We start from the raw sequence: 57,671 nt of genomic DNA on the forward strand, positions 1-57,671 counted from the left end.
TCACGGTGAGCAGCAGGCAGAGACCCACGACCACCGAGACCGCCCAGGAGAGTGAGCGGCGGACGGCCTGTGCGCTGCGGGCGCTCGACATGCGCATGGTGATGTGCGGCAGACAGGCGGCGCCGAGGACCACGGTCAGCTGGGAGCTGACCATGTCGAGCCCGCTGCCGCCGAACTGCAGGCCGGAGTGGAGATACGCCGCCCCGGCGCCGCTGCCCCGCTGGGCGGCTGCGAGCAGGGCACCGGTGGACCAGTCGAAGCGGTTCATGACCAGTGCGGAGATGGTGAGGCAGGCGGCCACGAGGACGACCGTCTTGACGATCTGGATCAGGGCGGTGCCCTTCATCCCGCCGATCGCCGCATAGCTGATCATCACGATGCCGAGGACGATGATCGAGCCGGTACGGAATCCTGAGCTGTCGAAGCCGAGGATGAACGCGAGCAGATCGCCACTGCCTGCCAGCTGCACGACCATCAGCGGAACGAGTGCGGTCAGGGTGACCCCACAGGCGGCGATGCGGACCGCGCGGCCGGGGGCGCGGCGGGTGAGCATGTCGCCCATGGTGAACCGCCCTGCGTTGCGCAGCGGTTCGGCCAGCAGGAACATCAGCAGGACCAGGGAGAGGGCGGTGCTCAGGGCGAGGACGAGCCCGTCGTAGCCGGTGAGGGCGATGACTCCGGTGGTGCCGAAAAGGGTTGCGGCGGAGAGGTAGTCGCCGGCGATGGCGAGGCCGTTGCGTACCGGGGAGAGCGAGCGGTAGCCGGTGTAGAACTCGTCGAGGTCGTCGCGGTCCGGGCCGGTCATCACGCAGAGCAGCAGGGTGACGGTGGCCACGGCGATGAACGCCACCAGGGACATCGTCTGGGCGGACTCGTCGAATCCGTTCATCGGGTCCCTCCTGTTCTGCGGAGTTCGGCGGCGAGCGGGTCGACCGTGCGCCGGGCGGTTCGCTCGTAGAGGGCGATCGCGAGCAGGGTCACCGGGAGTTGGCACAGACCGAGTGCGAGGCCGGTGGTGAGGCCGCCGCCGACGGGGTGGGTCATCAGCCCCGGGGCGAAGCCGGACAGCAGGAGGAAGAGGGTGAAGAAGCCGAGTGCGGTCAGCGTCGCGCCGCGCCGCAGGATGCGGTAGGCGCCGCGCAGACGGCGCAGATCGCTGTGGTGGCCGGGTGCGGGGACGGGCGTGGTGGGCGGGCTCGGCCAGCGGGGCGGGGGAGCGGGTGTGGAGCTCTGCCAGGGGAGGAGGAACGCGGGGTCGTGCGGAGGCTCGTACCGGGGCCGGTGCGTCGGCTGCGGCCGTTGGTGACGGGGTTGGTACGGGGGGCGGTGCGGCGATTGGGGAGGCTGGTGCTCAGGGGAGGGTTGTGCAGGTTCGTACGACATCTGGATGCTGCTCCTTGCACGGCTTCGGGCCCGGGGACGGGCTGCAAGGGAGAAGCGCGGGTGCGCTGCTGGATGCGCGTACGTTACTCGTGAGTAAAGCGACTGGGGAGGGGTTGGTCCGAACTACCTGCGGTAACTCTTCAGTTGTCCAGTCCTGTGTCAATTCCTGAGGCCTTCAGGACCCGGTTTCCGGCATCGCCGCCGGCCTCCTCGGCGCCCTCGGCGAGGATCGGGAAACGGCGCGGCGCCACGAAGACCAGTACCAGAAGAGCCACCGCCGCGGCCGCTGCGGCCCCGAGGTAGACCTGGTCGACGGCCGCGTCGACGGCCCGCCGCAGATAGTCCGCCCCGGCGGCGGAGAGCGCGCCCGGGTCGTCCAGTGCGTGCGAGATCGCATCCAGGTCGCCGGGCAGCCCGGGGACGGGCGCGTCGGCGAGCCGGGACGCGAGGACGCCGTTGGCCACGGCCCCGAAGAGTGCGGCGCCCAGACTCTGGCCGACCTGGCGGCAGAAGAGTACGGAGGCGGTCGTCGTACCGCGTTCGGACCAGCCGACCGTGGACTGGACCCCCACGATCAACGGGAGTTGGAACAGCCCCAGCGCCGCACCCAGCAGCAGCATGATCAGGGCCGGCTGCCACGGCTCGCCGGGATACGGCAGCAGCGGGAAGGACAGCAGGATCAACAGGGTGCCGCTCATGCCGATGATCGCGGTGCGGCGGAACCCGATGCGGTTGTAGACCCGGTTGGACAGGGCCGCCGACACCGGCCAGCTCAGCGTCATCACGGAGAGCACGAAACCGGCGGCGATCGGCCCGAGGCCGAGGACCGACTGGGCGTACGTCGGCAGGAAGACGGTAGGGGCGACCATCAGCAGCCCCATCGCGCCCAGGGCCAGATTGACCGAGGCGATGGTCCGCCGCCGCCACACCCAGCCAGGGATGATCGGGTCGGCGGCGCGTCGCTCGATGACGACGGTCAGTGCGGCGAGCGCGGCGCTCGCGCCCAGCAGGCCGAGCGACGGCGCCGACAGCCAGGGCCAGGCGACACCGCCCTGCACGAGCGCGGTCAGCAGCAGGGCGCCGGTCGCGAAGACGGCGAGGGCGCCCGCCCAGTCGATACGGAGCCGGGGTGCGCCTGCGGCGCGGCGGGCTCGGGACGGTTCATGGAGGTGGCGTACGACCAGCCAGAGCGCGACCGCCCCGATCGGCAGATTGATCAGGAAGATCCAGCGCCAGTCGGCGTACGTCGCGAGCAGCCCGCCGACCACCGGCCCTGCCACGGCGGATGTGGCCCAGACGGTGGACAGTCTGGCCTGGATCCTCGGGCGTTCCTTGAGTGGGTAGAGGTCGGCGGCGATGGTCTGCACCGTGCCCTGCAGCGCGCCGCCGCCGAGCCCCTGGACGACACGGAAGGCGATCAGGGCGGCCATGTTCCAGGCGGCGGCGCACAGGACCGATCCGGCGAGGAAGAGGATGATGCCGGCGATCAGGACCGGCTTGCGGCCGAAGGTGTCGGAGAGCTTGCCGTAGACCGGCAGGGTGACCGTCACGGCCAGCAGGTAGCCGGAGAAGAGCCAGGAGAAGACGGCGAACCCGCCGAGATCGCCGACGATCTGAGGGACCGCGGTGGAGACGATGGTGCCGTCGATCGCGGTCAGGGCCATGCCGAGCATCAGCGCGGCCACGACGCGGCCGCGGCCGTGGCCGCGTCGTGCGGTGGGGGAGGGTGCGGGGGCCGGTCCGGACCCCGACATTGCTTCGGTATCGCCGCCCGCGCCGCCCACAAAGATTCCTTCCCTATGCACGTACTTTCCCGGGGACACTGTCTCACCCGTTGCCGTGCCAGGACACCGGAACAGCCACGGCTGCCCGCGACCGCCCATGGGCGGAGACCCCTGAGATCCGGCTCCACCCATGGGCGGAGACCCCTAGGGGTAGCTCCTTACTTCCGGCCAGGGACGGTTCCTCCCGGCGGAGGACGTGGCGGAGGGGTCCCGTTCCTTAGCGTGTTCCTACACCGCGATTGCGGCTGACCGCAGGGGGCGGGGTGGGGAAAACCCCACCTGAAGACTGCGCTGGGCACCAGCGCGCCGATCGCCGTCAGGCCCCAGACTCAGTACGTACACAACGACGCACTCAGTACGTACACCACGACGTCCAGGCATCGACCGACATAGGAGAATTACCGTGACAACGGCTGTAACCATTCCCAGGCACGGGGGCACTGGAGGGCGTACGGCCGTCGCTGCGCGAGCGCGCCAGGTCGTCAAGGCGTACGGAGCGGGGGAGACCCGGGTCGTCGCGCTCGACCATGTCGATGTGGACATCGCCCGCGGGCAGTTCACGGCGATCATGGGCCCGTCCGGCTCCGGCAAGTCGACGCTGATGCACTGCCTGGCCGGTCTGGACACGGTGACCTCGGGCGAGATCCACCTGGACGAAACCGAGATCACGAAGCTCAAGGACAAGAAGCTCACCCAGCTCCGCCGGGACCGGATCGGCTTCATCTTCCAGGCGTTCAACCTGCTCCCGACGCTCAACGCGCTGGAGAACATCACGCTGCCGATGGACATCGCGGGCCGCAAGCCCGACGCCGACTGGCTGCAGCAGGTCGTGGATACGGTCGGTCTCGCCGAGCGGCTCAAGCACCGCCCCACCGAGCTCTCCGGCGGCCAGCAGCAGCGTGTCGCGGTGGCCCGGGCGCTCGCCGCCCGCCCGGAGATCATCTTTGGTGACGAGCCCACCGGGAACCTGGACTCGCGGGCCGGCGCCGAGGTGCTGACCTTCCTGCGCAAGTCGGTCGACGAGCTGAACCAGACCATCGTCATGGTCACCCACGACCCGGTGGCCGCCTCCTACGCGGACCGGGTGCTGTACCTCGCGGACGGTCGCATCGTCGACGAGATGCACAACCCGACGGCCGACCAGGTCCTCGACCGCATGAAGGACTTCGACGCGCGCGGGCGGACGTCATGACCGTCTGGAAGACCTCGGTGCGCAACTTCTTTGCGCACAAGGGACGGATGGCGCTCTCCGCCGTGGCGGTCCTGCTGTCGGTGGCGTTCGTGTGCGGCACGCTCGTCTTCACCGACACGATGAACACCACGTTCGACAAGCTGTTCGCGGCGACCTCGGCCGATGTCACCGTCAGCCCCAGGACCGCGCAGGGCGCCGACGAGATGCCGCAGAACGGCAGGCCCGTCTCGCTGCCCGCCGCAGCAGTCGAACAGGCCAGGAAGGCGGACGGGGTGAAGACCGCCGAGGGTGCGGTCACCAGCATGTCCGTCACCGTCGTCGACAGCCACGACAAGAACATGGGCTCCTCGACCGGCGCCCCGACGATCGCAGGCAACTGGACGCAGAACGACCTGCGTTCGATGGAGATCACCTCCGGTCACGCACCGCGCGGACCGACCGAGGTCATGGTCGACGCCGACACCGCGGACAAGCACCACCTGAAGATCGGTGACGAGTTGCGCACCATCGCCGTCACCGGCGACATCAGGGCGAAGATCAGCGGTATCGCCTCCTTCAAGGTCACCAACCCGGGTGCGGCCGTCGTCTACCTGGACACCGCCACCGCGCAGGCCAAGCTGCTCGGCAAGCCCGGTGTCTTCACCCACATCTCCGTCACCGCCGAACCCGGTGTCAGTGACACGCAGTTGAAGAAGAACGTCGCCACCGTCCTCGGTGACAGCGCCGCGTACAAGCTCCAGACCCAGCAGGAGGCCGCGGACGCCAACAAGGACTCGATGGGCTCCTTCCTCGACGTGATGAAGTACGCGATGCTCGGCTTCGCCGGGATCGCCTTCCTCGTCGGCATCTTCCTCATCGTCAACACCTTCTCGATGCTGGTGGCCCAGCGCACCCGTGAGATCGGCCTGATGCGGGCCATCGGCTCCAGCCGCCGGCAGGTCAACCGGTCCGTGCTGGTCGAGGCGCTGTTCCTCGGCTCGGTCGGCTCCGTCCTCGGCGTCGGTGCCGGAATCGGTGTCGCCGTCGGCCTGATGAAGCTCATGAACTCCATGGGGATGAACCTGTCCACCGAGGACCTCACGATCGCCTGGACGACTCCGGTGCTCGGGCTGGCGCTCGGCGTCATCGTCACCGTCGTCGCCGCGTACGTCCCGGCCCGCCGGGCCGGGAAGATCTCCCCGATGGCCGCCCTGCGCGACGCCGGCACCCCGGCGGACGGCCGCGCCGGCCGGGTACGGGCCGTGATCGGTCTGGCCCTCACGGCCGCCGGTGCCGCCGCCCTGTACACCGCGGCGCAGGCCGACAGGGCGAGCGACGGATCGCTCTTCCTCGGTGTCGGTGTGGTCTTCACCCTGATCGGCTTCATCGTGATCGGCCCGCTGCTGGCCGGTTTCGTGGTCCGGGTGCTCAGCACAGTGGTGCTGCGGATGTTCGGCCCGGTCGGACGGATGGCGGAGCGCAACGCGCTGCGCAACCCGCGGCGTACCGGAGCGACCGGAGCGGCCCTGATGATCGGCCTGGCGCTGGTCGCCTGCCTCTCCGTCGTCGGCTCGTCGATGGTCGCCTCGGCGACCGAGGAGCTCGACAGGTCGGTCGGCGCGGACTTCATCGTCCAGCCGAGCGGTAACCCGCCCCAGCCGATCGTGCCGCAGGCCGCGAAGGCCCTGGAGGCCGTCCCGGGTATCGAGCACATCACCAACTACAAGTCGGTCAGCGCCAAGCTCACCGCCCCCGACGGAGCGGTCGAGGACGAAGGTGTCGTCGCCGCGGACCCGACGTACAAGGACGACCTGCGCCGCGAGACGGTCTCCGGGAACCTGGCCGACGCCTACGGCAAGGACGCCATGTCGGTCGGCGACGCGTACGCCACCCGACACAAGGTCGAGGTCGGCGACCGGATCACCGTCGCGTTCAGGGACGGCGGGACGGCGAAGCTGAAGGTCGCCGCGATCACCTCGGACGACACGAACGTCGACAAGGGCGCGATGTACACCAACATCACGACCGCCGAGAAGTACGTCCCCGCCGACAAGATGCCGAAGAACATGATCATGTTCGCCAAGGCGCAGGACGGCAAGGAGAAGGAGGCGTACGCCGCCCTCAAGGACGCCCTCGCCCCGTACCCGCAGTACACCGTGCAGAACCAGGCCGACTTCAAGCAGGACCTGAAGGACCAGATCGGCCAGCTGCTGAACATCGTCTACGGTCTGCTGGCGCTCGCGATCATCGTCGCGGTGCTCGGTGTGGTGAACACTCTGGCCCTGTCGGTGGTCGAGCGGACCAGGGAGATCGGCCTGATGCGTGCCATCGGCCTCTCCCGGCGCCAGCTGCGCCGCATGATCCGCCTGGAGTCGGTGGTCATCGCCCTCTTCGGTGCCCTGCTCGGCCTGGGCCTGGGCATGGGCTGGGGCACGGCCGCGCAGAAGCTGCTGGCCCTGGAAGGCCTCGGCGTGCTCGAGATTCCGTGGCCGACGATCCTCACGGTCTTCGTCGGCTCGGCCTTCGTCGGCCTGTTCGCGGCCCTGGTCCCGGCGTTCCGGGCGGGCCGGATGAACGTGCTGAACGCGATCGCCACCGAATAGCGGTCGCGGAGATCCACGTAGGATGACTGGTCCGGCCCCGGGTGTTCCTCCAAACACCCGGGGCCGGATGCGTTGCCGCTGCTCCCCGTGCGGCGCCCCTGCGCGCGGGGGGACGACGTGCCGTCCGACGTCGCCGGCCGGAGCCGGAGGGCGACCGGATCCGGCCCGCCGAGCCGGATTGCGGGCGCGGGTGTCACAGGGGAGTCGTACGCTGGGAACCCCCGGCCCGTGAAACGTGTCGGGCCCTTCGCGTTGCCCCCTGGCAGCAGCCGGCTGCCGGAACCTCGCCCTCGTAACCCGGACGGAAGCCCTTCATGAGCCTGCACGGTCTGCTGGATGTCGTCGTACGTGACCCGGCACTCGCCGAAGCGGTGAAGGCCGCCACCGACGGCCACCGGATGCATGTCGACCTCGTCGGCCCTGCCGCTGCCCGCCCCTTCGCCGTGGCCGCACTGGCCCGCGAGGCCGGGCGGACGGTGCTTGCCGTCACCGCGACCGGACGGGAGGCGGAGGATCTGGCCGCCGCCCTGCGGACGCTGCTGCCCCCGGACAGCATCGCCGAGTTCCCGTCCTGGGAGACCCTGCCGCACGAGCGGCTCTCACCGCGCTCCGACACGGTGGGCCGCCGCCTCGCCGTGCTGCGCCGGCTCGCGCACCCGAGGGCCGACGACCCGGAGACCGGCCCGGTCAGCGTCGTCGTCGCACCGGTGCGTTCCGTACTGCAGCCGCAGGTCAAGGGGCTCGGCGACCTGGAGCCTGTGGCGCTGCGCATCGGCCAGAGCGCCGATCTCGGCAAGACCGTCGAGGCGCTCGCGGCGGCCGCGTACTCCCGGGTCGAACTGGTCGAGAAGCGCGGGGAGTTCGCCGTCCGTGGCGGCATTCTGGACGTTTTCCCGCCGACCGAGGAGCACCCCCTCCGGGTGGAGTTCTGGGGCGACGACGTCGAGGAGATCCGCTACTTCAAGATCGCCGACCAGCGGTCGTTGGAGATCGCCGAGCACGGGCTGTGGGCGCCGCCCTGCCGTGAGCTGCTGCTCACCGACGAGGTACGCGAACGGGCCGCCGCCCTCGCCGAACGCCACCCGGAGCTGGGCGAGCTGCTCGGCAAGATCGCCGAGGGGATCGCGGTGGAGGGCATGGAGTCCCTCGCCCCGGTCCTTGTCGACGACATGGAGCTGCTGCTCGACGTGCTGCCCAAGGGGTCGATGGCGCTGGTCTGCGACCCCGAGCGGGTCCGCACCAGGGCCGCGGACCTGGTCGCCACCAGCCAGGAGTTCCTCCAGGCGTCCTGGGCGGCGACGGCCGGTGGCGGCGAGGCCCCGATCGATGTCGACGCCGCCTCCCTGTGGGGCATCGCGGACGTCCGCGACCGGGCCCGCGAGCTGAACATGATGTGGTGGTCGGTCTCCCCGTTCGCCGCCGACGCCGAGCTCGACGAAGACACGCTGAAGCTCACGATGCACGCCCCGGAGTCGTACCGCGGCGACACCGCCCGGGCGCTCGCCGACACCAAGGGCTGGCTCGCCGAAGGCTGGCGCACGGTGTACGTCACCGAGGGCCATGGGCTCGCCGCCCGTACCGTCGAGGTGCTCGGCGGCGAAGGCATCCCGGCCCGCCTCGACGCGGACCTGGCGGAGATCTCGCCGTCCGTCGTCCATGTCTCGTGCGGTGCGATCGACCACGGCTTCGTCGACCCGGCGCTGAAGCTCGCCGTCCTCACCGAGACGGACCTGACCGGTCAGCGCACCGCCACCAAGGACCTGGGCCGGATGCCGGCCCGCCGCCGCAAGACCATCGACCCGCTGACGCTGGAGACGGGCGACTACATCGTCCACGAGCAGCACGGTGTGGGCCGCTACATCGAGATGGTGCAGCGCACGGTGCAGGGCGCCACCCGCGAGTACCTCCTCGTCGAGTACGCGCCCGCCAAGCGCGGCCAGCCCGGCGACCGCCTCTACATCCCGACCGACCAGCTGGAGCAGGTCACCAAGTACGTCGGCGGCGAGGCCCCCACCCTGCACCGGCTCGGCGGCGCCGACTGGACGAAGACCAAGGCGCGCGCCAAGAAGGCCGTCAAGGAGATCGCAGCCGACCTCATCAAGCTGTACTCGGCGCGGATGGCGGCGCCCGGCCATGTCTTCGGCCCCGACACCCCGTGGCAGCGCGAACTGGAGGACGCCTTCCCGTACGTGGAGACGCCGGACCAGCTCACCACGATCGCCGAGGTCAAGGAGGACATGGAGAAGTCGGTCCCGATGGACCGGCTGATCTGCGGCGACGTCGGCTACGGCAAGACGGAGATCGCGGTGCGCGCCGCGTTCAAGGCGGTGCAGGACGGCAAGCAGGTGGCCGTCCTCGTCCCCACGACGCTCCTGGTCCAGCAGCACTACGGCACGTTCACCGAGCGCTACTCCCAATTCCCGGTCAGCGTGCGGGCGCTGAGCCGCTTCCAGTCCGATTCCGAGTCGAAGACGACCCTTCAGGGTTTGCGCGAGGGCTCCGTGGACCTGGTCATCGGCACGCACCGCCTGTTCTCCTCGGAGACGAAGTTCAAGGACCTGGGGCTGGTCATCGTCGACGAGGAGCAGCGCTTCGGCGTCGAGCACAAGGAGCAGCTGAAGAAGCTACGGGCCAACGTCGACGTCCTCACCATGTCCGCGACGCCGATCCCCCGCACGCTCGAGATGGCTGTCACCGGCATCCGCGAGATGTCGACGATCACCACACCTCCCGAGGAGCGCCACCCGGTTCTGACCTTCGTCGGCCCGTACGAGGAGAAGCAGATCGGCGCGGCCATCCGTCGCGAACTGCTGCGTGAGGGGCAGACGTTCTACATCCACAACCGTGTCGAGTCCATCGACCGTGCGGCCGCCCGCCTCCGCGAGATCGTCCCCGAGGCGCGGATCGCGACCGCACACGGGCAGATGTCGGAACAGGCCCTGGAGCAGGTCGTCGTCGACTTCTGGGAGAAGAAGTTCGACGTCCTGGTCTCCACGACGATCGTCGAGTCCGGCATCGACATCTCCAACGCCAACACGCTGATCGTGGAGCGCGGCGACAACTTCGGCCTCTCCCAGCTCCACCAGCTGCGCGGCCGTGTCGGCCGTGGCCGGGAGCGCGGTTACGCGTACTTCCTGTACCCGCCGGAGAAGCCGCTCACCGAGACGGCCCACGAGCGGCTGGCCACGATCGCCCAGCACACGGAGATGGGTGCGGGCATGTACGTGGCCATGAAGGACCTGGAGATCCGCGGCGCCGGAAACCTTCTGGGCGGCGAACAGTCCGGCCATATCGCGGGCGTCGGCTTCGACCTGTACGTACGCATGGTCGGCGAGGCCGTCGCCGACTACCGGGCCTCGCTCGAAGGCGGCGTCGAGGAGGAGCCGCCGCTGGAGGTCAAGATCGAGCTCCCGGTCGACGCGCACGTCCCGCACGAGTACGCGCCCGGCGAGCGGCTGCGCCTCCAGGCGTACCGGGCGATCGCGTCCGCCACCACGGAGGCCGACATCAAGGCGGTCCGCGAGGAGCTCACCGACCGGTACGGCAAGCTCCCGGAGCCGGTCGAGAACCTCCTGCTGGTCGCGGGCCTGCGGATGCTGGCCCGCGCCTGTGGCGTCGGCGACATCGTGCTCCAGGGGCCGAACATCCGGTTCGCCCCGGTGGAACTGCGTGAGTCGCAGGAACTGCGCCTGAAGCGCCTCTACCCGAAGACGGTGATCAAGCCGGCTCTCCACCAGATCCTGGTCCCGCGTCCGACCACCGGAAGGGTCGGCGGCAAGCCGGTCGTCGGCCGCGAACTGCTGGCCTGGACCGGCGAGTTCCTCACGACGATTCTGGGGTCGTGAACAACAGCCCGGTGAGCGACCGGAACACCTCCTCGGGGTTCCGGTCGCCCAGCGGGTCGTTCAGATTGCCGCTCAGGAGCAGGGTGGCGTAGCCGTGGGCCAGGGACCAGGCGGCGACTCCGGCGAGCCGCGGGTCGTCGCCGCGTCCCTCGGCGGGGAGGCCGGTGACCCCCGCGCGCAGCGCCTGTGCCGCGCGGCTCTTCGCCGCGAGGAGCTCCGGGTCGTCCGGGTGGTGGAGCTCCGGCTGGAACATCACCTGGAAGTGCGCGGGATGGCCGGTCGCGAACCGTACGTACCGCACGCCCCTCTCCCGTAGGTCCGGCGCGTCGGCGAGGGCGTCGGCGAAGAGCCCGTACCCCTCGGCGGCGATGGCGGTGAGCAGGCCCGTGCGGTCCTTGAAGTGGTGGGCGGGGGCGGCGTGGGAGACGCCGGCCCGGCGGGCCAGGTCGCGCAGGCTCAGGGCGCCGGGGCCCTCGGTGCGGATGACGTCGAGTGCGGCGGTGAGGACGGCCCGTCGCAGGTCGCCGTGGTGGTAGGTGCGATCGCTGCTCATGGTCAGCACATTACGCGGAATCTAGTCATTGACAAGTTCGGGTGGAGCGAGGATTCTCTAGAACTAGTCAGCGACAAGATGATGGATCGGCCGGAGGGCGGAGACATGTCCGAGGAGTTGGGTCGCGTACGTCAGATGTGGCACCTGCTGGAGCCTCTGCACGCGGTGCTCTATTACGCGCCGGAGGCGTTCGAGGAGGCCGCAGTGCTCGGCTACCGCACCGATGAGCGCTGGCCCAGCTACTTCGCCTGGCGCGCGGCGCCGCTGGGGGCGGTCGACGCGGAGCGGGTCGCCGAAACCTTCTACAGCTTCAGTCCGCGGATGGTGCGGGAGCACATTCCGGCCGCCTGGTCCGTCGCCTCTCCCGATGCGGTGGTCGCGGCCCGCACGAAGGCGGTCGACCGCACGTACCGGACGCTGTTCGGCGAACAGATCACCGGCCCGGAGATCACCGAGGTCGCCGCGCTGGCCCGGCGCGTCGCGGAGGCCGCGGACGTGACCGGTCGTCCGCTGGCCGAGGCCAACGCCGCTCTACCGTGGCCGGACGAACCGCATCAGGCGCTCTGGCACGCGGCGACGGTTCTGCGCGAACACCGCGGGGACGGGCACATCGCCGCGCTCGCCGAGGCGGGGCTCGACCCGGTCGAGTCGCTGGTCTCGTTCGCCGGTATCGGTGCCGCACGCCCGGAGGTGTTCGAGAGCCGGGCCTGGAGCGACGAGGAGTGGAGCGCGGCCCGTGGACGACTGGTGAAGCGCGGGCTGTTGGAGGAGGACGGTTCGGCGACGGAGGCGGGCCGGGCGCTGCGTACCGAAGTCGAGCGGCGCACCGACGAACAGGCGGCCGCACCCTGGCGGGCGCTCGGCGAGGGGGAGCGGGAGCGTCTCGTGGAGCTGCTGGGGCCGTTGTGGGTCGCGGCGATCGGGTCCGGGCTGCTGCCGTCCGAAACGACGCTCGGCATCGGGAAGGTGTGAGGCGGGAGGTATGAGGCAGGGAGTGTGATTCGGGCCGCATCCCTCGGGTATCGCGGCCATGAACGTCCGTCAGCGGGGAAGACATCCGTAGGATTCCCGGGTTCGACTTTCCCCGTCAGGACGGCTTCGAGTGATATCTCCCCACGCGTACCGAGTGATGCTGCCTGCCCTTGGCGCGGCGGCGGTCCTGGCCCTGGCGGGCTGCGACCCCAATGACGTGGCCGCCGGTGGCAGCGGATCGGCGGGCGGCGGGCAGTCGACGGGCGGCTTCGGCGCCGGCCCGCTGAGCAACCCCGACGGCACGAAGCCCGGCCTCGCCCCTCTCACCTCCGACGCGGACCGGGCCGCCGCCCGGAAGCTCATCGAGAAGGTGAGCACGAAGGGCCGCGGTCCGAAGACCGGTTACGAGCGGGACAAGTTCGGCTACGCCTGGAAGGATTCGGTCGACGGCATTCCGCTGTCCCGCAACGGCTGCGACACCCGCAACGACCTGTTGGCCCGGGACGGCAAGAATGTCGAACTCCGGTCGGGGTCGGACTGTGTCGTCGTCTCCATGACCCTCAAGGATCCGTACACCGGCTCGACCATCGAGTGGAGCAAGCGGCAGGCGACGAAGGTCCAGATCGACCACGTCATGCCGCTCTCGTACGACTGGCAGATGGGCGCCTCCCGCTGGCCCGAGGCCAAGCGCCAGCAGATCGCCAACGACCCGCTCAACCTCCTCCCGGTCGACGGCCCGGCCAACAATGCCAAGCGTGACTCCGGCCCGGCTTCCTGGCTGCCGCCGTACAAGCGGATCCGCTGCTCGTACGCGGTGCGGTTCGCGCAGGTCTCGCTGAAGTACGCGCTGCCGGTGACCGCCGCCGACAAGCGGGCGATGCTGGCGCAGTGCGGCGGTTGACGGCGTCGGGCCGCTGAGAAGGGGGTACGCACGAGGCCCTGGAGGCAATACGCCCTTCCTGGCGGCTCCGGCGCCGACGGTGCCGGGCGTACGCACGGTCACGCGGCCGCCGCCGTGCAGCGGGGGCATCGGTAAACGCGTTGGCTTCGGGAGTTCCGCTGCCTAGCGTGTGGTGGATGGAGCTGAAGATCACCACCCTCGCCGCGCGCCCCGAGCTCGCCGGGCCCATGCAGGAGATGCCCGAGACCTGGCCGGAGTTCGTCCTGGAGGACCTCGTCGGGTGGGCCAACTATCCCAGGCTCGCCCTCGATTTCCCGGAATTCGCGCTCGTCGCGACGGACCCGGACGGTGGCGTGGCCGCGCGGGCGTACAGCGTGCCGTTTGCCCTGCATGCTCCGGGGCGCGGGGAGTTGCCCGAGGGTGGCTGGGACCAGTCGCTGCTGTGGGCCTTCTCCGACCTGCGGCGTGGGCGTACGCCGGACACGGTCGGCGCGGTCGAGATCGCCGTCGCCAAGGGGTGGCAGGGGGAGGGGATTTCGGGGCGGATGGTCGCCGCGATGCGGGAGAACGCCGGGCGGCTCGGGTTCCGGGAGCTCGTCGCCCCGGTGCGGCCGAGCGCCAAGCACCTGGACGCCTCGGCGCCGATGGAGGAGTACGCCCGCCGGACCCGGGCGGAGGACGGGCTTCCGTACGACCCGTGGCTGCGCGTCCATGTGCGGGCGGGCGGTGTGATCGAGGCGGTGGCGCCGGTGTCCATGACGGTGTCGGGCTCCCTCGAGCGGTGGCGGTCCTGGACCGGGCTGCCGTTCGACGAGGACGGTCCGGTGGAGGTCCCGGGGGCGTTGGTGCCGGTGCACTGTTCGGTGGCGCACGGATATGCGGTGTATGTGGAGCCCAATGTGTGGGTGCGGCACCGGGTGTGAAAACGAACGACCCGCCTGTACGCGTGTGTACAGGCGGGTCCGTGTGTCAGGTGGCCGGTCTCTTTACCGTGAACGGTTTGTCGAACTCGGTGAACTCGACGGCGAGCGGGGTCCCGGTGCTGAAGCGCAGCTTCAGGAGGTGAGGCCTGCCCTCCGCGGCGACCGCCGCCTGCCATGTCCCCCCGCCCGCCCGGCCGGTGAGGGACAGGGCGGGCGTGGAGCCGACAGCGGTTGCCCTCCCCTTGTGCGCGGTACTGCTGTTCTCCGCCAGGCGGTCGAGGAAACCCTTCCGGTCGCAGTAGCCGAGGGTCTGCGCCGTGGACCTGTCGGCGTGGCCCGCCTTCACCCAGCGGCCCGTGAGTTTCTTGACCTCGGCGTGCGGCCGGCCCGGGGACGCCGCCCGCAGCATCGCCTCGTCGGACTGGGTGTAGACCGTGCCGCCGGTCCTGACCAGGTCCATCGTGCCTGCCGCACCCATGGACAGGGTCACCGTGCACTCGCCCCTGATGTCGGTTGCCACGTACGCCTCGACCGGGGTGCCGTCGGGCGACTTCGTTTCCACGGTGATACGTACCGACTTGGCGGCCCGGGTCGCCGTCAGGGCCTTGTTCACGACTTCGGGTCCGGTCAGCCGGGCGAACGGCGCGGTGTCCTGCTGGTGGGCGAACACCGGGTCGCAGGCCGTGAGAGCCAGGGCAGTGACGGCGCAGAGCGTCGCTGTCGCGGTGCGCAGGGCGGTGGCGGCGATGCGGGAGAGGAGGCGCATGATCGGGCTCCGGTCGGGGTGGCGAAGGGCGGGGCGCTCTAGAGCTTCAGGTCCCACTGGGTGGCGTCGTACGTAAAGCCGGGGTTGACCTCGACGGTCAGGTTCTTGGCGTCCGCCGGGGCGTCGAAGGCGAACTGGACGGTGACCTTCTTGCCCGGCAGGACCGTGCCGCTGAAGCCCTCGCCGACCTTGCCGTCGAAGATCTGCTCGGCGTCCACCCCGTCCTTGCCGGCCCGCGCCTCGACGTTGACGAGCGCCGAGTCGAACTTCTCCTTGCCCGCGTTCTCGATGACGACGGCGATCCGGTACGCCTTGTTGCCCTTCGTGTGACCGGCGGCGAACGAGTCGGGGGTGTACGAGGTCGCGCCGCCGACCGTGACCGTCAGATCGTCGTCGTAGACGGCCGAGTCACCGGCCTCCAGCGCCTTCCCGGCGTCCGGCTTCTCGTTGCTGCCGGAGCCCTTGCCCTTGTTCTTTCCGGAGCCCGTGTCGCCGGCCTTCGGCGCGGCGCTGGCGGTGGTGTCCGACACCGCCCTGTCGAGCTCGTCCACCGCGTCGCCCACCGCCTTGAACGTGATCACCGCACCGACCACCGAGAGGATCAGCGCGATCAGGCCGAGGACGGCACCGAACGTGGTCGCGCCCTTGTTGGTGGCCTCGCCGCGCTTGACTCGGCCCCGGCCGACCAGGCCGAGGATCAGGGCGATGACGCCGAGGATGCCCGCCAGCCAGAAGAGGAACGGGATCAGGCCCGAGACGGCGCCGATGATGCCGAGGATCAGCGCCGAGATGCCGAGCCCGTTGCGGGCCGGGCGCAGGCCCGGCGTCTGCGCCGGGGCGTACGGCTGCTGGGGCTGCGGGGACTGCGTGAACTGGGACATGGCTGTGCCCTCCGGCAAGTACAGGGATGAGTGGTGAGCGGAATGCTGCGCCGCCTGGTGTAGCGACAGGTCAATAACAGCAGAGCTTGTGAACCGAGTCAACACCGTTCACGCGAAACAGATTCATGCACGGTGTGAATCGGTGTCGTGCGAACGGCTCGGTATGCTCGCCTACACAGAGCAGGCAGCGCGGACGGATCAGGACCAGGACGCCCAGGACCAGGGAGACAGTCAGTGCCGGAGAACTCGACAGAGGTGACCGCGGCCGGGATCGCCCGGCTCGCGGGGGTGGGCCGCGCCGCCGTCAGCAACTGGCGACGCCGCCACGCCGACTTCCCCAAGCCGGTCGGCGGCACCGAGACCAGCCCGTCCTTCGCCCTGCCCGAAGTCGAACAGTGGCTGCGTGACCAGGGGAAGCTCGCCGAGGTCCCGCTCCGTGAACGGGTCTGGCAGCAGCTGGCCGGGCACCCGGCTGGCGCCGTCCCAGCCCTCGTCCACACGGGCTGCGCCCTGCTGCTCGTCCGGGACAGGCCCACCGCCTGGCTGGAGATCAGCGCCGTGTCGGACGGGCGGATGGCCAAGGTGCTGCACCTGGCCCTGAACGACCTGCTCACCGCACGCTTCGGTCCGGCCACCGAAGCAGGCGACGGAAGCGGAGGTGGAACGAATGGATGCGTACCCGCTGTTCACACCCCCACCGCCGACGAACTCCTTCCGTCCGTTCCCCTCCTGCGCGCCGCTGCCGAACTCGCCGCCGAGACCGGCGCCCGCCAGGCCTTCGAGTTCCTCCTCGGCCGCCAGCTCGACGCCAACCCGCGCCAGTTCACGCTCACCCCTCCGGGCCTCGCCGAGCTGATGGCCGCCCTCGTGGAGACGGGGAGCCGGCCCGCCCGTACGGTTCTCGACCCGGCGACGGGAACCGGCGCCCTGCTGCGCGCCCTCAGCCGTCCGACCGCCCTGTACGCGCAGGACGCCGACCCCGACCTCGCTGCGCTGACCGCGCTCCGCCTCGCCCTGAACTCCACCATCGAGAGCTGCACGGTCGCCGTGCGGACCGGCGACACCCTGCGCGCCGACGCGTTCCCGCAGCTCGCCGTCGACGCCGTGCTCTGCCACCCGCCGTTCAACGAGCGCAACTGGGGGCACGACGAGCTCGCCTACGACCCCCGCTGGGAGTACGGCTTTCCCGCCCGTACGGAGTCCGAACTCGCCTGGGTCCAGCACGCCCTGGCCCATCTGCGCGAGGGCGGCACCGCGGTTCTGCTGATGCCCCCGGCCGCCGCGTCGCGCCGTTCCGGCCGTCGGATCCGTGCCGATCTGCTGCGCCGCGGCGCCCTTCGAGCCGTCGTCGCCCTCCCGGCCGGCGCCGCACCCCCGTACGGCATTCCGCTCCACCTCTGGGTGCTGCGCAAGCCCGGCGCCGGTGTCCGCCCCTCGCCCGAGCTGCTGCTCGTGGACACCGCCGAACCCGCCGAACCGGCTGCGGCGACCGCCGGCGCCCCCGCGTCGGGCGGGCGGGACCGGCTCGACTGGCAGGCGGTGCGCAGCGCCGTGCTGGACGCCTGGGAGCCGTTCGAGCGGGCGGAGCGGACCGCTCCCGAGTCGGACGCCCCCCTCGACCGAACCGGCCAGGACCGGCCTGGCGTCAGCCGGGTCGTCCCCGTCATCGAACTCCTCGACGACGACGTGGACCTGGCTCCCGCCCGCCATCTGCCCCCGCCGACGGCCGGTGGCGGAGCCGCCGAACTCACCCGCGTACGGGACCGGCTGACCGAGACGCTGCGGCTGACCGCCACTCTCACGCCGCCGCTCGCGGACCTCTCCGACCCGGCCCGCTGGCCCCTCACCACCGTCGGCGAACTCGCCCGTGCCGGCGCGCTCCAGCTCCGTACCGGCGGCTCCGGCACCGGACCCGGGCCCGTCCTCACGGAATACGACGTCCTCGGCTCCACCGCCCCCTCCGGGACGCTTCCCGCCACCCCCGCGAGCACCGACGGGCCGCCCGAGGAGCCGGTCCTCGTCGAGCCCGGTGACGTCGTCGTTCCCGTGCTCGGCGGCGGCACCGTCGTCCGGGTGATCGACGAGGCCACGGCGGGCGCCGCACTCGGCCGCAACCTTCAGCTGCTGCGCCCCGATCCGGCCGCCCTCGACCCGTGGTTCCTCGCCGGTTTCCTGCGCGGCACCGCCAACAACCGACAGGCCAGCAGTTACGCGTCCACCGCGACCCGGCTCGACGCCCGCCGCCTCCAGCTCCCACGCCTGCCGCTCGCCGAACAGCAGCGGTACGGGGCGCAGTTCCGCGCCCTCGCCGCGTTCGAGGACGCGATCCGGCTGGCCGGCCGGCTCGGCGGACAGCTGGTCCAGGGGATGTACGACGGGCTGACGGACGGTACGGTCACGCCGAAGTGAGCTGAACCACAACGGTTCCGTACAACCCCGGGACCGTTGTCGGTGTCGCCCTTTACGCTCAGGTCTGCCAGATCTGCGCGCGCTGACAGGTGCGTTCAGCACTTCCCCGACCAGGTACCAGGAGCAGCCATGTACGGCCCGGGTCATTCGCCGCCGCCGACGCCGATGCCGCCGCGTCGGCTGCCCAGCCGGGCCTGGATCGTCTCGATGCGCGTGCTGTTCGTGGTGCTCTCGGTGGGCTCGATCGGTCTGCTGCTGTGGGCTCCACTGCTGCGCCTCGCGATCGTGCGCCGCAGGACGTCCGACTGGTGGCTGACCGGGGCCGGCTTCGTGTTCGTCTGTGTCCTCCTGCCGATCATCGGCAGGGACGGCAGCAATGCCGACGCCAACGGCATCGACTTCGTTCTCATACCGATGCTGCTCCTGGCGATGCTGGGCGCCCCCGTGTTCTACCTGGTCGCGGACATCCGCCACTACGAGCAGCTGGAAAAGCAGCCTTTCGTCGGCGGGTACCTGCCGCCGGGGTACGGGTACACGACCGTGCCCGTGCAGCAGCCGCGGCCCGCTCAGCCGCAGCAGCACCAGCCACAGCAGCATCAGCCGCCCCGGTACCAGCCCGCGCATCCCCAGCCCGCGCATCCCCAGAGCTCGCCGCCCCAGCCCGCGCCCACCCCGCCCCACCGCATCGACCAGGTCCGCGCCGAGCTCGACGAGCTGAGCGACTACCTCCGTAAGGAGGAGGACCGTTGAACGGACGTGTCATCGCCGGACGGTACGAGCTCGCGACCATCCTGGGCCAGGGCGGCATGGGCCAGGTCTGGACGGCGTACGACCAACGCCTCGACCGCAGGGTCGCGGTGAAGCTGCTCCGGCCCGACCGGGTCGCCGGTCCCGGCGGCAGCGGCGCCGCCGACGAGCTGCGGCGCAGGTTCGTGCGCGAGTGCCGGGTCACCGCCCAGGTGGACCATCCGGGCCTGGTCACCGTCCATGACGCGGGCAGCGACGACGACGACCTGTTCCTCGTCATGCAGTACGTCGAGGGCTCCGACCTCGCCGACCATCTCGCCGAGCACGACCCGTATCCCTGGCAGTGGTCCGTCGCCGTGGCCGCCCAGCTCTGCGCCGCGCTCTCCGCCGTGCACGCCGTGCCGATCGTCCACCGCGACCTCAAGCCCCGGAATCTGATGGTGCGCCCGGACGGCACGATCACCGTCCTCGACCTGGGCGTGGCCTCCGTCCTGGACAACGACACCACCCGCCTCACCCACACCGGTACGCCGATCGGTTCCCCGGCCTACATGGCGCCCGAGCAGGCGATGGGCGGCGCCGTCGGCCCGTACACCGACCTGTACGCGCTCGGCGTGCTCCTGCACGAACTGCTCAGCGGGGACGTGCCATTCGCCGGATCGACCGCCCTCGGTGTGCTGCACCGCCACCTCTACGAACCGCCGCTCCCGGTCCGGCAGATCCGGCCCGAGATTCCGGAGCCCCTCGAAGCGCTCGTGCTGCGGCTGCTCGCCAAGGACCCGCAGCACCGTCCGGCGAGCGCCCAGGAGGTGTACGAACACCTCACCCCGCTCCTCCCGTCCCGCTCCACGGGGCTGCCGTCCGGCCCGCTCGACCCGACCCGCCCCTTTCTGCGGCCGCACGCCCCGTGGCCCGACCTCGTCACGACTCCGCCCGCCGCGCAGCCGGCGCCGGTGGCCGCCAAACCGGACGTCGCGGCTGCCGTCGACGAGGTGAAGCAACTGCTCGGGCAGGGCAGGATCACCCAGGCCGTGGACATCCTCGGTGGCATCCTCCCGGCCGCGGCCGAACAGCACGGTGAGGGTTCGCCGGTGGTCCGCATCCTGCGCAAGCAGTACGCGGCGACGCTCATGGACGACGGGCAGTACCGTCGCGCCCTGCCCGAACTGCGCCGCCTCGCCGACGACCGCGCGGCAGAGGCCGGCCCGGCCGACACCCAGACGCTGCAGTACCGCTACGACGCGGCGCAGTGCCTGGAGCAGCTGGGCGAACCGGCCGCCGCGCTCGCGGAGTACCGCGCGGTCCTGCCGTACTACGAGAACCAGTACGCGACGGGCAACGACCCGGCCCGTTCCTTCGAGATCCGTCAGCGCATCGGGTATCTGCTGCTCGCGGTCGGCGACCACGCGGCGGCGCGCGGGCAGCTCCAGGCACTGCTGTACGACACCGAGCGGATGTACGGGCCGCACCACCCGCTGCCGGTGGAGCTGCGCCGCCAGCTCGACCGTCAGATGCAGGTACGCGGCGGCTGAGCGGACCGGACGGGGCCGGTCGGTCCGGTCCGCCGTCGCGACGGGACGAGCCGGTCGGTCCGGTCCCGCCAGGGATTACGGGACAGCCCTTGGACGGGGGCGTCGGCGCAGGGCGACAGGCCGTGGCTCGCACGGGCTTCGGCGTGGGCTGTGAAAGCAATGAGCACGCCAAATTTCTGCAATGGCTGCACGGAATGCCCTATTCGTCGGCGGATCGTCGATCACGGCGTGAGACCGTGATCTGCCGCCGGGGCGGCTGACGACTCGCCTGCCCCGACGGCCTCTCACTTCTTTCGATCCTTCCGAGGACTGTCGAGGTCTCTGTGCCTTCTCACCGCATATCCAAGAAGCGTCGTCGCATCTCCATGGCCGTGGCGGGCGTCGCTGTTCTCGCCGGCGGTGCGTTCGCCGCCGAGGCCGCCACCGCCACCACGGTCGCCAGGCCCGCGCCGAAGATCTACACCGGGCATGTCTTCGACACCTGCACCGCGCCGTCGCTGACCACCATGAAGGGCTGGTACAGCTCCTCCGTCTACCACGGTGCCGCCGTGTACGTCGGCGGCAAGAACCGCGGCTGCGCGCAGCCCAACCTCACCGCCTCCTGGGTGAAGGCCGTCAGCGCCACCGGCTGGAAGCTCGTCCCGCTGTACGTCGGCGCGCAGCCGCCGTGCCAGACGAGCGCCAACCCCGAGAAGATGACCGCCGCCAACGCCACGTCACTGGCCGTCACCGACGCCAACGACGCCGTGGCGAAGGAGGCCGCGCTCGGCATGAAGCCGGGCAGCCCGGTCTACCTCGACATGGAGTACTTCGACCCGAAGAACACCTCCTGCGTGAACACGGTGCTCTCGTACATCCGGTCGTTCGACAAGACGGTCAAGGCCAAGGGGTACTGGTCCGGCTTCTACGGCTTCAGCAACTCCAGCGCCGCCGTCGTGGCCAACGCCACGAACCGCACGGACCTGCCGGAGATCCTCTGGTACGCCCGTTACGACGACGTGTACTCCACCACCACGGGCTTCCCGTACGCCTCGACGCTGTACACCGGGCACCGCCGCGGTCACCAGTACGCCGTCAACAAGAAGGTGACACACACCGGTGGCACGCTCACGATCGACCGGAACGCCTGGGACGCCCCGGTCGCGATCGTGGGCTGAGGCCGCCGGTCATGGCTGACTGATCGACCACCCCCAACTCCCCCACCGCCGCTCCCCGGTCAGTCCGGTCCCGCCAGTACAAGGTCCTGCCGCCCGGCGCGTCGTCGCACCAGCGCACCCCACAACGCCGCCCCGGCCAGCACGAGCAGCGCGCCCGCTCCGACCGTCGAACCGGCCCGCAGGCCGGGGGGACGGAACGTGCAGTCGACGGACGTGCCGTGGGCGGGGACGGGCGTGGAGACCAGGCCCAGGTAGCTGTCGGCGGGGCGCCCCTGGCAGCTCCAGCCCGCGATCCGGGGCGCGGCGAGCACGACGGTTCCGCGGCTTCCGGGCGGCAGTTCGGCCCGGACGCCGTCGTCGGTGATGTGGACGGACGTCGCTCCGGTGCGCCGCAGCCCGGTCACGGCCGCGGCCAGCCGGTCCCGGTCCAGACAGCCGAGGGCCTCGCGCGGCACGGTCCCCGCGCGTACGGACCGCAGCGTGACCACGACCTGCCCGTCGGCGCCCACGATCCGCCCAAGTGGTTCCATCGCCGCGCGGCGGGCCGGCAGCAGGCCCCGGAGCTCGGTCTCCCGGCCCGCGCCCGGCCGATCGCCGCCCGGCTGAGCCCCCGGCCGATCGTTCACCCGCGCCGAGCCGAACACTCCGGGCGTCCACAGATACACCTCGCTGCCCGCCGGACAGCGGGCGGTCAGCCGGTATGTACCGCGCCCCACCCGGTGGGTGCGGTCGCCCCGATCCTCGACCGGAGCACCGCTCACTGTCCGGAGCGCCGCCCGCGGCACGGTATAGACCTGTGAACCGAGCAGCGCCTCCTGGTTCCGGAACGGCGACGGGCCGAGGGACGGCACCGCGCCCGGTTGCCGCACCGTCACCAGCGGCGGCACCTGCTGCCGCACCACCGTCACCGGCCGGTCGTCCGGCGCGTCCCACCGCTGGTGCGGGTCGCGCGGCCCGTGGACCCGGGCACCGACCGAGAAGATCGCGTCGGTCACCGGGTTGTCCAGGCTCTGCACGGCCCGGCCGCGGGACGTCCAGCCGGCGCCGAGGGCAGCGAGCGTGCGGGTCAGCACGGCCGGCGTATGGCTGCTGTAGTACGCGGCACCCTGACCGCCCACGAGCAGCGGATCGTTGGCGGTGGTCCGCTCCCCGCCGGGGTCGGTGCGGTAGCGCGGCCAGCCGTCCGCGCGAGCCACCGCGTCGGCCTGTACGCGCTGCCGCTCGCCCCAGGGCGCGTAATGATCGAGCTGGGCCAGGCGCTGCCGGTCGGCGAACGCCGTGGTCGCGGCGGCCTGCCCCACCAGCACACCGGTCAGCAGCACGGCGGCGAGACCCGCCCGACGGCCCCGGCCGGGCAGGGCGAGCGCGGCGGCCGTCGCCACCGGACCGGCCGCGAACAACAGGTACGACCGGTGCGTGGCCAGGTCGCTGAAGGCCGCCCCCGCCGCGACCAGCACCAGCACCGCGCCGCCGCCGACCAGGGCCCGGGGCCCCGGCCGTCCGTACGAGACCGAGATCCAGGCAGCGATCACCACCAGACCGGCGAACACGAACGTCTGCCGGTACGGACTGCCGTTGGGCGTCGCGAACGCGTGCCAGAGGAGGTGGGTCGGCCCCCACTGAAGCGACAGCCCGGCCCCCGCCACCAGCCCTGCCCACGCCCACCGTTCGCGCCGCGGCACACCACGATGGAAGACGAGTGCGCAGGCCGGGAGCAGTGCGACGGCGCTCAGGAAGAGGGCGGGGGTGAAGAAGCCGTACGTGCCGGGGAACAGCCGGGCGAGCACATCGGGCCAGGCGGCGGGCCGGAACGTCCGGTCCCAGCCGGGGTAGGCGTGTTTCGTGCCCAGGTAGACGGGAACCAGGACGGGCGCCGCGAGCCCGATTCCCAGCAGCACGCTCCCGGCCGCCCGCGCCAGCCCCCGTACCGCAGCCTTCGCCCTCCCGGCCCCCTTCTCACCCTCCGTCAGCAGCCTTACCACCAGCACCAGGGCGGCCCCCAGGGTCGCCATGTACGCCGTATAGAAGTTGGCAACCCACACCACCGCGACGAGCAGCGGAGCCACCATGCGACGGCGCCCCGTCCGGGCCCACTCACCGGCCAGACAGAGCAGCGGCAGGGCGATCAGACCGTCCAGCCACATCGGGTTGTACGACGCCTCGGCGACCGACCAGCCGCACAACGCGTACGAGCCGCCGAGCACCCCGGCCATCCACCAGCGCCCGCCCCGCAGTGTCAGCAGCAGGAATGCCATCGCTGCCGCAGCGGACGCCATCTTCACCACGGTCACCACGTACACCGCGAGGTCGATGCGGTCCCGGGGGAAGACCCCGACGAGCAGTGCGAACGGGCTGGTCACATAGGTGCCGAGATCCGGCAGGAAGCCGGTGCCGTATCCGGACGACCAGTTCAGGAACAGTCCGCCGTCGCCGTGCCCGTGCAGCAGGTCCCAGAGCCGGGTGTGGAACGGCACAAACTGATTTCCGAGATCATTGACGCTCCGGGTGCGCGGCCCGAACGGAAAGCTGCGGGCCCTTGCGTCGCCTGCGCACACGGTGGCCGTGGTGATCAATGCGGCGAGTGCGGCCGCGGCCGTGCGGGGACGGAAGGTCGGCATACGGACGAATATCGCAGCCGTGAAAGTAATGAGCGGTGTGGAACCGCTCATTCAATAGTTCAATTCACGTGATGGTTGCTCATTGTCCATGTCCGCCCTCCATGTCTGACGCACCGACAGGGTGAGATGCTCCTGTGCTGATCTCGTTAGTAGTGCCTTGTTTCAACGAGGAGGAGATCCTCGAACGCTTTCATGCGCGCGCCTCGGACGAAATGAGCCGGCTGGGGCATGATTTCCAGCTCGTCTACGTCGACGACGGCAGCGCGGACCGCACGCTGCAGATCCTGGAGGAGCTGGCCGCGGCCGACCCGCGGATCCGCTATCTCTCCTTCAGCCGCAACTTCGGCAAGGAAGCCGCCATGCTCGCCGGCCTCCAGCACGCCGACGGCGATGCGGTCGTGATCATGGACGCGGACCTCCAGCACCCGCCCGAGCTCGTCGGCCGCATGCTGGAGGAGCACTCCCACGGCTACGACCAGGTGATCGCCCGCCGCAACCGCAGGGGCGACCGCGTCACCCGCACCCTCGGCGCCCGCGCCTACTACTCGCTGATCAACCGCCTCGTGGACGTGGAGCTGGTCGACGGGGTCGGTGACTTCCGGCTGCTGTCCCGGCGTACCGTCGACGCCGTTCTCGAACTCACCGAGTACAACCGCTTCTCCAAGGGCCTGTTTGCCTGGGTAGGATTCCGGACGACGACCTTCGGATACGAGAATGCGGTCCGTGAGAAGGGCAGCTCCGCCTGGACCATCGGGAAGCTTCTCAACTACGGGCTCGACGGGCTGCTCTCCTTCAACAACAAACCGCTGCGCGCCGCCCTGTACCTGGGGATGGTGCTGATGTCCGTCGCCTTCGCCTACGCCGCCTGGATCGTCGGCGTCGCTCTCGTGAAAGGGGTGGACACGCCCGGCTATGTCACGCTGATCGTCGTGGTCACGGCGCTCGCCGGGGTCCAGATGGTGATAGTGGGTGTGGTCGGCGAGTACGTCGGCCGCATCTATTACGAGGTGAAGCGGCGCCCGCATTTCTTGGTGAAGGCATCCAATACCGGCGTACCGAATCAACAGCGGTCGCGGCAGTTCGTACGCCGATGACGGTCACGGCCCAGATGGCGCGCTTCGCCCTCGTCGGCGTCGTGAACACCGGTACGTACTACGGCTGCTACCTGGCCCTGCTGACCGTGCTGCCGTACCTGGCCGCGCATGTGATCGCGTTCGCGTTGAGCATGACCGGCTCGTTCCTGCTGAACTCGTACTTCACGTACCGGACCCGGCCCACCTGGCGGAAGTTCCTGCTCTTCCCGCTCACCAACGCCGCCAACTTCGTCATCACCACCGGCGGTGTCTGGCTGCTGGTCGACCGCGCCGGCTTCAGCAGCCGCTACGCACCGCTGGTCGCAGCGCTGGCGGCCATCCCGATCACCTTTGTGGTCTCCCGCGCGATCATGCTGCGGCCGGACGCGAGGCCGAAAGCGGTCGAACGCGTGCGCTGAGCACACCTGATTCGGCCCACATCCCGAACTCCTGCCGAATCGTTGGTCGAACCAGTGGCCCGGATCACGCCCACTGCCTAACATCGATCACCGCAAGGTCTTGTGCACCGCCGCACAATCTCTCCCCGGGAGGCTCCTTTGCACCGCCGCCGTCGCACCGCGCTCGTCGTCTCCGCCGCCACGCTCGTCGCGGCGCCGCTGCTCTCCGCCTGCGGCAACCAGGCCCACCCAGGTGCCGCAGCCGTGGTCGGAGGGGACCGGATCGAGGTGTCCACCGTGCAGGCCCAGGTGGCGGAGGTACGCACCGCGCAGCGCGAGTCCGACCAGTCCGTCCAGCTCATCAACAAGTCGGGGCAGCTCGGCCGGGCCAAGCTGCACGGACTGATCTTCGACCGGATCCTGGACAAGGCCGCCGCGGACGCGAACGTGACGGTCAGCCGCAAGGAGATCCAGGAGATGCGGCAGTCGGCGGCCACCCAGTCCGGGGGAGAGGCACAGCTGCGGACGACGATGCTCCAGCAGAGCTGGGTCGCCCCCGACCAGATCGAGGCCGTCCTGCGGGAGCAGGTCCAGCTGACGAAGCTGGCCCAGGCGCTCGGCGCCGACCTGCAGCAGCCCGCCGGACAGAAGGCCGTCGGCGACGCACTCACCGCGGCGTCGAAGTCGCTGCACATCGACGTCAACCCGCGCTTCGGTACCTGGGACGACAAGCAGACCCAGCTCGCCAACTACAAGGCCCCGTGGATCACCCAGGTAACCAAGCCCGCCCAGCAGGAGGCCGCAGCGGGCGCTTAGGGGGTGTCCGGTCGGTCAGGCCGGGCTCGCGTGCCCTGGCACGCACATCTGCCGCGTTGTCGCCGGTCTCCCCCAAGCTCTCGGCTTCGCTCGAGCAGGGGAGACCCCATTCGCTCCGCGTCGACTCCCTCCTCCGCCTCGCAGCTGCACGCACCACGGTGACATCAGCCGCTCCGCGGCGGGCCGCTCCCTGATCCGGCCCGACCGACCGGACGCCCCCTAGGTAGGTTGGTGGGGTGAACGCTGAAGATCCCGGTCGTATCGTCCTGCTCACCGCCAGCCACCGGGTCGCGCCGGGGTTGCTGTCCTGGCCGGCCTGGCAGACGCTGCACGCCGCCGACCGGGTGCTCTGCGCCGAGCAGGACCACCCGCAGCTGCCGTATCTGCGCGAGGCGGGCGTCACCGTCGAACACGCCGCGCCCACCGCGCAGGAGCTCGTCGACGCCTGCGCGGGCGGCCGGACCGTCGTGGTCGTCACCGGCGGCGAGGGCAACCAGCCGCTGACGGACGGGCTGGCCCGGCTCGCCGGATCGGGCCGGGTACAGATGCCGAACCTGGAGCTGCTGCCCGGTTCGTACGATCTGCCGGGCGCCCGTCTCCTCGATCTCGTCCAGGTCATGGACCGGATCAGGGCCGAGTGCCCCTGGACATCGCAGAAGACCCATCAGGGGCTCGCCAAGTACGCCATCGAGGAGGCGTACGAACTGGTCGAGGCGATCGAGGACGGCGACCGCGACGAGCTGCGCGAGGAACTCGGGGACGTGCTCCTTCAGGTCGTCTTCCATGCCAGGATCGCGGAGGAGGACGAGGACCAGCCGTTCTCCGTCGACGATGTCGCGGCCACCCTCGTCGAGAAGCTGATCCACCGCCACCCGCATGTCTTCGGTGACGAGACCGCCGAGACCCCGGAGGACGTGCACGCGCACTGGCTGCGCACCAAGGCCATCGAGAAACAGCGCGACTCGGTCACCGACGGCGTGCCGCTCGGCCAGCCCGGTCTGGCGCTGGCGGCGAAGCTGGCCGGCCGGGTCCGTACCGCCGGACTCGATGTGGCGCTCCCCGCGGGGGACGGCATCGGGTACGAGCTCCTCGCCCTCGCCGTACGCGCGGAACAGGACGGCACCGACCCCGAGGCCGCGCTGCGCGCCGCCGGTCGCGCCTACCGGGACGCGATCCTCGAGGCGGAGGGCAACGGATAACGTCGGGGGGTGAACGACAGCCCCGCCGACACCCCTGCCACCAGCCCCTCCGACGCTCCTGCGGACGGCCCCGAACTCTTCACATGGGAGTTCGCGACCGACCCGTACCCGGCCTACGCCTGGCTGCGCGAGCACAGCCCCGTGCACCGCACCGCGCTGCCCAGCGGGGTAGAGGCATGGCTGGTGACGAGGTACGCGGATGCCCGGCAGGCCCTCGCCGACACCCGGCTCTCCAAGAACCCGGCGCACCATGACGAGCCGGCGCACGCCAAGGGGAAGACCGGCATCCCGGGCGAGCGCAAGGCCGAGCTGATGACGCATCTGCTGAACATCGACCCGCCCGATCACACCCGGCTGCGCCGCCTCGTATCGAAGGCGTTCACGCCGCGCCGGGTCGCGGAGTTCGCGCCGCGTGTGCAGGAGCTGACGGACCGCCTCATCGACAACTTCATCGAGCAGGGAAGCGCGGACCTCATCCACGACTTCGCGTTCCCGCTCCCCATTTACGCGATCTGCGATCTGCTCGGCGTTCCGCGCGAGGACCAGGACGACTTCCGGGACTGGGCGGGCATGATGATCCGCCACGGCGGCGGGCCGCGCGGCGGGGTGGCGCGGTCGGTGAAGAAGATGCGCGGCTATCTCGCCGAACTCATCCACCGGAAGCGGGAGAACCCCGGGGACGATCTGATCTCGGGGCTGATCCGGGCCAGCGACCACGGCGAGCACCTCACCGAGAACGAGGCCGCCGCCATGGCCTTCATCCTCCTCTTCGCCGGCTTCGAGACGACGGTCAACCTGATCGGCAACGGGGTGTACGCCCTGCTGCGCAACCCCGAGCAGCGGGAGCGGCTGCAGCGCTCGCTCGACGCGGGGGAGACCGGGCTGCTGGAGACCGGCATCGAGGAACTGCTGCGGTACGACGGCCCGGTGGAGCTGGCGACCTGGCGGTTCGCCACCGAACCGCTGGTGCTCGGCGGTCGACGGATCGCGGCGGGCGACCCCGTACTGGTGGTGCTCGCCGCCGCGGACCGGGATCCGGAACGGTTCGCCGACCCCGACACCCTCGACCTCTCCCGGCGTGACAATCAGCACCTCGGCTACGGGCACGGCATCCACTACTGCCTGGGGGCGCCGCTCGCCCGACTGGAGGGACAGGCCGCGCTGGCCACGCTGCTGAGGCGCCTCCCGGACCTGCGTCTTGCGGTGGAACCTACCGATTTGCGGTGGCGCGGAGGGCTCATCATGCGCGGACTGCGCACTCTTCCCGTGGAGTTCGATCCCGGACATTGCTCGGGTGAAGGTGACACTCTGTCAACTCCGTGACTTTCACGTGATCTGCGCTGCATCGACTTGTGACAAGCGTTCGACTGCCGCTACCTTCACCGTTCGACTCACCAGTCACTTGTCAGTCACACGGAAGGCAACCGCATGGGCTCCGCGAACGGCAGACACCGTCGCCCTCGTCAGGCACCCGCCATCGTCGTCGCCGCAGGCGTCACCGGCTCGGCCATCGCCATCCCGCTGCTCGGTGCGGCCGGTGCGCACGCGGCCGACGCCACGACCTGGGACCGGGTCGCCGAGTGCGAGAGCGGCGGAATGTGGAGTGCCGACCTCGGCAACGGCTTCTACGGCGGTCTCCAGTTCTCGCAGGACACCTGGAAGTCGTACGGCGGCGAGGCGTACGCCTCGCGTGCCGACCTCGCCAGCCGCTCGCAGCAGATAGCGGTCGCCGAGAAGGTCCTCGACGACCAGGGGCCACGGGCGTGGCCCAGCTGTGCGGTGATCTCCGGGCTCACGGTGGACGGGACGCTGCCAGGTGTCGACCCGGGAGGCCTGCTGTCGGCCGACCCGACGCAGAGCGCGGACCCGTCCGACGAGGCGTCGGACGAGGCGAGCCCGTCGGGCGGATCGAAGTCGGCGTCCGCCAAGTCGTCGGAGAAGTCATCCGGCAAGGCGTCGGGCAAGGCGTCGAGCGAGTCGTCAACCGATGTGTCGGATACGTCCGGTTCGGCCGACTCGTCCCTCTCCTCCGGTTCTTCCGGCAGTGAGACGGGCGGTAAGCACCGTGGCGCGCCCGCCCCCGAGGTGAGCCAGGGCGCGGGAACGGGCGGCGATCGCGACTCGGGTCGCCATGCTTCCCGCGGTAACAGTGACGGACGCGACACGCGCGGCTCGGCCGCTGACGGCACATACACCGTTCGGCCGGGCGACAACCTCTGGGCGATTGCTGATGCACAGAAGGTTCATGGTGGATGGCCGGCGCTCTACGAGGCCAACAAGAGTGCTGTCGGCGACGACCCGGATCTCATTCTCCCTGGCCAGAGCCTCGATCTCGGTGTGAAGGCGAAGTAGGACCAGTCTGATCAACAGCTTAAATCACCCCAAAAATAGGGGTAGTTCAGAGGCCTATGTCCACTTATGCGTAAGTGAGACATGGGTCTCTTTGCGTCAATCGGCGTGTCTTGTCCGCCGACTCCGTCCGTATCGCCCCCCACCTGCGAAAACGATGAACGGCTGGACGCGAGAAGGGGATGATTGTCTGTTATGTCCGTCTTTGAATGTGGGGGTTGCGTGCGTTTACGGTCGGAACCGCTCGCACCGCGGGCCCCGTCGACCGTCACGCCGAATCCTGCCGTCGGTCGAAGGGAACAGACGCGTAAAGCGCCGTAGGCAGGAGCGGGGGACCCAGGTAAGCGCCGGGCCCGATGGTCGAAAGACCGTCAGGACCGGCTTGGGGTGAAGTCGCGTGCTAGGACGTGCGACCGGGCAACTCACTTGGCCCGAACCCGACAGCTCACCTCGTAGGCGTCGGTGAGGAGAAGTTCCATGCTGCTGAACAGCAAGGGCAAGCACCGCCGCCCGTCCAAGGCCGTCCGTGTGGCCACGCTCGCCGGTGTCGCCGGTGCCGCCATCGCCGTTCCCCTGATGGGTGCCACGGGCGCCTCCGCCGCCTCCGTCGCCACGTGGGACGCCGTCGCCCAGTGCGAGTCCGGTGGCAACTGGTCCATCAACACCGGCAACGGCTACTACGGCGGCCTGCAGTTCTCGCAGTCCAGCTGGGCTGCCGCCGGTGGCACGCAGTACGCCCCGCGGGCCGACCTGGCCACCAAGGCCCAGCAGATCGCCACCGCCGAGAAGCTCCTCGACATGCAGGGTCCGGGTGCCTGGGGCTGCGCCGGCGCCGGCAACCTGACCAACGACGGTGTCGACCCGGGCGTCGACACCGGCTCCGCCGCCGCGAAGCCGGCCGCGCCGAAGCCGGCCGAGCACACCGAGGCCCCCACCGCCTCCCGCTCGGACCGCGGCACCGCCCCCGCGGCCGCGAAGACCGTCACGACGCCGACCGGCCAGAAGGTCGCGAAGGGCGACGGCGAGTACAAGGTGAAGGTCGGAGACTCGCTCAGCAAGATCGCCGAGGCGCACAAGGTGAAGGGCGGCTGGCACCAGCTGTTCAAGCTGAACAAGAACATCGTCAAGGACGCCGACCTGATCTTCCCGGGTCAGCAGCTCCACCTGACGAAGTAGTACGAACCTCAGCAGAAAAGCTCTCTCTCCTCCCCTGAGCACCCCGACCCGGCGCGGATTCCCCCGTACGCGCCGGGTCGGGGTTTCTGCGCTCACCGTTCAACTGTTGTGGTTACCGCTCAGTAAGTTTTTGGACATTTGCCCGTCTAAGGGTGCCCTTGGGTCCTTTTTCGTCCCAGGAGGCGGGCGGTCGCCGAACACAGTGGGCCAAGGCGGTTAGGCTCTTGCCGCAAGGCCAAAGCGACCCTGCACAACCAGCGTCATATCCCAGAAGGAGATGCCTCGTGCCGTCCATCGACGTCGTCGTAGCCCGGGAAATCCTCGACTCCCGCGGAAACCCCACGGTCGAGGTCGAGGTTGGCCTCGACGACGGCAGCACCGGCCGTGCTGCCGTTCCGTCCGGCGCCTCCACCGGTGCGTTCGAGGCCATTGAGCTTCGCGACGGTGACCCCAACCGCTACCACGGCAAGGGCGTCGAGAAGGCCGTCCTCGCCGTGATCGAGCAGATCGGTCCGGAGCTCGTCGGCTACGACGCGACCGAGCAGCGGCTGATCGACCAGGCGATGTTCGACCTGGATGCCACCGAGAACAAGGGCTCGCTCGGCGCCAACGCCATCCTCGGCGTCTCGCTGGCCGTCGCGCACGCCGCCTCCGAGGCCTCGGACCTGCCGCTGTTCCGCTACCTCGGTGGCCCGAACGCGCACCTGCTGCCCGTCCCGATGATGAACATCCTCAACGGTGGGTCGCACGCCGACTCCAACGTGGACATCCAGGAGTTCATGATCGCCCCGATCGGCGCGGAGTCCTTCTCCGAGGCCCTGCGCTGGGGCGCCGAGGTCTACCACACGCTGAAGAAGGTCCTGAAGACGAAGGGCCTGTCGACCGGTCTCGGCGACGAGGGCGGCTTCGCGCCGAACCTGGAGTCGAACCGCGCCGCCCTGGACCTCATCATCGAGGCCATCAAGGAGGCCGGTTACGCCCCGGGCAAGGACATCGCGCTCGCGCTCGACGTCGCCGCCTCGGAGTTCTACAAGGACGGCAAGTACGAGTTCGAGGGCAAGTCCCGCTCGGCCGCCGAGATGACCGAGTACTACGAGGAGCTCGTCTCCGCGTACCCGCTGGTCTCCATCGAGGACCCGCTGTACGAGGACGACTGGGCCGGCTGGAACGTCATCACCCAGAAGCTCGGCGCCAAGGTGCAGATCGTCGGCGACGACCTGTTCGTCACCAACCCGGAGCGCCTGGCCCGTGGCATCGAGGAGGGCTCCGCCAACGCCCTGCTCGTCAAGGTCAACCAGATCGGTTCGCTGACCGAGACCCTGGACGCCGTCGAGCTGGCCCAGCGCAACGGCTTCAAGTGCATGATGTCCCACCGCTCCGGCGAGACCGAGGACGTCACCATCGCCGACCTCGCCGTCGCGGTGAACTGCGGTCAGATCAAGACCGGCGCCCCGGCCCGCTCGGACCGTGTCGCCAAGTACAACCAGCTGCTGCGCATCGAGGAGATCCTCGACGACGCGGCGGTGTACGCGGGCCGCTCCGCGTTCCCGCGCTTCAAGGGCTGATCGCAGGCCCGTCACGGGCCGAAGGCACCGCCCTCCGTCCGTCCCCGCACTCGGTCCCGTACCGTGTGCGGGGACGGACGTGCGTAGTGGGGAGGCGGAGACATGGCCGCGAAGGACCGGGACCGGTTCTCCACCGCGACCCGGCTGCGGCTGCTCGGAGAGCAGACCGCCGCCCGCGTCTACCGGTCCCAGAACCGCCGCCAGGCCCGCCGCTCCCGGCTCACCGGCCGGGCCGCCTTCCTGGCCCTTGTCGTCTGCTCCCTGGTGGTGGCGCTCGCGTACCCGATGCGGCAGTACGTGTCGCAGCGCGACGAGATCGCCGACCAGGAGCGGCTGGCGCAGGAGGCGGAGGCGCGCACCGAGGAGCTGCGCGACGAGAAGGCGCGCCTCCGGGACGACGCGTACATCCGGCGGCTGGCCCGGGAGCACCTGCACTACGTCCTTCCCGGGGAGACCGGTTACACCGTGGTCGACCCGGACGCGGCCAGGGAGCGCGGCGGAGGGTCGGAGGAGACCGACCGGCCGTGGCACTCCAACCTGTGGGACGGCGTGGACTCCGCCGACCGCGACTGACCCCTTCTCCTTTTCCTGATCCGCTGCGGAACCGCAGTCCAAGCATCCCGAGTAGAACCAAGGCAGGCATGGAAACGCCCCCTCCCCAGACCGAATCCACCACGCCCACCGAGGCGGACATCGCCGCGTTCCAGCAGCAGCTCGGCCGCCCGCCGCGCGGGCTGCGCGCGATCGCGCACCGCTGCCCGTGCGGCAACCCGGACGTGGTCGAGACGCAGCCCCGGCTGGAGGACGGTACGCCGTTCCCGACGACGTACTACCTGACGTGCCCGCGCGCGGCGTCCGCGATCGGAACGCTGGAGGCGAACGGCGTCATGAAGGAGATGACGGAGCGTCTGGCCACGGACCCGGAGCTGGCGGCGGCGTACCGCAATGCGCACGAGGACTACATCGCCCGGCGTGACGCGATCGAGGTGCTGGAGGGCTTCCCCAGTGCGGGGGGCATGCCGGACCGGGTGAAGTGCCTGCATGTGCTGGTCGGGCACTCGCTGGCGGCGGGGCCGGGCGTGAATCCGCTGGGGGACGAGGCGATTGCGATGCTGCCGGAGTGGTGGCGCAAGGGGCCGTGCGTGACGCCGTGCGTGGCTCCGAGCGAGAGCGACGGGTGGACGGTCGACGCGAACGACAACGGCCACTTCGCCTCCCGGCCGGCCGACCAGCCGGGTGAGGGGGACGGCCGGTGACCCGCGTTGCCGCCATCGACTGCGGAACCAACTCCATCCGGCTGCTCGTCGCCGACGCCGACCCCGCCACCGGTGAGCTGACCGAGCTCGACCGGCAGATGGAGATCGTCCGGCTCGGGCAGGGCGTGGACCGCACCGGCAGGCTCGCCCCCGACGCTCTGGAGCGGACCTTCGCCGCCTGCCGCCGGTACGCGGACGTCATCAAGGCGCACGGCGCGGAGAAGCTCCGCTTCGTCGCCACCTCCGCCTCCCGCGACGCGGAGAACAGGGACGAGTTCGTCCGCGGCGTGCTGGACATCCTCGGCGTCGAGCCCGAGGTGATCAGCGGCGACCAGGAGGCGGAGTTCTCCTTCGAGGGTGCCACCAAGGAACTCGCGGGCCGGGACCATCTCGCCAAGCCGTACCTGGTGGTCGACATCGGCGGCGGCTCCACCGAGTTCGTCGTCGGCGACGACCGGGTCCTGGCCGCGCGGTCCGTGGACATCGGCTGCGTACGGATGACGGAGCGCCACCTCGTACGCGACGGTGTCGTCACCGACCCGCCCACACCGGGTCAGATCACCGCGATCCGCGCGGACATCGACGCCGCCCTGGACCTTGCCGAGGAGAGCGTCCCGCTCACCGAGGCCGCCACGCTCGTCGGCCTCGCCGGCACCGTCACCACCGTGGCCGCGATCGCGCTGGGACTGCAGGAGTACGACTCCGAGGCGATCCACCACTCCCGGATCTCCTTCGAGCAGGTCCAGGAGATCACCGGGCGGCTCGTCACCTCGACCCACGCCGAGCGCGCCGCGATCCCCGCGATGCACCCGGGACGCGTCGATGTGATCACCTCCGGGGCGCTCGTCCTGCTGGCCGTGATGGAGCGGACCGGGGCCCGCGAGGTCGTCGTCAGCGAGCACGACATTCTGGACGGAATCGGCTGGTCGATCGCCTAGATGATCGATTCCAAGGGGTCAGTGGTCATAGGCGGTCAGTGAGCGCAGGACGGGCTGGCCGGTGTGGTCGTTGTGCCAGATCGCGGCGGTCAGCGCGAGGATGCGCTGCATGACGCGGGCGATCACGCCGCCCGGTGTGCGGCCTCGGTGCTGTTCGAGGCTGAGTTGGCCCTTGAAGGTCTCGTTGACCGACTCGATGACCTGCCGCAATGGCTTGAACAGCGGGGCGCCGGGTCTTTCCGGCTCGCCCTTGCGGGTCGGCCGCAGTAGCCGGATGTCCTGCTCGGCCAACTGGTGCTCGAAGTCGCGGCCGAAGTAGTTCTTGTCGCCGATCAGCGTCTGTCCAGGCCGGGCGGCGGTCAGGCCCGGTTCGGCGGCGAGCAGGTCCAGCAGGGTCTCGCGTTCGTCGGCCTTGGCGCCAGTCAGGGCGAAGGCGATTGGCAAGCCCTGGAGGGTGCACACCAGGTGCAGGCGCAGGCCCCAGAAGAAGCGGCTGTGGCTGGCGCAGTACCCGTACTCGGCCCATCCGGCCAGGTCGGAGCGTTTGACAGTCTCGCGTGAGCGTCCGCATTCCACTGGTGTGGAGTCCACGATCCACACGTCGTCGGTCCATACGGAGGTGTCGGTGGCCAGCACCCGGGTCACCTGTCGCAGCAGCTCGGCAGCCTTGCGCAGGCGCTTGTTATAGCCGGGCTGCTTCGGCAGGTAGGGGAAGAGATGTCGCAGGTGGGAGTGGGCATGGCGGAGCCACCTGGCCTCGGAGGTGAAGCCCAGGATGGCCTGCATCATCGCGAGCGTGACCAGCTCGGCATCGGTCAGTTGCGGAGTGATCCCGACCGCCGGACGCCAGGGCGCCAGATGCGGTGATGCCTTCAGCAGGTCGTCGGTCTTCGCATAGAGTGCGGTGGCGAGGGAGTCCAACTCTGTCTTCACACACTGACGTTGGGCTCCCTCCCCTTGTGCGCGCAGCCGATCCCTTGGAATCGATCATCTAGTCGAGGCTGCCGGGCGGGAGTGCGTACGAGCGCGGCAGATATCGCGCTCATGCGCACTCCCGCCTGCACCTTTGAGCCTCCGTCGGCTCCTCGTGGACCCTTCGCGCACCCCCTGCGGAGACACGTCGCGACGAAGTTCGTGAACTTCTTCACAAGGAATTCGGCGCTCCGGACCACACTTCTGCTCCGTACGGGCTTCCATGGCCGCCGACGGGTCCTCCCGCCGCGCATGCGGGACGGTTCCGGGTGTGTTTCGAGGCGGTGGAAGAAGAGGGTGGTTCACTGCGCTCGCGGGGCTCAAGGGCCTGCTCACAAGCGGTGAACAACGTTCGCCATGGCGCGGTGGTTCCCCCGCGCCGCCATGACCTCGGTCACGTGGGCGGCGAAGTGTAGCAGAGGGTGGGGGATACCTTGTGAAGGGGCTCACGAGCGTGCCCCCCAGGTGGGGTGGATACTCGATGGCATGAGCACCACGGAGCGTCCCAGGATCCTCGTAGTAGGCGGTGGGTACGTAGGCCTGTACGCAGCTCGGCGCATTCTGAAGAAGATGCGCTACGGCGAGGCGACCGTCACGGTCGTCGACCCCCGGTCGTACATGACCTACCAGCCCTTCCTCCCCGAAGCCGCCGCCGGCAGCATCTCGCCTCGGCACGTCGTCGTCCCGCTGCGACGCGTACTGCCGAAGGCCGAGGTTCTCACCGGCCGCGTCACGACCATTGATCAGGACCGCAAGGTCGCCACGGTCGCGCCGCTCGTCGGCGAGGCCTACGAGCTGCCCTTCGACTACCTGGTCATCGCGATGGGCGCGGTCTCCCGCACCTTCCCGATCCCCGGCCTGGCCGAACAGGGCATCGGTATGAAGGGCATCGAGGAGGCCATCGGCCTGCGCAACCACGTTCTCGAGCAGCTGGACAAGGCCGACTCGACGACCGATGAGGACGTCCGCCGCAGGGCGTTGACGTTCGTCTTCGTGGGCGGTGGCTTCGCCGGTGCGGAGACCATCGGCGAGGTCGAGGACATGGCCCGCGACGCGGCGAAGTACTACACGAACGTGAAGCGCGAGGACATGCGCTTCATCCTCGTCGACGCCGCCGACAAGATCCTTCCCGAGGTCGGCCCGAAGCTGGGCACCTGGGGCCGGGAGCACCTGGAGTCCCGTGGTGTCGAGGTCTTCCTCTCGACCTCCATGGACTCCTGCGTCGACGGTCACGTCGTTCTGAAGAACGGCCTCGAGGTCGACTCCAACACCATCGTGTGGACGGCCGGCGTGAAGCCGAACCCGGCGCTGGCCCGCTTCGGCCTGCCGCTCGGTCCGCGCGGTCACGTGGACACCTCCGAGAAGCTTCAGGTGCAGGGCACCGACTACATCTGGGCCGCGGGCGACAACGCCCAGGTTCCGGACATGGTCGGCCGCAAGGCCGGCAACCCGAACGCCTGGTGCCCGCCGAACGCCCAGCACGCGCTGCGTCAGGCCAAGGTCCTCGGCGACAACGTCATCTCCGGGATGCGCGGCTTCCCGCAGAAGGACTACAGCCACGCCAACAAGGGTGCGGTCGCCGGTCTCGGCCTGCACAAGGGCGTCGCGATGATCGTCATGGGCAAGATGAAGATCAAGCTCAAGGGCCGTCTCGCCTGGTACATGCACCGTGGCTACCACGGCATGGCGATGCCGACCTGGAACCGTAAGATCCGGATCTTCGCCGACTGGACCCTTGCGATGTTCCTCAAGCGCGAGGTCGTCTCGCTCGGCGCCATGGAGACGCCGCGCGAGGAGTTCTACGAGGCCGCCAAGCCGGCTCCGGCTCCGGCCGCCGCCAAGGCCGAGGGCGAGAAGGCCAACGCCTCCTAGTCCACCCGCGGATGCTCGCATCCGCGCAGCTCGTGCATGACGCCCGAAGGGGCCGCCCGCCATCCGTGGTGCGGGCGGCCCCTTCGGCGTACCCGGGGAGGGGCGGCCCTCCGACCCGACAAGTGCATGTGGGCTACAGGTATTTTGCCGATCCGTTGCGCTGCTGCGGGATGGCGTTGGCGCCGGAGAGTGTTGACGGGGGTGTATCTCGTCGTGGCACCACGGGTGCAGGGCGTGGTTCACGGCATGTTTGGGCATGTTCGGGCACGTTGGGAAACACCATCACGGAGGTGTACGCCATGGCAGACGCCGCGTTGCGGCTGACCGCTCTCGCCGAGGAGTTGCTGGGAGAACCCGTACCGGTCCGGATCCGGGCCTGGGACGGCAGTGAATCCGGACCGCCGGGTGCCCCCGTACTCGTCCTCCGGAACCGCCGCGCACTGCGCCGGCTGCTCTGGAAGCCGGGCGAACTAGGCCTGGCCCGCGCCTGGGTGGCGGGCGAACTCGACATCGAAGGCGATCTGTACGAGACCCTGGACCGTATGGCCGGGCTGCTCTGGGAGCGCGGGGCGGACGCGAAGGACACCGTCCACCCGATCCGGGACCCCAAGGTGCGGGCCGCCGCCCGCGGCCTGCTGCAGCTGGCCGGGCCCTGGCCGCCACCGCCCCCGCCCGCCGAGGAGGTCCGCCGCCGCACCGGCCCCCTCCACACCAGACGCCGCGACAAGGAGGCCATCAGCCACCACTACGACGTGGGCAATGACTTCTACGAACTGGTCCTCGGCCCGTCCATGGTCTACTCCTGCGCCTACTGGGAGGACGGCGGCAGCCTGGAGGACGCCCAGCGCGACAAGCTCGACCTGGTCTGCCGCAAGCTCGCCCTGAAGGAGGGCGACCGCCTCCTCGACGTCGGCTGCGGCTGGGGCTCCATGGCCATGCACGCAGCACGCGAGTACGGCGCCCAGGTCACCGGAGTGACCCTCTCCACCGAGCAGGCCGCGTTCGCCCGCAAGCGCATCGCCGAAGAGGGACTGACGGACCGGATCGAGATCCGGGTCCAGGACTACCGGGACGTCAGGGACGGCCCGTACGACGCCATCTCGTCGATCGGCATGGCCGAACACGTCGGTTCGGTCCGCTACCGCGAATACGCCGACAGCCTCTACGCACTGCTCAGGCCCGGCGGCCGGCTGCTCAACCACCAGATCGCCCGTCGCCCCGAGAAGGACGAGTCCGCGTACCACGTGGACGAGTTCATCGACGCGTACGTCTTCCCGGACGGCGAACTCGCGCCGGTGGGCCGGACCGTCGCAACACTCGAGGAAGCGGGCTTCGAAGCCCGCGACGTCGAGTCGATCCGCGAACACTACGCACTGACCCTGCGCCGCTGGGTCGCCAACCTGGAGAAGCACTGGGACCGTGCCGTCACCATGACCTCGCCCGGTCGGGCCAGGGTCTGGCGGCTCTACATGGCGGCCTCCGCGCTCTCCTTCGAGCACAACAAGATCGGCGTCAACCAGATCCTCGTGGTGCGTCCGATGGACGGCGGGGCGTCGCGGATGCCGTTGCGCGCCCGCGAATGGAAGGCCTCCGCGGCCGACTGAACACGTACGAGTGCAGAGAGGGCCGGTACCCGCAGCTCCAGCTTGCGGGTACCGGCCCTCCGTATCAGGGGCCGGCCATCAGCGGCTCACTCGCTACTCCGTCTTGATCGCCGTCAGCATGTTCAGCCTCGCGGCGCTACGGGCCGGCCAGAGCGAGGCCAGCACGCCCACCAGCGCTGCCAGTACCAGGAAGACCGCGATCCGGTCCCATGGGATCACCAGGGCGTAGCCCGGGATGGCGGAGGCCAGCGTCCGGCCGATCGCCCACCCGAGGAACGTACCGAGCGCGACCCCGATCACCGCACCGAAGACCGAGATGACCACGGCCTCCAGCCGGATCATGCGCTTGACCTTGCGCCGGTCCAGACCGATCGCCCGCAGCATGCCGATCTCCTGCTGACGCTCGAAGACCGACATCGCCAGGGTGTTGACGACCCCGAGCACCGCGATGATCAGGGCCATCGCCAGCAGCCCGTACATGATGTTCAGCGCCGTGTTGATGAAGCCGCCGAACATGTCCCGGATGTCCTGACGGTCCATCACGGACATCGCCGGGTTGTCACCCAGGGCGTCGACCACGGCCTGCTCGTTGGCCTTCGACGCGCCGCCGTCCGTCTTCAGCCAGATCTCGCGGATGTCCGGGCGGCTCTGGTGCGCGTCCAGGATGTTCTTCGGCATCAGGACGGGCGAGAGGAACTCGTTCTCCTCGTAGACCGCGCCGACCTTCAGGGTGCCCTTCTTGTCGTCGTCGTACGTCACCGGGAGCGAGGTGCCGGGCTTCCAGCCGTTGGACTTCGCGGTCTTGTCGCCGACGGCGATCTCGCCGTCGGCGAGCGAATCCAGCGAGCCGGAGACCGTCTTCACGGAGAAGACCTTCTGCACATCGCCCGGCGTCACCCCGGACGCCGCGTGGTAGGCGCCCTCGACCCTGATGGAGGCGGCCTGCTGGGGCGAGACCGCGGAGACGGCGTCGGACTTCTCCAGGGCGGTGAGTGCCGACTCGTCGAGCGAGTCGCCGCTCGCCATCGAGATCATGTAGTCGGCCTTGATGTTGTCCGTCGTCATCCGGTCGACGGCCTGGCCGAGCGTGACACCGAGCACCGAGATGCCGGTGACCAGGGTGAGGCCGATCGCGAGCGCGGAGGCCGTTGCTCCGGTACGCCGGGGGTTGCGGACCGCGTTCTGCGCAGCCAGCTTGCCCGAGACGCCGAACAGCTTCAGCAGCAGCGGCCGCACCAGCGCGATGACCGGCCGCGACAGCAGCGGGATCAGCACGATGACACCGATCAGCGCCACGAAGGCCCCGGCGCCGATGATCGTCCGGCCGTCCGAACCGGCCGCCGCACCCGCGACGATCCCGGCCGCACCGAGCAGGGTGAGCACCCCGCCGATCGAGTTCCGCACGACCAGCGACTTGGTGGTGGCCACCGCGTGGACACTGCTCATCGCGGCCACCGGCGCGATCTTCGCGGCACGGCGGGCGGGCAGCCAGGCGGCCAGCACGGTGATCAGGACGCCGACGCCGAGCGCGGCACCGACCGCGAGGGGGGAGACCACCAGCGGACCGGCCGGGATCTTCCCGCCGATCAGGCTCATCGCCGAGCGCAGTCCGACGGCGAGACCGATACCGAGCAGGAAGCCGATCACCGAGGCGAGCGCGCCGACCACGGCCGCTTCGAGGAGCACGGACCGCTTGACCTGGCGGCGGGAGGCGCCGACGGCGCGCAGCAGCGCCAGTTCCTTGGTGCGCTGGGCGACCAGCATGGTGAACGTGTTGGCGATCAGGAAGATGCCGACGAACAGGGCGATGGCCGCGAACGCGAGCAGCATCGTGTTGAGGTTGCCCAGGCCGTCCTCGATCTGCTTCGCCTGGTCATCGGCGAGGACCTTGCCGGTCCTGGCGGTGGCGTCCTCGGGCAGCAGCGGCTCCACCGCGTCCAGCAGCTTCTGGTCGGAGGCGCCGGCCGCGGCGGTGACGGTGATGTCCTGGAACCAGCCGGGCTTCAGATAGAGCTGCTGGGCGACCGGGGTGTCGAAGAGGACCAGGCTGCCGCCCGCGTTGACCGCGCCGTCCTCGGTGGTGAAGATCCCGGAGAGGGTGTACTCCTTCACCGGTCCGTTCGTGGCGACCCTGACCCGGTCGCCGACCTCGTACGCGCCCTTCTTCGCGGTCTCCTTGTCGAGCGCGATCCGGCCGTCGCCGACCGGGCCCGTGCCGTCGACGAAGGTGTACGAGGCGTCCTTGCCGTCGGCGCCGGGGGAGAAGTTGCCGCCGGTGTTGGACCAGCCGTTGCCGATCAGCTTGCCGCCCGGGTCGGCGACCCCGGCGAAGCCTGAGACCCGGCCGGTGGCGGCGGCCACCCCGTCCAGGGACCGGATCTTCTTCAGCGTGGCGGCGTCGATGCCGGACGTCTTTTCGTCGCGCCGGTCGGCGTGGGTGGTGACGGCGACGGCGACGTCGTCGTAACTCTTCGCCGACTGGTTGCGGAAGGCGTTGCCGAGGGTGTCGGTGAAGACCAGGGTGCCGGAGACGAAGGCCACGCCGAGCATCACGGCGAGCACGGTCATCAGCAGCCTGGCCTTGTGCGCGAGCACATTGCGCAGGGCGGTACGGAACATGTCTGTCAGTCCTGGGATGGGTTCCGGAAGCGGGATCGGGGGAGGCGGTCCGTGCTCAGCTGGTACGGCCCTTGGAGTCGAACGCCTTCATCCGGTCCAGCACCCCGTCCGCGGTGGGACGCACCATCTGGTCGACGATCGCCCCGTCCGCGAGGAAGATCACCCGGTCCGCGTAGGAGGCGGCTACCGGGTCGTGCGTCACCATCACCACGGTCTGGCCCAGCTCGCGCACCGAGTTGCGCAGGAAGCCCAGGACCTCGGCGCCGGAGCGGGAGTCCAGGTTCCCGGTCGGCTCGTCACCGAAGATGATCTCCGGTCGGGAGGCCAGGGCGCGGGCCACCGCGACACGCTGCTGCTGGCCGCCGGAGAGTTCGGTCGGCCGGTGCTTCAGCCGGTCGGACAGACCTACCATGTCGATCACCCCGCGCAGCCATTCGGCGTCCGGCTTACGGCCTGCGATGTCCATCGGCAGGGTGATGTTCTCCAGTGCGGTCAAGGTCGGCAGCAGGTTGAACGCCTGGAAGATGAAGCCGATCTTGTCCCGGCGCAGCTGGGTGAGCTGCTTGTCCTTGAGGGAGCCGAGCTCCGTCTCGCCGAGCCGTACCGAACCGCTGCTGAAGCTGTCGAGGCCGGCCACGCAGTGCATCAGGGTGGACTTGCCGGAGCCCGACGGGCCCATGATCGCGGTGAACTCGCCCTGCGGGAAGTCCACGGTGACCCGGTCCAGGGCGGTCACCTTGGTCTCGCCCTCTCCGTAGATCTTCGACAGTTCCGTGGCGCGGGCGGCCACCGCGGTGGCGCGGTGAGCGGTGGACATGGTGGTCACGGGAGACTCCTGGGTCGGGGCTCGGTTCAGGTACGGGGCCTTCTGCAAGGCACCGCTCCATCGTCTCCGTCGATTCGCCGCCGGTCGTCAGCCCCGGTGCCCGTTCCGGAGGCCCTCTTGAGTCGCATCGGCGGGGTACGCGCGTCCTCCTGCGGTATGACGGCGACCCCGATGGCGTACCGCGCTTGTCACATCCCGCACGTCACATCCGGCACGTGGCACCGGCCGCCCCGCACCCGGCGCTCAGCGCGGCGGCGCCGTGGAGCCGCGCGGGACGAGGCGGGCGGCGGAGTCCTCGAATCCGGCTGCGCTGCCCTCCGTGACCAGCGCCATCAGCGTGCGCGCCGCATGACTTCCGTACGCCGGGATGTCCCGGCTCAGCGCAGTCAGCGGCGGCCGGACCACCCGGGAGAGCTGGGAGTCGTCCCAGGCGACCAGGGAGAGGTCGCCGGGGACGTCGAGCCCCATCTCCTGGGCGACCGAGAGACCGGCCACGGCCATGATGTCGTTGTCGTAGATGACGGCGGTCGGCCGCGCGGCGGAGCTGATCAGCCGCCGCGTGGCATGTGCCCCGTCGTCGCCGGAGTAGTCGGTGTGGACGATCACCGGTTCGCCCAGACCCAGTTCGGCGCTGATCTCGCGCTGGGCCCGGTCGCGCAGCTGCGTGTGGGTCAGGTCGGGGAGCCCCGCCACCCGGGCGACGGACCGGTGGCCCAGCGCGGTCAGATACGTGAGGGTGTCGCGCACCGCTGCTGAGTCGTCCGACCATACGGAAGTGAGCGGGCCGGCCGCCGAGGGGTGGCCGATCGCCACGGCCGGCATCCCGAGTTCGGCGACGCCCTCGATCCGCGGGTCGGGGCTGCGCAGGTCGGCGAGGAACACCCCGTCCACCCGGCCCTCGCCCCACCAGCGGCGGTACACCTCCAGCTCCTGCGCCGGATCGTTGACGACCTGGAGCAGCAGGGCGCAGCCGCGCGCGGAGAGCTCGCTCTCGATGCCGCTGATCAGCTCCATGAAGAACGGCTCCATGCCGAGCAGCCGAGCGGGCCGGCACAGCGCGAGGCCGACGGCGTCGGCGCGGGCCCGGGTGAGGGCGCGGGCGGCGCTGTTGGGCCGCCAGCCGATCTCCTGCGCGATGGCCTTGATCGAGGCGCGGGTCGCCGGGGAGACCCCCGGCCGGTCGTTCAGCGCGTACGACACCGCGACCTTGGAGACCCCGGCGCGGCGCGCGATGTCCGCGATCGTAGGGCGGTGTTTGGGCATGCGACCTCGCTTAACCGGTTCTTGTTCCATGACCATCCTAATCACCGACCAGGCTGCCTGTGATCTCCCTACGAAGGGTGATGATCGTTCAACTGGCCTGAAAGCAAAGGGAATGGGAGCGCTCCCGCTCCCTTGACACGACTTCACGGCGGCTTTAACTTCACGGCACTTACCCGGTTCAGTAACTCCGCTCGGCAGGGATGGCGGGGAAAGGGAGAGATGATGGGTACGGGATTCCGGGGACGGATCGCGACCACGCTCGCCGTGATCGGACTCGCCGCCACCGCGTGCACGGGAGGCGGCTCCTCGTCGGGTGGATCGGGCGGCTCCGGCGGCGGTTCGGGCGGCGCGCTTCCGCGTAACGAGACGCTCTACACGACCGGTACGCAGTGGGGGCCGCCGGCCAACTACAACCCACTGCACGACTGGGACCACGCGACCGGCACCAAGGGCCTGGTCTACGAGACGCTGTTCCACTTCGACCCCGAGGCGGGCAAGCTGACGCCCTGGCTGGCCCGGTCGGGCAGCTGGACCGACGACAGGACCTATGAGCTGAAGCTGCGACCGGGCATCACCTGGTCCGACGGCAAGCCGCTCACCGCCCAGGACGTCGCCTACTCCTACGGGATCGGCAAGATCGAGGCGTCGTCCTTCCACAACCTGTGGACCTGGCTCGACAAGGCGGAGGCGGTGGACGCCACCACCGTCCGCTTCACCTTCAAGCAGGCCCGGTACCAGGAATGGGACTTCACCCTCTACGGTCGCCCGATCGTCCCCGAGCACATCTGGAGCAAGCGCTCCGACAAGGAAGTCCTCGACGGTGTCAACGACAAGCCGGTCGGGACCGGGGCGTACACCCTCAAGAGCCACACCCAGGACCGTGTCGTGTGGCAGCGGCGCGACGACTGGTGGGGCGTCAAGACGCTCGGCATGAAGCCGGCGCCCCGCTACATCGTCGACATCTCCAACCCCAGCAATGAAGTGGTCATCGGCCAGCTGGGCCAGGGCCAGCTGGACCTGAGCAACAACTTCCTGCCGGGCGCCTCCTCGCTGATCAAGAGCAAGAAGGTCGTCTCGTACTACGACAAGCCGCCCTACATGCTCTCCGCCAACACCGCCTGGCTGGTGCCCAACACCAAGAAGAAGCCGATGAACGACGCGGCCTTCCGCAAGGCGCTCGCCGCGTCCGTCGACGTCGGGAAGATCGTCAAGGGGGTGTACGGGGAGCTGGTCAAGCCCGCCGACCCGACCGGGCTGCTCCCGCAGTGGAACCAGTTCGTCGACCAGGACCTGGTGGCGAAGGAGGGCTTCGCCTACGACACGGGCAAGGCCAAGCAGATCCTCGCCGACGCCGGGTACAAGGACACCGACGGCGACGGGTTCGTGGAGAACACGGACGGCTCGAAGATCAGCCTCAAGCTGGCCGTGCCGACCGGCTGGACCGACTGGATGGAGGCCGCGAAGGTCATCGCCGCCTCGGGCAAGGCCGCGGGCATCCGGATCACCACCGAGTTCCCCGACCAGAACGCCCTCAACGAGCAGCGCGGCAAGGGCGATTTCGACCTCGTCATCAACAACGAGCGCCAGCTCTCCAACACCCCCTGGACGTACTACGAGTACATGTTCCAGCTGCCGGTCCAGAAGCAGCAGAACACGGTCAACTTCGGCCGGTACGAGAACAAGGAAGCCTGGAAGCTGGTTCAGCAGCTCGGCGGGGTGAAGACCGACGACGCCGAGGGCATGAAGCAGGTCATCTCCAAGATCCAGGACATCCAGCTCAAGGAGATGCCGGTCATCCCGCTCTGGTACAACGGCCTCTGGTCGCAGTCCACCACCGGAACCTGGACCAACTGGCCGTCGGACGCCTCGGGCGCGCCCAAGTACGCCCCCGCCCTGTGGCGCAACTGGCTGGAGATGGGCGGCTTCGAAGCGCTCACTCAGCTCAAGCCCGCCAAGTGACACGGCCGTTCTGATTCCATGATCGCCCCGCCGTGCGCGCGCCCTGGCCGCTGACCGCACGGCGGGGCTCTCCCCGGGGAGCCCCCTTGCGCCGCTACTTCGCCAGAAAACTCCTGATCTACGCGCTGACCTTCGTGGTCGCCGTCACCGTCAACTGGATGATCCCGCGCTTCATGCCGGGTGACCCGGTGTCGGCCATGGTGGCCCGCGCCCGGGTCTCCCAGCCGGAGGCCGTCGAGGCGATGCGCTCCTACTACAACGATCTGTTCGGCTTCGACGAGCCGGTCTGGCAGCAGTATCTGCACTTCTGGAGCGCCCTCCTGCAGGGCGACTTCGGGCTTTCCATCTGGGTCTTCCCCAAGCCCGTCGCCGACGTCCTGCTCGACGCGCTCCCGTACACCCTGGGTCTGATGATCCCGGCCATCCTGCTCAGCTGGTTCGTCGGCAACTGGGCCGGCGCCCTCGCGGCCCGCCGCAAGGTCCTCGACAACACACTGCTCCCGGCCGGATATCTGCTGACCGCGATGCCGTACATGTGGATCGCCGTCATCCTCGCCTGGGCGCTGGGCTCCAAGGCCGGCTGGTTCCCCCTCTCGGGCGGCTACAGCCTGAACATCCAGCCGAGCTACAGCATCGACTTCGCCGTGGACCTGCTGCAGCACTGGGTGCTGCCCTTCCTCTCTCTCTTCCTGGTCGCGCTCGGTGGCTGGGCGATCGGCATGCGCAACATGATCATTTACGAGCTGGAGTCCGACTACTCGTCCTATCTGTCGGCCCTCGGCGCACCGCAGCGCCTCATCCGGCGCTACGCCTTCCGCAACGCCGTGCTGCCCCAGATCACCGGCCTCGCACTCCAGTTGGGCGTCCTGGTGGCCGGAGCGCTCGTCACCGAGATCGTCTTCGCCTATCCCGGGCTCGGCTCGCTCATCCTGGCTGCGATCCAGAACCAGGACTTCTTCCTGCTCCAGGGTGCCTTCCTGTTCATCGTCATCGGAGTGCTGATCGCCAACTTCCTCATCGACATCGTGTACGTCGTCGTCGACCCCCGCACCCGAACCGGCATGGCAGGAGGCCAGTCGTGAGCACCGTGCCCGAACCGGCCGCCGACACCGTCGCCGTGGCCGCGTCCCAACCCACCCGCGAGACGCTCCACTACGCCCTGCGCAACCCCAAACTGCTCATCGGATTCACGGTCGTCGCGCTGCTCCTGGTCGTCGGCATCATCGGCCCGCCGCTGCTCGACAACGCCGACCCCAACGAGTACGTGGGACCACAGGCCGCACCGCCGGACGGGACGTACTGGATGGGCACCACCACCTTCGGTCAGGACGTGTACGCGCAGTTCGTGCACGGACTGCGCGCCACCTTCCTGGTGGGCGTCGTCGGCGGAGCCATCGCCGCCGTCATCGCCATGCTCGTCGGATTTCTCGCCGGCTACCGCGGCGGAGTCGTCGACGAGATCCTCAACATGGTCACCAACGTGGTGCTGGTCGTGCCGGCCCTCGCCGTGCTGCTGATCATCAACGCCTATCTCGGGGTGCGGTCCGTCGCCGTACAGGGACTGTTCATCGGACTCACCTCATGGCCGTGGGCGGCGCGTGCGATCCGTGCGCAGACCTTCTCGCTGCGCACCCGGGAGTTCGTCGACCTGGCCCGGCTCAGCGGGTGCTCCACCTGGCGGATCGTCTTCCGCGAGATCGCGCCCAACATGAGCTCGTACCTCTTCATGATGTTCATCCTGCTCTTCGGCGGCTCCATCCTGATCGCCTCCTCACTGGACTTCATCGGGCTCGGCCCCACCGAGGGCGTCTCGCTCGGGCTGATGCTGCAGAGCGCCCAGCAGTGGAGCGCACTCCAACTCGGCATGTGGTGGTGGTTCGTTCCGCCCGGTGCCGGGATCACCGCGATCGTGGGCGCGCTCTACGTCGCCAATGTCGGCCTCGACGAGGTCTTCAACCCGAAGCTGCGGGAGGCCTGAACACATGACCCTGACCGTCACCGATCTGCGGGTCCACTACCGCACCCTGCGGGGCGAGGTCCGGGCGCTGGACGGCGTCAGTTTCGACCTGGCCGACGGGGAGATCCTGGGCCTGGCGGGCGAGTCCGGCTGCGGCAAGACGACGCTGGGCAAATCCCTCATCCGCCTCGACGGCCGGATGCGCCACGCCGGCGGCACCGTGACCCTCGACGGCGACGACGTCCCGATCGCCGACGACCGTGCCATGAACGCCTTCCGCTTCCACCGGATATCGCTCGTACCGCAGTACTCGATGAGCGCCCTCAACCCGACCCGGCGCATCGGCCGCATGATCCGCGAACTCCTCGCCTCACGCGGCGTCGGTGTCGACACCGACGAACTTCACCGCCGCCTGGATCTGGTCGGCCTGGACCACGACGTCCTGGACCGCTACCCCATCGAGCTGTCCGGCGGGATGAAGCAGCGCACCATCATGGTGATCTCCACCCTGCTCGACCCGGCCGTGCTCATCGCCGACGAGGTCACCTCCGCCCTCGACGTCTCCACCCAGCGGGCCGTCGTCGGCGCACTCACCGGGCTGCGCGACAAGGGGCTGGTCACCAGCATGATCTTCGTGACCCACGATCTCGGACTGACCTCGCACATCGCCGACTCCATCATGGTGATGTACGCGGGGAAGATGGCCGAGAAAGCGCCCACGCAGGTCCTGACGACCGAGCCCCGCCACCCGTACACCAGACTGCTGCTCGGCTCGCTCCCGGAGGTCGGGGCCCGGTACGCGGACAAGCCGCTGAAGGGGATCGCGGGCTCTCCGCCCTCCCTGCTCGACCCACCGGCCGGCTGCCGCTTCCGTGACCGCTGCCCCCTCGCCGACGGCCGGTGCGCCGAAGAGCCCCCCGTCGTCGAGGTGGCTCCCCGTCACTCCGTCGCATGCTGGAAGGCGGCCTGATGCTGACCCTCGACCGTGTCACCAAGACCTACCGGGCCGGTGCCTTCGGCGGCGGCTCCGTCACCGCCGTCGACCGGGTCTCCTTCGACGCCGCCCCGGGCGAGGTCGTCTCGCTCATCGGTGAGAGCGGCAGCGGCAAATCCACCATCGGCCGGATGATCCTCGGCCTCACCGAGGTCAGCGACGGCCGCCTCACCCTCGACGGGAAGGCGGTCCGCCCGGGCAAGGACTTCTACCGCCGGGTCCAGGGCGTCTTCCAGGACCCCTTCTCCTGCTACAACCCCGTCTTCAAGGCCGACCGTGTCTTCGCCCTCGTCCGTCACGCCTACCATCCCGGAGTACCGGACAAGGAGTGGGCCGACCGCATCGAGCAGGCGGTACGGGACGTGCGCCTGGACCCCGGACAGGTGCTCGGCCGCTACCCGCACCAGCTCAGCGGCGGCCAGCTGCAACGCCTCCTGATCGCCCGCGCCCTCCTGCTCGACCTGAGTTTCCTGGTCGCCGACGAGATCACCAGCATGCTCGACGCCTCCACCCGCATCGACGTCCTCAACCTCCTGGCCGGGCTCAAGGAGCGCGGCCTCGGCGTCCTCTACATCACCCACGACCTCTCGCTCGGCACCTATCTTGCCGAGCGGACCGTGGTGCTGCGCCGCGGCAGGATCGTCGAGCGCGGCGACACCCAGAAGGTGTTCGGCAACCCGCTCCACCCCTACACCCGCACCCTCCTGGCCGCCGTGCCCCGGCTCAACACCCCGTGGACCCTGCCCGAGCCCGTGGAGACCTGCGCCTTCCACGAGGCGGGAGCACGGGACGGCGATCTGTACGAGACCGAACCGGACCACTTCGTCGCCTGCGCCCAGCTCCCCGACTGCGGAAGGACCCCGGCGTGACCCCTCGCCACCTGCCCCTGCACGACGGCTGGACGCTCGGCGCCGACGGTCCCGTGCCCCTCGGGCTCCCCACAGGAGGCGTCCCCGCCACCGTGCCCGGCTGCGTCCACACCGATCTGCTCGCCGCCGGACTCATCGACGACCCGTACCTGGACGACAACGAGACCCGCCTGGACTGGATCGGCCGGACCGACTGGACGTACCGCACCGCCTTCGACTGGACGGAGGACGGCCACGACCACGCCGACCTGTGCTTCGACGGGCTCGACACCGTCGCCACCGTCCTGCTCAACGGCACGGAGGTCGGCCGCACCGCCAACCAGCACCGCAGCTACCGCTTCGCCGTCCGCCCGCTGCTCGTCGAGGGCACCAACACGATCGACGTACGGTTCACCGCCCCGTACACCTACGCCGAGGAGCTGCGCGAACGGCTCGGCGACCGGCCGGGCGCATACACGGAGCCGTACCCCTTCATCCGCAAGATGGCGTGCAACTTCGGCTGGGACTGGGGGCCGACCCTGGTCACCTCCGGCATCTGGCGGCCGGTCGCCCTCCAGTCGTGGACCGGGCCGCGGATCGCCTCGGTGAAGCTGCTGGCCGACCTCGCGGACGACGGGGCGCCCCGGCTGAGCGTGACCCTGGACGTGGACCGGGGCGGCGACCCGGGCACGCTGCAGGCCGTCGCGGAGGCGGCCGGCGAACGGGCCGAGCTCACCGTCCCGGCCGGACAGGACAGCGCCACCACCACTCTCCTCGTCCCGCACGCCGAGCCCTGGTGGCCGCACAGCCACGGCGAGCAGCCCCTGTACGAGGTGACCGTCCGCCTCGGCGGCCACACCTGGCACGGCAGGACGGGCTTCCGCTCCGTGTCCCTGGAGCGCGAGGCGTTCCGGATCGGCGTCAACGGCGAACCCGTCTTCGTGCGCGGCGTCAACTGGATCCCCGACGACTGCTTCCCGGCGCGCCTCACCCGGCGGCGGATCTCCGACCGCCTCGACCAGGCGCTGGCCGCAGGCGTCAACCTGATCCGGGTCTGGGGCGGCGGCCTCTACGAGAGCGACGACTTCTACGAGCTGGCCGACGAGAAGGGACTCCTCGTCTGGCAGGACTTCCCGTTCGCCTGCGCCGCCTACCCGGAGGAGCAGCCGCTGTACGACGAGGTGGCGGCCGAGGCCCGAGAGAACGTGGTCCGTCTCGCCCCGCACCCCTCCCTCGTCCTGTGGTGCGGCAACAACGAGAACCTGGAGGGCCACGCGGACTGGGGCTGGCGCAAGGAGCTCGGCGACCGGACCTGGGGCCACGGCTACTACCACGAGCTGCTGCCCGCGATCTGCGCCGAGACCGATCCCACCCGCCCGTACTGGCCCGGCTCGCCCTACTCCGGCTCGCCGGAACTGCACCCCCAGGACCCGGCCCGCGGCACGATCCACATCTGGGACGTCTGGAACCGGGCCGACTACCGCGCCTACGCGGACCGTGTCCCCCGCTTCGTCGCCGAATTCGGTTTCCAGGGCCCGCCCGCCCACGCCACCCTGCGGCGCGCCGTCAGCGGCCCTCTCACGCCCGGCGCCCCGCTGCTCACCCACCACCAGAAGGCCGAGGACGGCAACGCCAAACTGCTCCGCGGCCTCGGCGACCACCTGCCGCAGCCGGGCGGGTCCTTCGACGACTGGCACTGGCTCACCCAGCTCAACCAGGCCCGCGCGGTCGCCTTCGGTATCCGCCACTTCCGCTCGCACACCCCGTACTGCATGGGCACCGTGGTCTGGCAGCTCAACGACTGCTGGCCGGTCGTCTCCTGGGCCGCGGTCGACGGCGACGGCCGCCGCAAGCCCCTCTGGTACGCGCTTCGTGCCGTGTACGCGGACCGGCTGCTGGTCGTGCGTGACGGCGCGCTGCACCTGGTCAACGACGCTGACCGGCCCTGGGCGGGCACGCTGTGCCTGACCCGGCACGCTCTGGACGGCACCGTGCTGGCGGAGGAGGAGCTGAGGGTGAGCACGGCCCCGCGCCAGGTCACCCGGCTCACCCTGCCGCCGTCCGTCGCGGAGCCGGCGGACCGGACGCGGGAGCTACTGGTGGCGCGGCTGGGCGAGGTGCGGACAGTCGAGTTCTACGAGGAGGACACCCGGCTGGCTCTGCCGCCCGCCCGCTACGACGTGACGATCACCCGGAGTGACGGCGACGCGTCCGCATACCGTGTCGAGGTGACCGCCCGCACACTGCTGCGGGATCTCGCTCTCTTCCCCGACCGGCTCGATCCGGCGGCCGAGGTGGACGAGATGCTCGTCACCCTGCTGCCGGGGGAGAGCGCTGTCTTCCGGGTGACCGGCGCGGTGATCGAGGACCCGGGGGCACTGGGGACCCGCCCGGTGCTGAGGTGTGTAAATGACACCATTGCCTAGCCGGGTGGCGGACCCATGGCGAGCCATGGCGCACCCATGGCGCATTGGGCCGTCCGGGTGCGGCGAGTTTCCGTCAATCCCGATTGTGGGTCTTGGTACCCACTACCCCGGCCAGGCATGTGCCGATGCCCTCTCAGCCATGCTGACGGACCCTCAAACGGTCAATAAAATAAGACAACATCGAGCCACAGTTCCGCTGATCGGGGGACGTCCACGGATAGGGTCATGTGCCAACGCGGAGCCGCGCGCCAGGCCCGGATGGTGGAATGCAGACACGGCGAGCTTAAACCTCGCTGCCCCTCGGGGGCGTGCCGGTTCGAGTCCGGCTCCGGGCACCACTGCGACATTCGGTGACCGTGCCGGTGCGGACAGGCGTTAGTTCAGCGATCAACCTTCATAAAGATCCTCCCCTGGCACTAGGGTGATTCTTTTGCCTACCCATTACTCTTGTGGGAAGGCCACGCAGGGTGGCCATGGAGGAGAGCAATGAGGAGCAGCAACCCGGTCTTCTCGCGACGGGGGTTCAGCCGCGACAACGGCTACGCGGGCTTCAACGCGGCGCCGCAGGCCGGGGCCCCCGTGACGGGTGCCGACCCGTACGCGCAGGGCACCGCCGCGAACCCGTACGCCACCAACCCCTACGCCCAGCAGGACACCCGGTACGGCGCCCCGCAGGCGCCCGCGCGCACCGGTGCGATGACGATCGACGACGTCGTCACGCGTACCGCGATCACGCTGGGCACCGTGGTGCTCGGCGCGGCCCTCGCCTGGGCCCTGCTGCCGGTCGACGAGGCCAACCTCGGCAAGTCCTACGGCATCGCGATCGGCGCTGCCCTGGTGGCATTCGTCCTGTCGCTCATCCAGTCGTTCAAGCGCAAGCCGGTCCCGGCGCTGATCGTCTCCTACGCGGCCTTCGAGGGTGTCTTCCTCGGGGTGATCTCCAGCGCGGTCTCCACGTACATCGGTCCCGGCGTGGTGATGCAGGCGGTGCTGGGCACCATGTGTGTCTTCGCCGGTGTGCTTTTCGCGTACAAGATGCGCTGGATCCGCGTCACCCGCCGGTTCTACGGCTTCGTGATGGCCGCCGCCATGGGCTTCATGCTCCTGATGGTGGTCAACCTGCTGTTCGCCGCCTTCGGCGGGGGTGACGGCCTGGGCTTCCGCAGCGGCGGTCTCGGCATCCTCTTCGGCGTCATCGGGATCATCCTCGGTGCGTGCTTCCTGGCCCTGGACTTCAAGCAGGTCGAGGACGGCATCGCGTACGGCGCGCCGCGCGAGGAGTCCTGGCTGGCGGCCTTCGGTCTCACCATGACCCTGGTGTGGATCTACCTGGAGATGCTGCGTCTGTTCTCCATCCTCAGCGGCGACGACTGACCGCACAGCCCCGCACGACGGAACGGCCCGCAGGCACACCGCCTGCGGGCCGTTCCGCTTGTCCGGATCTCGTACGCCTAAAGCAGCTTCCGCGCCGCCCGTCTCAGGTCGTACTCGTGGATGAGTGCCTTCGCGTGTCCATAGGCGAGGTCGTGTTCGCTCCGCAGCCAGCTGACCTTCTCGTCGAACCGGAGGGCGGGGCCTTCGTCGACGGTGCGGAGCCAGTCGGAGACTTCACGACCGGTGCAGCGGGGGATTCGGGAGAGCAGATTGCGATGGGTCTCTTCGGAGAAGACATGGTTCATCGGCGCCTCCGACGCATTGCGCGTTGCTGGTCCTTCCCGACACCGTGCCTGAGCGTCGGCCCGTTGGCAACCATCACGGACCGGCGCGTAGGCTCACTGAGTGCTCGATACGACCCCGCTGATCACCGCCGTGGACCGATTTGCCGACCGGCTGCGTGCCGCCCCGCAGAGCAGGCTGCAGCGCGGAGCCGCCGCCGAAGGGCTGGCCACGGCCAGGGAATTGGCCGTACGGGCCCAGCGCATCGAGGCGCCGGACCGTGAGCCGCGCATCCTGCCGGACGTCGGGATGTTCGCAATCGGCGACCAACTTGCGGTCGTGGGGCGGGACTTGGCGGCGGCACTGGAAACGGCCCCCTCCGTGGAGCTGGACGAGGCCGTGCGATTCGTGGAGGAAGCGACCGCCCGGGCATTCGCGTAGCGGCCTTCGGGCAGCGGCCGGGCGGGAGCCGCTGCGGGGAACCCGGGCTTCCCGGAAGGTTCCCGGGGGCTCCAGGGTTCCGGGAGTGCTTCCGGTGGCTCAGAACGAGGCGATGACCCGGTCGGCGAGAATGTAGACGTTCTCCTTGCCGCAGGAGAACGTCAGTGCGTACGCGCCGGAGACACCGGAGCCGCCCAGCAGCACCGGGTGCTCACCGGCCAGCAGCGCTCGGCCGAGCTGCTCGGCCGTCTCGCGGTGGCCGGGGGTCATGCAGAGCGTGGTTCCGTCGGCGAAGACATAGACATCGAGGGTGCCGAGCGGGCCGGGCCGGACATCGGCGAGCTCGGTACGGCGGTCGGCGAGCTCCTCCAGCCGGCTCACGGTGCGCTCGTGGTCGGTGACGACCGGGGTCTGCACCGGCACGAAGTCGGGGTGCGAGGGGTGACGGCGACGGGCCGCGGCCAGCTCGGGGGAGTCCTCGGCGAACTCCACCGTCTCGGGCAGCTCGGTTATCTCCGCCAGCTCGGCCAGCTCCGTCAGCTCTTCGAGCGCCTCGGTGGCGTCGAGGTCCATGGCCTCCAGGCCCGCGAAGTCGGCCTGGCGCGGCAGGAAGAACGGCGCGTCCTCGCCGATCCCGGAGAGACCGCCCAGCAGGGACGGGGCGTCGGCGGCGTCGCGTGCCTCCTGGGAGGCCCAGAAGGCACGGGCCTCGGCGAGCTCGCGCTCACGCTCCTCGGCGAGTGCTTCGGCCACAGCAGCGCGTATCTCGGCGGCGGGGGTAGCCGTGGCGCGGCTCTGCGGCGGCACCGAGGCGGTACGGGCGTGGCCCGCGGCCAGCTCGATGCGCAGGGCCGTGACCTGCTTGCGCAGCCCGTGAGCAGCGTGCAGCGCAGCAGCGCCCACAGCCGTCGCAGCGGCGGTGGTCAGCAACAGGGCAAGAGGCATGATGCTCACTGACATACTCCCGGTTTCAATTGATCCCACGACTTCCTACATCAGCTTGGCCTGCACCTGCGCCCGTTGTCAGTGCATTACGTCACGAATTGGACAGGTCTTTGGGTCGCGTGTTTACCCCTGATGCGGGTGTGACCTGCAAAAACACCTCTCCCCCAGGAGATAGGTCACATCCTGGGGGAGATTCGGTCACGGTCGGGGCTCGGAACCGGCCACGTCGTGGGTGGGTGAGCCGCCGGGAGAGGCCTGCCCGGCGGTTCCGGGAGTGATCAGCTCAGCTCGGCCGCTCGGGCCTGTGGTCGCGTTCGCTTCGCTTCCGCTGCGGGCAGGCGCCGCCTTCGTACCTCAGGCGCCCCCTACCCTCCGCTGCAGCTCAGCTCAGCCGCTCGGGCCTGTGGTCGCGTTCGCTTCGCTTCCGCTGCGGGCAGGCGCCGCCTTCGTACCTCAGGCGCCCCCTACCCTCCGCTGCAGCTCAGCTCAGCCGCTCGATGACCATCGCCATGCCCTGGCCGCCGCCCACGCACATGGTCTCCAGGCCGAACTGCTTGTCGTGGAACTGCAGGCTGTTGATCAGCGTGCCGGTGATCCGGGCGCCGGTCATGCCGAAGGGGTGGCCGACGGCGATCGCGCCACCGTTGACGTTGACCTTCTCCAGCGGCAGGCCGAGGTCGCGGTAGGAGGGGATCACCTGGGCGGCGAACGCCTCGTTGATCTCGGCCAGGTCGATGTCGTCGATGGTGAGCCCGGCGCGCTTCAGCGCCTGCTTGCTGGCCTCCACCGGTCCGTACCCCATGATCTCGGGGGAGAGGCCGGAGACGCCGGTCGAGACGATCCGGGCCAGCGGGGTCAGACCCAGCTCGCGCGCCTTCGTGTCGGACATGATCACGAGCGCGGCGGCGCCGTCGTTGAGCGGGCAGCAGTTGGCGGCGGTGACCAGGCCGTCGGGGCGGAAGACCGGCTTCAGGCCCTGCACGCCCTCCAGCGTGACGCCCGCGCGCGGGCCGTCGTCCTGGGAGACGACCGTGCCGTCGGGGGTCGTGACCGGGGTGATCTCACGCGCCCAGAAGCCGTTCTTGATGGCTTCCTCGGCGAGGTTCTGCGACCGTACGCCGAACTCGTCCATGTCCTGACGGGTGACGCCCTTGAGCCGGGCCAGGTTCTCAGCGGTCTGCCCCATCGCGATGTACGCGTCCGGGACGAGACCGTCCTCGCGCGGGTCGTGCCAGCTCGCACCGGTCTCCGCGGCGCGCGCGGCGGTGCGGGCCTCGGCCTCGGCGAAGAGCGGGTTGTGCGTGTCCGGCAGGCTGTCGGAGTTGCCCTTCACGAAGCGGGACACCATCTCGACACCGGCCGAGATGAAGACGTCGCCCTCGCCGGCCTTGATGGCGTGCAGCGCCATGCGGCTCGTCTGCAGGGAGGACGAGCAGTAACGGGTGACCGTACAGCCGGGAAGGTGGTCCATCCCCATCTGCACGGCGATGATGCGGCCCAGATTGTTGCCCTGCTCGCCGCCGGGGAGGCCGCAGCCGAGCATCAGGTCGTCGATGTGCTTCGGGTCCAGCTCGGGGACCTTGGCCAGCGCGGTCTGGATGATCGTGGCGGTCAGGTCGTCCGCCCGCAGGTCCTTCAGCGAACCCTTGAAGGCCCGGCCGATGGGGGAACGGGCAGCAGAGACGATCACGGCTTCAGGCATCACGCGGCTCCATGAGGGCTGGAAGGCCGGCTGTCCGGCAGGACTGACCGGCAGACCTGACGGGCAGGACTGCCTTGGAAGTTACCCGGCCGTATCGCTGAGGTCACCCGGCAGGCCATGTGATGCGGACCTCTTTTCTAAGCGACCGCTCAGTCGAGTGGACGGGGTCGGTGGACGGGGTCGAGTGCATGCGGATGTTCAGGCGTGCCGGGGCGCGGGATCAGCGCCCGCGTCCCCGCCCGGGTGCACGTCGGGGTTTTTGCCGGCGGGGTGCTGCCCGTCCGGATGCTGTCCGTCCGGGTGCTGTCCGTCCGGATACGGATGGGACCGCGCCAGGGGCTCCGGCTGAGGCTGAGGCTGCGGCTCCGTGGCCGTCGGCAGACGCCGCCGCCTGCGGTGCTTGAGCAGGGCCCAGGGCGCCCGCGCCCCCGTGACCTCCGTACCGGCCTCCCGGGCCGCCTGGGACGCCGCCTTGGCCACCGGCAGCATGTCCTCGCGGCGCGAGCCGTCGAGGCGGTCGGACTCCGGCCACAGCCCCAGCACCGCGCACAGGGTCGGCAGCAGCGCCATCG

General features: G+C 69.9%; 46 protein-coding genes, 1 tRNA gene and 1 riboswitch (2 of these 48 running past the window's edge). Of the genes, 32 read left to right on the forward strand and 15 right to left on the reverse strand.

Translation table 11 applies throughout. The annotated features are described in order from the left end of the window. The 3 genes from OHA03_RS17445 to OHA03_RS17455 form a co-directional block, all read right to left on the reverse strand. Positions 1-889 carry the 5' portion of a cation acetate symporter gene (locus OHA03_RS17445; RefSeq protein ID WP_267004764.1) on the reverse strand. It extends 740 nt beyond the left edge of the window, so the window shows 889 of its 1,629 coding nt (coding positions 1-889); it begins with the start codon at positions 887-889; its stop codon lies beyond the left edge, outside the window. Beyond that, complete coding sequence (locus OHA03_RS17450) at positions 886-1,383, reverse strand: DUF485 domain-containing protein (RefSeq protein WP_267004765.1); 498 nt, start codon at positions 1,381-1,383, stop codon at positions 886-888. Before OHA03_RS17450 ends, OHA03_RS17445 begins: the two co-directional genes overlap by 4 nt. Positions 1,384-1,523: 140 nt before the next feature. Next, positions 1,524-3,056, reverse strand: a complete 1,533-nt coding sequence (locus OHA03_RS17455; RefSeq protein ID WP_267008076.1) for an MFS transporter — start codon at positions 3,054-3,056, stop codon at positions 1,524-1,526. A gap of 514 nt (positions 3,057-3,570) precedes the next feature. Between OHA03_RS17455 and OHA03_RS17460 the strand changes: the two genes are divergently transcribed. The 3 genes from OHA03_RS17460 to mfd all read left to right on the forward strand — a co-directional run bounded on the left by OHA03_RS17460 (position 3,571) and on the right by mfd (position 10,786). Continuing rightward, positions 3,571-4,359: an ABC transporter ATP-binding protein gene (locus OHA03_RS17460; RefSeq protein ID WP_267004766.1), complete on the forward strand. Its 789-nt coding sequence runs from the start codon at positions 3,571-3,573 to the stop codon at positions 4,357-4,359. Next, complete coding sequence (locus OHA03_RS17465) at positions 4,356-6,941, forward strand: ABC transporter permease (RefSeq protein WP_267004767.1); 2,586 nt, start codon at positions 4,356-4,358, stop codon at positions 6,939-6,941. Before OHA03_RS17460 ends, OHA03_RS17465 begins: the two co-directional genes overlap by 4 nt. Before the next feature lie 314 nt (positions 6,942-7,255). After that, entirely contained in the window at positions 7,256-10,786 is a 3,531-nt protein-coding gene (gene mfd, locus OHA03_RS17470; protein ID WP_267004768.1) for a transcription-repair coupling factor, read from the forward strand. Here mfd and OHA03_RS17475 read toward each other — a convergent pair. Continuing rightward, positions 10,764-11,339 carry a TetR/AcrR family transcriptional regulator gene (locus OHA03_RS17475; RefSeq protein WP_267004769.1) on the reverse strand — a complete coding sequence of 192 codons (576 nt, stop codon included), beginning with the start codon at positions 11,337-11,339 and terminating at the stop codon, positions 10,764-10,766. The two genes, mfd and OHA03_RS17475, sit on opposite strands and share 23 nt — an antisense overlap. Positions 11,340-11,444: 105 nt before the next feature. Between OHA03_RS17475 and OHA03_RS17480 the strand changes: the two genes are divergently transcribed. From OHA03_RS17480 to OHA03_RS17490, 3 genes are all read left to right on the forward strand, one after another. Next, entirely contained in the window at positions 11,445-12,311 is an 867-nt protein-coding gene (locus OHA03_RS17480) for a hypothetical protein (RefSeq protein ID WP_267004770.1), read from the forward strand. Between the two features lie 157 nt (positions 12,312-12,468). Next, entirely contained in the window at positions 12,469-13,212 is a 744-nt protein-coding gene (locus tag OHA03_RS17485) for an HNH endonuclease family protein (RefSeq protein WP_267008077.1), read from the forward strand. Between the two features lie 176 nt (positions 13,213-13,388). Then, a complete protein-coding gene (locus OHA03_RS17490; RefSeq protein ID WP_267004771.1) occupies positions 13,389-14,135 on the forward strand; it encodes an N-acetyltransferase in 747 nt (248 codons plus the stop codon). A gap of 46 nt (positions 14,136-14,181) precedes the next feature. Here the strand turns inward: OHA03_RS17490 and OHA03_RS17495 are convergent, their stop codons facing one another. Continuing rightward, positions 14,182-14,901 (reverse strand): hypothetical protein, encoded by a 720-nt coding sequence (locus tag OHA03_RS17495; protein ID WP_267004772.1) that lies wholly within the window; start codon positions 14,899-14,901, stop codon positions 14,182-14,184. Between the two features lie 38 nt (positions 14,902-14,939). After that, positions 14,940-15,782, reverse strand: a complete 843-nt coding sequence (locus OHA03_RS17500; RefSeq protein WP_267004773.1) for a DUF4190 domain-containing protein — start codon at positions 15,780-15,782, stop codon at positions 14,940-14,942. 234 nt (positions 15,783-16,016) lie between these two features. Between OHA03_RS17500 and OHA03_RS17505 the strand changes: the two genes are divergently transcribed. From OHA03_RS17505 to OHA03_RS17520, 4 genes are all read left to right on the forward strand, one after another. Then, entirely contained in the window at positions 16,017-18,191 is a 2,175-nt protein-coding gene (locus OHA03_RS17505; RefSeq protein ID WP_267004774.1) for an N-6 DNA methylase, read from the forward strand. 129 nt (positions 18,192-18,320) lie between these two features. Next, positions 18,321-18,941 (forward strand): hypothetical protein, encoded by a 621-nt coding sequence (locus OHA03_RS17510; protein WP_267004775.1) that lies wholly within the window; start codon positions 18,321-18,323, stop codon positions 18,939-18,941. Continuing rightward, positions 18,938-20,470, forward strand: coding sequence for a serine/threonine-protein kinase (locus OHA03_RS17515; protein WP_267004776.1), 1,533 nt, complete (start codon positions 18,938-18,940; stop codon positions 20,468-20,470). Before OHA03_RS17510 ends, OHA03_RS17515 begins: the two co-directional genes overlap by 4 nt. Positions 20,471-20,793: 323 nt before the next feature. Continuing rightward, a complete protein-coding gene (locus OHA03_RS17520; RefSeq protein WP_267004777.1) occupies positions 20,794-21,627 on the forward strand; it encodes a glycoside hydrolase domain-containing protein in 834 nt (277 codons plus the stop codon). A gap of 59 nt (positions 21,628-21,686) precedes the next feature. Here OHA03_RS17520 and OHA03_RS17525 read toward each other — a convergent pair whose 3' ends face one another. Beyond that, a complete protein-coding gene (locus OHA03_RS17525; protein WP_267004778.1) occupies positions 21,687-24,245 on the reverse strand; it encodes a YfhO family protein in 2,559 nt (852 codons plus the stop codon). A gap of 134 nt (positions 24,246-24,379) precedes the next feature. Between OHA03_RS17525 and OHA03_RS17530 the strand changes: the two genes are divergently transcribed. From OHA03_RS17530 to OHA03_RS17580, 11 genes are all read left to right on the forward strand, one after another. Beyond that, positions 24,380-25,339: a glycosyltransferase family 2 protein gene (locus tag OHA03_RS17530; RefSeq protein ID WP_267004779.1), complete on the forward strand. Its 960-nt coding sequence runs from the start codon at positions 24,380-24,382 to the stop codon at positions 25,337-25,339. Then, positions 25,336-25,737 (forward strand): GtrA family protein, encoded by a 402-nt coding sequence (locus OHA03_RS17535; protein WP_267004780.1) that lies wholly within the window; start codon positions 25,336-25,338, stop codon positions 25,735-25,737. Before OHA03_RS17530 ends, OHA03_RS17535 begins: the two co-directional genes overlap by 4 nt. A gap of 138 nt (positions 25,738-25,875) precedes the next feature. Next, entirely contained in the window at positions 25,876-26,532 is a 657-nt protein-coding gene (locus OHA03_RS17540; protein WP_267004781.1) for a SurA N-terminal domain-containing protein, read from the forward strand. Positions 26,533-26,768: 236 nt separating this feature from the next. Beyond that, positions 26,769-27,731 (forward strand): nucleoside triphosphate pyrophosphohydrolase, encoded by a 963-nt coding sequence (locus OHA03_RS17545; protein ID WP_267004782.1) that lies wholly within the window; start codon positions 26,769-26,771, stop codon positions 27,729-27,731. Between the two features lie 9 nt (positions 27,732-27,740). Next, on the forward strand, positions 27,741-29,054 hold the full coding sequence (locus OHA03_RS17550) for a cytochrome P450 (RefSeq protein WP_267004783.1): 1,314 nt from the start codon (positions 27,741-27,743) through the stop codon (positions 29,052-29,054). Between the two features lie 105 nt (positions 29,055-29,159). Further along, positions 29,160-30,083 (forward strand): transglycosylase family protein, encoded by a 924-nt coding sequence (locus OHA03_RS17555; protein WP_267004784.1) that lies wholly within the window; start codon positions 29,160-29,162, stop codon positions 30,081-30,083. Between the two features lie 300 nt (positions 30,084-30,383). After that, positions 30,384-30,554: riboswitch (cyclic di-AMP (ydaO/yuaA leader) on the forward strand. 3 nt (positions 30,555-30,557) lie between these two features. Next, complete coding sequence (locus OHA03_RS17560; protein WP_267004785.1) at positions 30,558-31,256, forward strand: transglycosylase family protein; 699 nt, start codon at positions 30,558-30,560, stop codon at positions 31,254-31,256. A 284-nt stretch (positions 31,257-31,540) separates the two neighbouring features. Continuing rightward, positions 31,541-32,821 carry a phosphopyruvate hydratase gene (eno, locus tag OHA03_RS17565; RefSeq protein ID WP_267004786.1) on the forward strand — a complete coding sequence of 427 codons (1,281 nt, stop codon included), beginning with the start codon at positions 31,541-31,543 and terminating at the stop codon, positions 32,819-32,821. Between the two features lie 102 nt (positions 32,822-32,923). Further along, positions 32,924-33,394, forward strand: coding sequence for a septum formation initiator family protein (locus tag OHA03_RS17570; RefSeq protein WP_267004787.1), 471 nt, complete (start codon positions 32,924-32,926; stop codon positions 33,392-33,394). Between the two features lie 68 nt (positions 33,395-33,462). Next, positions 33,463-34,077, forward strand: a complete 615-nt coding sequence (locus tag OHA03_RS17575) for a DUF501 domain-containing protein (protein WP_267004788.1) — start codon at positions 33,463-33,465, stop codon at positions 34,075-34,077. Next, on the forward strand, positions 34,074-35,015 hold the full coding sequence (locus OHA03_RS17580) for a Ppx/GppA phosphatase family protein (RefSeq protein ID WP_267004789.1): 942 nt from the start codon (positions 34,074-34,076) through the stop codon (positions 35,013-35,015). The genes OHA03_RS17575 and OHA03_RS17580 overlap by 4 nt, the downstream gene beginning before the upstream one ends. An 18-nt stretch (positions 35,016-35,033) precedes the next feature. Here OHA03_RS17580 and OHA03_RS17585 read toward each other — a convergent pair whose 3' ends face one another. Further along, on the reverse strand, positions 35,034-35,948 hold the full coding sequence (locus OHA03_RS17585) for an IS982 family transposase (protein WP_267004790.1): 915 nt from the start codon (positions 35,946-35,948) through the stop codon (positions 35,034-35,036). Positions 35,949-36,473: 525 nt separating this feature from the next. Here OHA03_RS17585 and OHA03_RS17590 point away from each other — a divergent pair. Together OHA03_RS17590 and OHA03_RS17595 are read left to right on the forward strand one after the other, a co-directional pair. Then, complete coding sequence (locus tag OHA03_RS17590) at positions 36,474-37,859, forward strand: NAD(P)/FAD-dependent oxidoreductase (RefSeq protein ID WP_267004791.1); 1,386 nt, start codon at positions 36,474-36,476, stop codon at positions 37,857-37,859. 299 nt (positions 37,860-38,158) lie between these two features. Beyond that, positions 38,159-39,463: a cyclopropane-fatty-acyl-phospholipid synthase family protein gene (locus tag OHA03_RS17595; protein WP_267004792.1), complete on the forward strand. Its 1,305-nt coding sequence runs from the start codon at positions 38,159-38,161 to the stop codon at positions 39,461-39,463. A gap of 93 nt (positions 39,464-39,556) precedes the next feature. Here the strand turns inward: OHA03_RS17595 and OHA03_RS17600 are convergent, their stop codons facing one another. The 3 genes from OHA03_RS17600 to OHA03_RS17610 form a co-directional block, all read right to left on the reverse strand. Beyond that, the gene (locus OHA03_RS17600) at positions 39,557-42,082 is read right to left on the reverse strand and encodes an ABC transporter permease (RefSeq protein ID WP_267004793.1); all 2,526 of its coding nucleotides are present in this window, start codon (positions 42,080-42,082) and stop codon (positions 39,557-39,559) included. A 55-nt stretch (positions 42,083-42,137) separates the two neighbouring features. Then, positions 42,138-42,908 (reverse strand): ABC transporter ATP-binding protein, encoded by a 771-nt coding sequence (locus OHA03_RS17605; RefSeq protein WP_267004794.1) that lies wholly within the window; start codon positions 42,906-42,908, stop codon positions 42,138-42,140. A gap of 243 nt (positions 42,909-43,151) precedes the next feature. Further along, positions 43,152-44,171 (reverse strand): LacI family DNA-binding transcriptional regulator, encoded by a 1,020-nt coding sequence (locus OHA03_RS17610; protein WP_267004795.1) that lies wholly within the window; start codon positions 44,169-44,171, stop codon positions 43,152-43,154. Between the two features lie 222 nt (positions 44,172-44,393). Between OHA03_RS17610 and OHA03_RS17615 the strand changes: the two genes are divergently transcribed. The 8 genes from OHA03_RS17615 (at position 44,394) to OHA03_RS17650 (ending at position 53,729) form a co-directional block, all read left to right on the forward strand. Beyond that, complete coding sequence (locus OHA03_RS17615; protein ID WP_267004796.1) at positions 44,394-46,130, forward strand: ABC transporter substrate-binding protein; 1,737 nt, start codon at positions 44,394-44,396, stop codon at positions 46,128-46,130. An 86-nt stretch (positions 46,131-46,216) separates the two neighbouring features. After that, the gene (locus OHA03_RS17620) at positions 46,217-47,212 is read left to right on the forward strand and encodes an ABC transporter permease (RefSeq protein WP_267004797.1); all 996 of its coding nucleotides are present in this window, start codon (positions 46,217-46,219) and stop codon (positions 47,210-47,212) included. Further along, positions 47,209-48,108, forward strand: a complete 900-nt coding sequence (locus OHA03_RS17625) for an ABC transporter permease (protein WP_267004798.1) — start codon at positions 47,209-47,211, stop codon at positions 48,106-48,108. The genes OHA03_RS17620 and OHA03_RS17625 overlap by 4 nt, the downstream gene beginning before the upstream one ends. Positions 48,109-48,112: 4 nt before the next feature. Next, a complete protein-coding gene (locus OHA03_RS17630) occupies positions 48,113-49,057 on the forward strand; it encodes an ABC transporter ATP-binding protein (RefSeq protein ID WP_267004799.1) in 945 nt (314 codons plus the stop codon). Beyond that, positions 49,039-49,950, forward strand: a complete 912-nt coding sequence (locus tag OHA03_RS17635) for an ATP-binding cassette domain-containing protein (protein ID WP_267004800.1) — start codon at positions 49,039-49,041, stop codon at positions 49,948-49,950. The genes OHA03_RS17630 and OHA03_RS17635 overlap by 19 nt, the downstream gene beginning before the upstream one ends. After that, positions 49,947-52,355, forward strand: a complete 2,409-nt coding sequence (locus tag OHA03_RS17640; protein WP_267004801.1) for a glycoside hydrolase family 2 protein — start codon at positions 49,947-49,949, stop codon at positions 52,353-52,355. The genes OHA03_RS17635 and OHA03_RS17640 overlap by 4 nt, the downstream gene beginning before the upstream one ends. Positions 52,356-52,607: 252 nt before the next feature. Continuing rightward, positions 52,608-52,693, forward strand: a tRNA-Leu gene (locus tag OHA03_RS17645). A 148-nt stretch (positions 52,694-52,841) separates the two neighbouring features. Further along, positions 52,842-53,729 carry a Bax inhibitor-1/YccA family protein gene (locus OHA03_RS17650; protein ID WP_267004802.1) on the forward strand — a complete coding sequence of 296 codons (888 nt, stop codon included), beginning with the start codon at positions 52,842-52,844 and terminating at the stop codon, positions 53,727-53,729. Positions 53,730-53,806: 77 nt separating this feature from the next. Here the strand turns inward: OHA03_RS17650 and OHA03_RS17655 are convergent, their stop codons facing one another. Next, positions 53,807-54,034 carry a DUF4287 domain-containing protein gene (locus OHA03_RS17655; RefSeq protein WP_030976961.1) on the reverse strand — a complete coding sequence of 76 codons (228 nt, stop codon included), beginning with the start codon at positions 54,032-54,034 and terminating at the stop codon, positions 53,807-53,809. Between the two features lie 100 nt (positions 54,035-54,134). Here OHA03_RS17655 and OHA03_RS17660 point away from each other — a divergent pair, with 100 nt between their 5' ends. Next, positions 54,135-54,452 (forward strand): hypothetical protein, encoded by a 318-nt coding sequence (locus tag OHA03_RS17660; protein WP_267004803.1) that lies wholly within the window; start codon positions 54,135-54,137, stop codon positions 54,450-54,452. A 99-nt stretch (positions 54,453-54,551) separates the two neighbouring features. Here the strand turns inward: OHA03_RS17660 and OHA03_RS17665 are convergent, their stop codons facing one another. The 3 genes from OHA03_RS17665 to OHA03_RS17675 form a co-directional block, all read right to left on the reverse strand. Further along, the gene (locus OHA03_RS17665; protein ID WP_267008078.1) at positions 54,552-55,382 is read right to left on the reverse strand and encodes a hypothetical protein; all 831 of its coding nucleotides are present in this window, start codon (positions 55,380-55,382) and stop codon (positions 54,552-54,554) included. 496 nt (positions 55,383-55,878) lie between these two features. After that, on the reverse strand, positions 55,879-57,099 hold the full coding sequence (locus OHA03_RS17670; protein WP_267004804.1) for an acetyl-CoA C-acetyltransferase: 1,221 nt from the start codon (positions 57,097-57,099) through the stop codon (positions 55,879-55,881). A gap of 198 nt (positions 57,100-57,297) precedes the next feature. Next, positions 57,298-57,671 carry the 3' end of an SGNH/GDSL hydrolase family protein gene (locus tag OHA03_RS17675; RefSeq protein WP_267008079.1) on the reverse strand. 748 nt of this gene lie beyond the right edge of the window, so the window shows 374 of its 1,122 coding nt (coding positions 749-1,122); its start codon lies off the right edge, out of view — the gene reads right to left on this strand; it ends in the stop codon at positions 57,298-57,300.

The sequence above is a fragment of the Streptomyces sp. NBC_00154 genome (assembly GCF_026342835.1).
Lineage (GTDB): Bacteria > Actinomycetota > Actinomycetes > Streptomycetales > Streptomycetaceae > Streptomyces.

What these genes read in the sequence shown, in the direction of transcription:
- OHA03_RS17450 (WP_267004765.1), bottom strand. Translation starts at nt 1,383, where the DNA reads ATGTCGTACGAACCTGCACAACCCTCCCCTGAGCACCAGCCTCCCCAA.
- OHA03_RS17455 (WP_267008076.1), bottom strand. Translation starts at nt 3,056, where the DNA reads ATGCTCGGCATGGCCCTGACCGCGATCGACGGCACCATCGTCTCCACC.
- OHA03_RS17465 (WP_267004767.1), top strand. Translation starts at nt 4,356, where the DNA reads ATGACCGTCTGGAAGACCTCGGTGCGCAACTTCTTTGCGCACAAGGGA.
- mfd (WP_267004768.1), top strand. Translation starts at nt 7,256, where the DNA reads ATGAGCCTGCACGGTCTGCTGGATGTCGTCGTACGTGACCCGGCACTC.
- OHA03_RS17475 (WP_267004769.1), bottom strand. Translation starts at nt 11,339, where the DNA reads ATGAGCAGCGATCGCACCTACCACCACGGCGACCTGCGACGGGCCGTC.
- OHA03_RS17480 (WP_267004770.1), top strand. Translation starts at nt 11,445, where the DNA reads ATGTCCGAGGAGTTGGGTCGCGTACGTCAGATGTGGCACCTGCTGGAG.
- OHA03_RS17485 (WP_267008077.1), top strand. Translation starts at nt 12,469, where the DNA reads ATGCTGCCTGCCCTTGGCGCGGCGGCGGTCCTGGCCCTGGCGGGCTGC.
- OHA03_RS17490 (WP_267004771.1), top strand. Translation starts at nt 13,389, where the DNA reads ATGGAGCTGAAGATCACCACCCTCGCCGCGCGCCCCGAGCTCGCCGGG.
- OHA03_RS17495 (WP_267004772.1), bottom strand. Translation starts at nt 14,901, where the DNA reads ATGCGCCTCCTCTCCCGCATCGCCGCCACCGCCCTGCGCACCGCGACA.
- OHA03_RS17500 (WP_267004773.1), bottom strand. Translation starts at nt 15,782, where the DNA reads ATGTCCCAGTTCACGCAGTCCCCGCAGCCCCAGCAGCCGTACGCCCCG.
- OHA03_RS17510 (WP_267004775.1), top strand. Translation starts at nt 18,321, where the DNA reads ATGTACGGCCCGGGTCATTCGCCGCCGCCGACGCCGATGCCGCCGCGT.
- OHA03_RS17525 (WP_267004778.1), bottom strand. Translation starts at nt 24,245, where the DNA reads ATGCCGACCTTCCGTCCCCGCACGGCCGCGGCCGCACTCGCCGCATTG.
- OHA03_RS17535 (WP_267004780.1), top strand. Translation starts at nt 25,336, where the DNA reads ATGACGGTCACGGCCCAGATGGCGCGCTTCGCCCTCGTCGGCGTCGTG.
- OHA03_RS17555 (WP_267004784.1), top strand. Translation starts at nt 29,160, where the DNA reads ATGGGCTCCGCGAACGGCAGACACCGTCGCCCTCGTCAGGCACCCGCC.
- OHA03_RS17560 (WP_267004785.1), top strand. Translation starts at nt 30,558, where the DNA reads ATGCTGCTGAACAGCAAGGGCAAGCACCGCCGCCCGTCCAAGGCCGTC.
- OHA03_RS17570 (WP_267004787.1), top strand. Translation starts at nt 32,924, where the DNA reads ATGGCCGCGAAGGACCGGGACCGGTTCTCCACCGCGACCCGGCTGCGG.
- OHA03_RS17575 (WP_267004788.1), top strand. Translation starts at nt 33,463, where the DNA reads ATGGAAACGCCCCCTCCCCAGACCGAATCCACCACGCCCACCGAGGCG.
- OHA03_RS17590 (WP_267004791.1), top strand. Translation starts at nt 36,474, where the DNA reads ATGAGCACCACGGAGCGTCCCAGGATCCTCGTAGTAGGCGGTGGGTAC.
- OHA03_RS17595 (WP_267004792.1), top strand. Translation starts at nt 38,159, where the DNA reads ATGGCAGACGCCGCGTTGCGGCTGACCGCTCTCGCCGAGGAGTTGCTG.
- OHA03_RS17600 (WP_267004793.1), bottom strand. Translation starts at nt 42,082, where the DNA reads ATGTTCCGTACCGCCCTGCGCAATGTGCTCGCGCACAAGGCCAGGCTG.
- OHA03_RS17610 (WP_267004795.1), bottom strand. Translation starts at nt 44,171, where the DNA reads ATGCCCAAACACCGCCCTACGATCGCGGACATCGCGCGCCGCGCCGGG.
- OHA03_RS17615 (WP_267004796.1), top strand. Translation starts at nt 44,394, where the DNA reads ATGGGTACGGGATTCCGGGGACGGATCGCGACCACGCTCGCCGTGATC.
- OHA03_RS17630 (WP_267004799.1), top strand. Translation starts at nt 48,113, where the DNA reads ATGACCCTGACCGTCACCGATCTGCGGGTCCACTACCGCACCCTGCGG.
- OHA03_RS17635 (WP_267004800.1), top strand. Translation starts at nt 49,039, where the DNA reads ATGCTGGAAGGCGGCCTGATGCTGACCCTCGACCGTGTCACCAAGACC.
- OHA03_RS17650 (WP_267004802.1), top strand. Translation starts at nt 52,842, where the DNA reads ATGAGGAGCAGCAACCCGGTCTTCTCGCGACGGGGGTTCAGCCGCGAC.
- OHA03_RS17655 (WP_030976961.1), bottom strand. Translation starts at nt 54,034, where the DNA reads ATGAACCATGTCTTCTCCGAAGAGACCCATCGCAATCTGCTCTCCCGA.
- OHA03_RS17670 (WP_267004804.1), bottom strand. Translation starts at nt 57,099, where the DNA reads ATGCCTGAAGCCGTGATCGTCTCTGCTGCCCGTTCCCCCATCGGCCGG.